Here is a 57671-nt window from a genome sequence, read left to right as displayed (position 1 = left end):
ACTAATTGTGCGCTGTCCGGAGCGAATGCGCGCGCTGTGATTGTCGAGATGCCTGAAGAGGGGTCATACTTTACGGTGACCAGATTCGAATAATATCTAAATAGGTCTTCTCTCGTCTCGCCACGGTAGAGACTTGGGAAGCGCATCAGCGGATCAACTTCCTCTTTTCCGACAATCGAAGTAAAGGCCCCGTCTGCATCCAGTGCATCCAAAGCATTACGCGACTCGAGATAATCGACAGCTGCGTAAGCGTCTCCACCTGTGCTTGCGCTTCCAACGGACAATGCTTGCAACATGTTGCCTAACGGGTTGGTTACTGCCCCTGAACTATCCCTCACGATGAATCTGCCCTCAGCAACGTAGATGTCGGAGGCAATGAAGAAGAAGTATGCCGAAGCCGCAGCTGTCGGAAGAAGGACAAGCAGCGTGAAGAGCAACTTGGCACCCGTGATCCGAGGGCTTTGGGTGCGACCTTCAACCGTTACATCAACGCCGGATCTTCCAGTGCGTACGGCGACAGGTGAGCTCCCATGAAGGGGTAAAGGGGTCTGGATCGTGGGTGCCTTGTGGTGGAGTTCGGTCATTGGGTTCGCTTTTGCTTCTCGTTATCACAACGAAGATCGTCGAGAGGTTGGTCAACGGAGCGTGGAGCATCGACATTGTGCATCAGCATAAGGCCAAAACCTCAGAGCCCAAGTTCGCCATTGCCGTCACGCTTAAGCAGCAACTGATACTCGTCCGGTGTGCCAGAAAACAATACGTCTTCCGCATCGACAAGGTTGTACCGTATCTTTCGACCGTCTGCGATGAGGACATTGTAAAGTGGTGCAACGTAACGCTCGCCACCTTGCAGTTCACGCGGGTCTGCACTTTCAGTTGAAGCATAAGCTTGGAGAAAATCGGACGTTCTACTAAAGTAGTATAGCCCGGTGGAGCAAAGGTTCGAGACGCGCACTTTTTCCGTAACCTGCTTAGCTAAATTCTCGAGAGGGCTGGGATCCACAAAGGACCAATGATTACCCTCACCCTCGAACACCTCAAGATAGCCATCACAATGCCCATCATTTACGAAATCTGGAAGCTTAAAGTCAGGTCTGATTGTGTCGATGTTAAAGATGATGAGGGGGTCGTCTCGTTGTTCCGGAAGCGACCGTGCCCCAATTGCCACTGTTTCAGCTTGTCCACTGGTCGGTGCATCCAAACAGATCAGTTGACAATGTTCCTTAGGTATTCCAAGGCGAAAAACCTGTTCTTCAATAAAGGAGCCGGTTTCGTATATATTTCGATAAACAAAGACAAATGTCTCCGTTATAAAATACTTTTTGAAACCTGCGACGGTATGATGAAACAGGGGACGACCAGCGAGATCGAGCATGTATTTTGGTTGGGTATAGCCAGCCTTCAAGAAACGGCTGCTTAAGCCAGCCATTGGAAAAATAATCACAGCTTGTGTCCTTATTGAGGTGCCGTTGTACCTATAAGCTCGTAGATTTCCCTTTCGCTCAAGGCCACAAACTCACTAGGCCTAATTGCCTTATCGTCGACGTAGAATCCGCTGTGTCCGCACCAGGGTTTCCCAACGAATATTTCGTCATAAGGAATGTCATGTTGTTGCAGCCAGTCGATTATGCCCGGTAACGTGATCGCGTTTATTTCGCCGAGATTGGAACCATATGTTCGCATGTTCCGTGCGGTGTAGATCGAGATTGAAAATCCTTTTTCTCTATATCGCCGTATAGCGTCCACGACATCGGCGCGGGGCTTAAGCTCACTATAAGCGACATCAGGTTCGCTCCGGGTGATGGTATCATCAAGATCGATTACAACTCTTTTCACTAGTTTTTCCTTCAGGCACCAAATTCCGTTGCAGTTCTTTCATAGCCCTAATCGACGGCTAAAGCGGTGACTTGCCTCTTCCACTCCAAGCCATCCAGCGGATGGATCAGCGGAGCGTTGAGATTAAGTTCGCGAAACGCCGGGATGTCAGACAGGATCAATGGAATACCCAGGGCAGCGGCCTCAAGTGCTGGAATGCCAAGCCCTTCGACAAATGAAGGAAACAACAACCCCTTTGATCCTAGCAAGAGCGCAGTCACCTCCATATCTTGTAACCCTGTGTATTCGTGAACAAGGTGCTGAATAGGGCGGCAACGCTCAAGCATGTCTATTATGTTTTCATTCTCCCAGCCCCGCCGACCAATGATTACTAAATGAATGTCCTTTTTCTCTTGGGCCAGCTCCCTCCAAATGTTGAGAAGGAGAAGGTGATTTTTTCTTGGCTCGATAGTGCCTAGCGCCACAAAGTAGGGTCCGGCTGGTCGCGGTACCGATGGTAATGGGGAGCCATTTGACCGAGCCACTACTGCCGGCATTGCGACATGAATTTCACCGATCGATTGGTTTGTATGTTCAAGGTAATCTTGAAGGCAACTTCTTGTATAAAAGGAATTGCACGTAACATCGCATAATGGGCTTAGAATGTTGGCGAGATAAGACAAGAATTGCTTTTGGGTGTGAGGGCGCTGGTATTCTGGATACTGGAGCGGAATAAGGTCATGCAGGTAAAGATGCCTACGCAGTTCCCGTTTTGGGTCGAGCCTTACCCACTGTTTAGCGTGCCGAGGCAGGCCAGAGTGCGAAGCCACCACGTATGTTAGACGCTCTGGTGACACCTTTGGGATCAAGCTTCGTACAGTTCTGTGGGTGCGAGCTGATAGCCAGCTAGGCAGGGTCATTACGGGACTTTTCGAGTCCCCGTACCAGCGATCCTCGATTTGCTCCAGCCACAGACGGCCAGCATGATTGTCAAATACGCGGTAACCGAGCTCGTCGCTATAAATGAAGAAGCAATTCTCTTGCCATCGGCGAACAAGGTCCATTCCTATCGCGAGGTCGATGCGATCAACGCCAGTACCAAAGGAAGCGCTTCGATTCCGGTAGAGACGGGAGATGTCAAAAATGACGAGCTCTGTCTCAATGCGAAGGGGCGGTACGATTAAAGAGTGCAGTGCCTCCTCCATAGAAAACGATAGCTAGCAAATGTCAATTTAAGCTCTGGTGGCTGCACGAAGTTGGTCAGGTTGTCGCGCTAAGTCCGGCCGCCATTCGTCAACAACCCGATAGGCGTTACACAATAGTGCGGTCTGGCGACGAGGGTCATCTGCATGAAGAGGCAGCATAGAGAGGAACAAAGTTGCCATCATCTCATAGATCCCGGGCCCGGTTGGACTATATCCTCCATAGGTCTGAGAAATGAACGCGTCTTGGATGTCTACGACGTCCGGGGAACGGAAGATCTCGAAGTTATATGACTTTTGGACTTGGTCAGACGAGGTAACTTCAAGTTTGAAGCGCCCTCCTATGATGAAATCATACAATCCAATGATGGAATGCGACAACTTCGCGATTTCGTATCTCCGATCTCCGTAGTTTGAAGCCACCCCTGCCAAACTGTAGCCGCGAGGATCGATCACTTTAAGGCGGTGCGCGGAGAAATCGTACATCAAGTTGGACGCGCAGAAGTCTCCATGAACAATGCCAATGTCATCTGCCATCGGCGGTGCGATTCGGCTAAGGAGGATATCCATGAGATCACGGGGCGATCTGTAGGCCGACCCGTTCAACCAGAACTCGCTGTCGATGGGAACTCCGGCTTGATCACAGAATGTCTTCATCCGTTCGAATGTTTTTCGCCTGATCAAGGTGTCGAACAACACGTTGCGATCGATGCCTTCAGCTTCTTTGTCGTCTGAATGCTGAGTAAATCGCGTAAGTAGTCGGTCCGCCGAACTGAAGATGTTCTTCCAGGCAAAGCCACGCAAACGCCCAAATACAAGTATGTGGGCTAATGAAGGAAGGCTGAGATATTCAATGCGGTAACTTGAAGTCTCTTCGGCTTCGACGAGACGCCCCACCGCTGGAGCGTATATTGAAAGATCTGCTGGTAGTGACGCAAACCACGAGCTCTCGCAGCGCATCTTGAACTTGTCCTTGGACCTCTTGACTAGGTACTCCTCCTCGGCCCAAAGTTCGTTGAACTCACGCGCTGCATTCACTTTACGGCGAGAGTCGTAGTAGGATGCGTCAAAGCTGAAATCCATCCAATCTCGAACTTCGACGCACTTCGAGCCATTCTCGTTGATATACGCTGACATAGCGGCCAACCAATCCCATGCGGAGCTTTTGTCGAGAAGCTTAAGAAACAGCTGGACCTGAGAGATCCCAAAAACGCCAACGATAACATGGGAATCAAGGTGAGGGTTCGACGTTCTGGTGATTCGAATACCACCTGCGGGAGTTTGATCCACTACACCCCAGCTATGGAACACTGACGGCGTGCTCACAACGTAAAAATCCTTCAGGTCTGGATCAAAAGCTCGCGTCGGAACGTAGGTGTCGCCATGGACGATTATGAACTCAGCATGTTTCCCAAGGTCAGGAAGATGCTGCAACGCGCTTTTCATCGCGCTGCCGATACCGCGCGCAATCGTGTCATCCGGACTGGTATAGACTATCGTGATCTTCCACTTGTTGATCAGCTGTTGCGTGGCTTCGTCAACTAAGTAGTCCAGGGGCAAGTTCATGAAAATCCGGTCGCAGTGGTGCCGGTAATCTTCTGCAATCACTTCGAAGACGCAGTCGTTCCCGACCGGCAGAAATGCGGGGGGGATTTCACCGAACTCCGTTGAAAGCGAGCTACCCAAGTAAGTTCCGGATGTAATTAGAAGACAACGCATAGCGGTAACGGGCCTTTGAAATTCTAATGGTCATGCTCATAAGCGACAAACGGAAATGATGCCAGCTGTAGATTATGCTTAACCGAACTTATGTATGGTCCCACCCACGCAGCTAACCGTGCGCTTGACGCGTCAAAGTTCACCATTTCTCGATCTGAAACCGATAGACTGGGAAACCTGATCGTGCTGCCGTCTCAGCGCCCGCTTTAAAAGCTCTTCGCGCAATTGCTTTATCGAGGCCGGATCTGGCCTCCGCATCCAGGGACGTCCACCATTGTTCAAATGGGTTCTGCACGCTTATCACCGGCATGTGCTAGCGCTCAAAGCTCGGCCGCCAGCCGCGCGTCATGCCTCGGCTCATCGCCCTTTCCGTCAGGACCAATTGCCGGCGCAGATGCTTGCAGTCATCAAGAAGTGTCTGCACGACGGCCACAGCATCGCCTTCATGGTAGGCCAGCACGTCTTCGAGTTCGTTCCGCGCATCCAGTTTTTCGGTTTCTTTTCCCAGAGCAGACACGACTTCTCCTTGGCGTCAAAGCGCGTTTTCAGCCTGTTGACAACCTGTGGATAGCCGCCTTCATCTCGGCCTGGATGTTCTTAATATGTTCGCCCCATCTGGAGAGTCAATCGGCAAAGAAAAAGGCGCCGCAGCGCCCTTCCTTTGTTGCTCAATAGCGATGATAGCCCGGAGGCGGTTCGTCCCAATACCGAGACGGTGGCGGTCTGTGCCAATGCCCACGTGGTGGACCCCAATCGCGGTCGCGATCACGCCTCCATCTCGGCGGGGGCGGTGGCGGCCGGTTCCTGCGGCACTCTCCCCAGCGGTTAAGGTGCCAGCCGCGGCCACATTCGTAGTCCACTGTGACGACCTTGGTCGTTGGCTTGATCGGGTCGATTGGCATGGCAGGTGCAGCGCCAGCGAATAGGTTGCCTGCGATCAGTGTTGCTGCAACAAGGATGCTTTTCATTCTGGATGTTCATTCTGGATGTTCCTCCTGAAGAACATCCAGAAGCTAGGACCGCTGCAGTGAACAGACAATGAATAGCCCGATGCCGAACCTACAGTTTTTTAAGCTCTCTCTGCTGCAGTGGCAGCATGACAAGCCGCCCCGCAAGTCCTCAAAGCCACTGCTGATCGACGAGAACCTGCCGCTGCAGAGCCGGCGGGTGCAGAAGCGAAATCCGGCGCAGCAATGTAAGGGCTGCTAATTCGTTGGCGAACATTGTCCACCGAGCCTAACTTATAAGTGCGCGCAGCTCTTGCTCGCTGCTAACTCCATTCGCGTAAAGTTCGACGAGCTCAGCCGCGATATGCTCGGTGTCTTGCCCGGTCTTTTTCAGGTCAGGACGATCACTTGCGGGGGCCAGAACACGCTCAAGAAGATCGAGCTCTTCCGGCGTAAGCGGGGGCGAGGAGTAGGTTGCTGCTATCATCAATGCATTTTGGCCTGACCGGGATGAACCGAGCATGAATTGCGGGCAGGGTTACGTCAACCAGTGCCTTTTCCCGCGCAAAGGCGTTTTTCTAAATCGGCAGCTTGGGCGTCAAGTACTTCCCTTTTTCTCTTCACGCCTCCACCTCCTGGGCCGGTAGTTGAGCACGATTGGAAGCTGCGGCCTGGTATGCCGCATGAGGTAAATCCTCCTTGCCAACAGCATTAGCGAGAGACACACTGCAGCGCATTTTGTGGCCGGCTATTTCGGCTATAAAAATCTCATTGATCGGGAAAGGCCGTGCACATAGGACCGAGGACTTTCTCCTTCAGGTGATGAGTTCTGCTTTGATTTCCCGAGCGATTATTGCCCTCTTCTCATGGGCCATATCCTCTTGGCTCCAACCTGCTTGGGTTAACACATCGGAGGCTGGTGCCATTGCCCTAGTTGCTACTTCGACTTGTGCGACAGCAATCATCTTGGGATGTGTGGCGAGCGTTTTGCGAGACGTGGAGCAGAGATACGATGAACTATCTGGGAGTCTTTAACGACGACCACGAAGCCTCGACGTGGCAAAGCATTATGAGCAAGCAAGCGAAATGGACAGTGCTGCAGGTGCATTTGGAGAACCGTACGGTTTTGGAATCCAACTTCGGTCAGATGTCGCCAAGGCCTCGCCATCCCATCATCATGAACGAGGATGGTGTAGGGATGTACGTGACAGGCCGCTATAAGGCTGACGGCGAATTCTCCAATGGGATATCACCGGAAACGAAGAAGACGTAACTTTAACTTATACTCCGCGTGGATCTATAAGGCAGATGGACATCACGTGGCAGATTCCAGATAAAGATATAGAGAAGGCTGTTAACGTTTAGGTGGCTTCGCGCCTGCACCGGATCCTGTTGCAAGAGGCTGCGCTGAACCAGTCTTAGGTCCAACAGCGCTTTGCACTGCAGTTAGTGGTCTACCGCTATTTCCGATGATTTTTTGGCATTAGTGTGCTCCGATGTTATCTTTGGGAGGCTTCGCGGGCGCCCCCGAGCCAGTCGTCACAGATTGGGTAGAAGCGCCTTCGCTGCCATGGCCAGGCCGTATAGCAATTGGGCGGGCGCTATCGCCGATTGGAGCTTTCGCCATCAGTCTCTTCCTTAAAAGAACGTAGATGCTATTCCTAGACCGTCAGGCTGTCCAGCGGCGTACGGAGCAACTCACCCGCTGTTCACCATTTCCTGCATCATTTCACATACGGATCCTCCGGGCTCGGCGGGTGGCCAGCCCACTGATCTCGCCGAGCCTCGCGCCGATCGCCTTCTTGTCCCACTTCCGCGTTCCAGGGACTGTCGCGGACATGTTCGGCCTGTTCGGTGATTGCTATTGGAAGGTGACTATCGGCTTAAGACTTTGAAGCCGCTGCCGCGACGGATCCTGCGGGCGTGGCGGGTTTGCTGTGGGGCGGCTTCGGTTGGCGCCGTCATCTAAGATCAGCCGTAAAAACTCTGACGGATCTGTCCGGCTCATCTTCCCGACATCATACTTCTCTGATGCTTTTGCCTAAATACGTGTCAAACCGTAATCCTGCAGCGCCTCATGTAAGGTCTTCACCAAGACCTTTGTGGCTCCCTCATACGCTTCAAGATTCAGACCGGCCTCAGTTTGGCTGACAGTCCCGTGAAAGAGAGTGGCATCAATGTCTCCGACAGCTATTCTGGCTCAAGGCTACTTCAGGGAAGACGTCGCGAGAGAAAAATAAACTCCGGAGGAAACGTGAATTTAGTTCAGTGGACGGGGATTTGCTCTCACGACCGTCACATAATGCGGAGCGGCCCGGATGGTTCCGTTGGGAGGGAGCAGGGCCTTGGGCGGCGCCTCAAGTGGCTCCCGTTGGCGGCCCGATAGCTTGCTCCAAGGTCATTAACAGCGGCATCGGATAGATTCTCCAATGTCTGTTGCGACTAAAAGCCTCAACGGAGCTGCCCCTTCTTTGTTCTGGACGGCTACGTAGTCCCTTGCGGCCTGCTCAAAACAAAGTAAACCGACTGATGCCAATCTCCCTAGGGAGTGCTCCGCCTCCACGACAGTGCAACCGGCACCATCCGCAAAGTCGGCCAAAGGTATCTCCCCCATCTCAGTTCGATTGTCTGAGATTCCACAATCGAACAAAGCCTTTAGAGTTCTTAAATCGTTTGGCTCAAGCATCGTAAGAATAGCTGTAAGCTGCTTGGTCACCGTGCCCCGGTTTATGGCACCATTGGTGATATAGCGCGCCCAAAGGGCTTCAACCTGCTTTGCCGTGACGTTGCTGAGGCCTATATGGCGGATGAGACCCTTCTGCTGCAATTCAGCCAGCGCCGTCAGTTGCTCTTCCAGCGGACCTTCCGCCGGGCCGTGGACATCATACATCGAGCTCAAGTTGACGACGTCGATGACGTCGAGCCCGAGATTGCGCAGGTTGTCATGGACCGCCGAAGTCAGCTCCGCAGGCGACATGGCCGGCAGCCACTCGCCGTTCGGGCCGCGCTTGGCTGAACCTTCGTGACGATGGTGAGATCACCCGGATAAGGATGCAGCGCTTCGCGGATGATCTGGTTGGTCACATGCGGACCATAGAAATCGCTTGTATCGATATGGCATACCCTCGTCGATCCTCGTGATCGATAGCTAACTCGGCCAGTATGGCCGGGGTGCTCGCTATGTCCAGAGGAAACTTAAAAGCAGCCGCTCGTCTCCAGGCGAGTTTCGAAACCCCGGCCGCCGGGCCACTACCGGCACAACGGCCTTCGAAAGCCGACAACCTGGAAACCACAATGAACAACACCATAGATCTCAACGTTTCGATAATGCTCCCCTGGAGATTTGAAATCGGGCAACGCGTTCAGTTCTTGCCGGGCGATATGCTCGCCACGATACGCTTCCGCTCCCGCACAGCTATCGGCCACGAAACGTATGAGGTGCGGCTCGCAGACGAGAACGCTGAAAGGCCGGTGCGCCATATCCGCGGACAGTATCTGAAAGCAGCATGAAACAACGCACTCATCGAGACCTCAACATCGCCGGCTCTGTCGGCGCTGATGGCTGGACCCTAGTACGAGAGTGCAAACGTTTTGTCGTTGATTTCCGCTTCGGCGAGACCTCCATTCGACAGGTGATGTCTGCGACCGCAAGTGACCGGCGAGCCGGCCGTAACGTTGAGGCGGAGATCCGCAGGGCGCTGCGGGCCGCATAGAATCACAGACACCGGGGAGGGGCCAGCACCACGCGCGAACACACCAGCGCGGCTCCTCCGCATCCGGTTCTCATGTGCCGTGTGCCGTTTGTGTGACTTAAACTGGCGGTATGCGGGGTAAACACCGGTAAAGCTACGTAAGCGTTACCGGCTCCTACAGTGTCTACATTGTTGTTTTGTCGCGTTTAAATGGTGAGAGCGATGGGGCTCGAACCCATGACCTACTGATTAAAAGTCAGTTGCTCTACCAGCTGAGCTACGCTCTCCCGCGGTACGCGAGGCGTCCGGAAAGTGCGCGGAACATAGGCAGGTCGCCCCTGTCGGTCAACCCGCAAAAACAGCAAAATGCCGTGTCCGGGCAGGTTTTCACAGCCTGCGGCGCAGCAACCAAAAAAAGGTGACTGGCAATCAGGCAGGCAGGTCATTAGGTGTAGAAAGCAGGCTAAACAGGCCTGCCATCTGGAGCCGTCTGTGTCGATCGCCGAAATTTCCCTTCTGAGTGCGCTGTTGGCCGGCGCGCTATCCTTCCTTTCGCCATGCGTCCTGCCGCTGGTACCGCCTTATCTTTGCTATATGGCCGGCATTTCGGTGGACCAATTCCGCGGCGGCACTACCGTCTTGGCAGACGCAAGGCCGCGCAGGAGGGTCCTGACCTGTGCGCTCCTCTTCACGCTCGGCTTTGCGACCGTCTTCGTCGCACTCGGCGCGGGAGCCTCGACCATTGGCGTCCTGCTGCGTCAGCATCTCGATCTGCTGTCGAAGATCGGCGGCGTAATCATTATCATCATGGGCCTGAATTTTCTCGGGGTCTTCCGCATCGGCATGCTGGCCCGAGAAGCCCGGTTCCAGGGAGGCGGCAAGCCTGCAAGCCTGTCGGGCGCCTATGTCATGGGCCTTGCCTTCGCCTTTGGCTGGACCCCCTGCATCGGCCCGGTACTCGGCGCTATTCTCGGCGTCGCAGCGTCGCGCGAAACGGTCGGCGAGGGGGCCGCATTGCTTGCCGTCTATTCCCTGGGTCTCGCAGTTCCCTTCTGGATAGCGGCCGGCTTTTCAGGAGCCTTCATGCGCTTCCTTGGGCGATTTCGCCGCCATCTCGGAACGGTGGAAAAACTGCTTGGCGCCTTCCTGATCCTGACGGGCCTCGCCTTCATCTTCGGCTTCGTCAGCGATGCGGCGATCTGGTTCCAGCAGACCTTCCCCATCCTGTCGCAAATCGGCTAACGGAAGTAGGTCCGGTTCAGCGCGGGCGGTAGCGGAGACGGAATGGCAGATATCATCGCTTTGCTGCTGCCCTTTTTCGGGCTGATCCTGGTCGGCTATGTCGCGGCGAGGGTTACCCGGCAGCCCGCCGAAGCGCTTGGCTGGATGAATACATTCATCATCTATGCCGCCCTTCCGGCCCTGTTCTTCAAACTCGTGTCACGAACGCCGGTGGAGCAGTTGACGCGGCTTGACTTCATCCTCGGTGAGATCGGCGCGACCTACATCGTCTTCACGATCCTATTCCTGATCGGCTATTTCATCCGCCGCAATTCCTTTGGAGACTGCACGATCCAGGCTTTTGCCGGATCTTACGGAAATATCGGCTATATGGGGCCAGGGCTTGCATTGCTGGCTTTCGGGGAAGCCGCTGCCGTTCCTGTCGCACTGATCGTGTGTTTCGAAAATGCGGCACATTTCATTGTCACGCCGGCAATGATGGCCATGGCTGGTGGAGACCAGCGGCCCGCCCGAGAGGTGATGGGCGAGATTATCCGCAAGGTGGTGTTTCATCCCTTCATCCTATCGACCGCCCTCGGCTTCTGCGTCGCGGCGATCCAGGTGCAGCCACCGGAGCCAGTGGCACGCCTCGTCGATTATCTCGCACAGGCGGCAGCACCTTGCGCGCTGTTTGCCATGGGCGTCACGCTTGCGATCAGGCCCGTGCGGCGCATCCCCGGCGAGATCGTCTACATCCTATTCTTCAAGCTGATCCTTTTGCCGCTGACCACCTATCTGGTTCTGTCGCTGATCGGCAATTTCGAACCGGTCTGGATCTATTCCGCCGTTCTTCTGTCAGCCCTGCCGACTGCGACCAATGTTTTCGTGATCAGCCAGCAATACGGCGTCTGGCAGGAGAGGGCGTCAGCCAGCATCCTGATCATCACGCTCGCTTCCGTCATCACTCTGCCGGGTGTCCTTTTTGCTATCCATATGGGGCTGCTACCCGCGGATCTCGTTCCGTAGCGATTGCAAGACGGCACGCAGTCCGCGGCCGGGCTCGATGCCTTCGCGCATGATGAGGTTGCGCAGCGGCGGCGCGCTGGTCAGAAGGTGGAGGCCAGCGGCCCTCAGCATCTGGACAGGCAGAAAATCCGACAGAAGCGAGCGGTTCAGAAGATCCACGCCAAAGGTGCGGCTCATCACGTCGGGCCGGCGGCGGCGATTGAAACGATCCCCGAAATCGGCGCGAAGAGGCCGGTCGATGTCGCCGCTCACCAGTTCCCATAGGTCGATGGCGTCGCGCAGCGACAGGTTCAGCCCCTGAGCGCCGATTGGTGGAAAGGCGTGGCCGGCTTCTCCGATCAGAGCAAGCCGGCCGTGGCCGAACCGGTCCGCCATGAGGCTGGAGAGCGGCCAGGTCTGGGACGGAGCCTCGACGGTGATCTTGCCGAGCATGGACTGCATCCGCTTCTCGACACGCAGTGAAAGTTCTTCCAGAGAAAGCGCTGCAAGACGCTGCGCCTCGTCCGGCTTGACGACCCAAACCAGACTGGATCGCTGGCCGGGCAGGGGAACCTGGGTGAACGGGCCCGTCTCGGTGTGGAATTCCGTGGACATATTACCGTGCGGCAAGCTGTGGGCGAAGTTTAGAACAACGGCCGTCTGGGGATAGGACCACCGCCGGACGCCGATACCACCCGCTTCACGAGCCTTGGAATTCCGGCCGTCGGCGCCAATCACCAGATCGACAGTCAGCGTGCTGTTATCGGACAGGCTAAGCAAGGCCCGCTCGGCGGCAAGCTCATAACTCTCCACCCGAAGCTCCCTGCGGACAATATTGGCCTCAGCCGCGACCGCCTCGTTCAGCGTTTCGGCCAAGGCATGATTGGGAATATTGTACCCAAACGCATGAAGACCCAGATCCATCGCCCGGAACTGGGCCGTCGGCGCGCGCAGCAGGCGGTTGGTCGCGTCGATGATCTGCATCACGGACAGAGGTGCCGCATGGGCAGCTATCTTGTCCCAAACACCGAGACGTTCCAGAAAGTGAATGGACTGGTCCATCAGGGCGGTTGTGCGATGATCGCCCTCATCGGAAGCGGGCGCCAGAAGAACGACTTTGCGGCCGGCGCGGGCCAGTGCCAGGGCCGCTACAGAGCCCGCCAGGCCGCCGCCTACCACAGCAATTTCGAAATCCCGCATATCTTTCTCCCGCACGATCGGCCAATGAAGCCTATTTAGAGCCTGCTCCTCGGCATATCCATGGGGCATTGTCACGCATTGCCGATCGTGGTGCTTTTCCTTGACATAAACCGGGCGCATCGGCGCAACTGAGTTGCAAAGCAGGACGATTGGCCGCATATCTCGCACAATTATTGAGAGGCGGGCGACGGGTGATCAGGCGCATATTCAACTATCGGAAGGTTCCCTACGCGGAAATCAGGGCTTTCTCTGTTCACCTTCTGACGGCATCGGGCTCGTTCCTGGCCTTTCTCGGTGTCGTCGCGGCAGCCGAGCACCGCTTTGTCGACATGTTCTGGTGGCTGGGGCTTGCCCTTCTGGTGGACGGCATCGACGGGCCTATTGCTCGCAAGGTGCGGGTCAAGGAAGTCCTGCCGAACTGGTCGGGTGACACGCTCGACAATATCATCGATTACGTCACTTATGTGCTTCTGCCGGCCTTCGCACTCTACCAGAGCGGCATGATCGGCGAACCCTGGTCATTCGTGGCCGCCGGCGCAATCGTCGTGTCCAGTGCGATCTACTATGCCGACATGGGCATGAAGACGGACGAATACTTCTTTTCCGGCTTTCCCGTCGTTTGGAACATGGTGATATTCACCCTCTTCGTGATCGACGCCAGTGCGACAACGGCCCTGGTCATCGTATCCGCCTCGGTTGTGCTGACGTTCCTGCCAATCAATTTTCTGCACCCGGTACGGGTCAAACGGCTGCGCCCCTTCAATCTCGCCATCTGCCTCCTATGGTGCGCGCTTGGCGGCTATTCACTGCTCCTGCATTTCGACACTCCCGCCTGGGTCGTTTACGGTGTCGTCATCAGCGGACTTTATCTTTATTGCATCGGCAGCGTATTGCAGCTTTTGCCGGAGCTTGGAAAATAGAAAATTGGTATGGACCGCTGTTCTTTGCTGTTGTGCAAAGCAACAAAAACGGTATCAATATCAATCGGCTGTCCGGCCAGGGAACGGACTAACTTACAAGCGACCGCATCGTCCAATCAGGCCTCGAAGAAGGTCGGCGCGCGGTTTACGAGGGGGCTTTGTGACATTGTCTGACGCTGCGTTGGCCGTTCCGCTCTTGTCGGTTCGTGGACTGACTAAGCTGTTCGGCAGCTTCGCCGCCTGTCGTGACATCGACCTGGAAATTGCGCCTGGCGAAATCCACGCGCTGCTGGGCGAAAACGGTGCGGGCAAGTCTACTCTCGTCAAGATGCTTTTCGGCGTGCTGCAGCCGAGCGACGGCCAGATCCTGTGGAAGGGATCGCCAGTCAGGATCAATTCGCCTGGAGAGGCCCGTCATCTCGGCATCGGCATGGTCTTCCAGCATTTCTCCTTGTTCGAGGCGCTGACGGTTGCGGAAAACATTGCCCTGTCGCTCGACCCCAAGGTTTCTCTGGCGCGGATCTCGGACGAGGCCGCTTCATTGTCGAAGGCCTATGGCCTGCCGCTCGACCCCAAGGCGCATGTCGCAGACCTGTCCGTCGGTGAACGGCAGCGCATCGAGATTGTCCGGGCCCTGCTGCAGAATCCCAATTTGATCATCCTGGACGAGCCGACCTCGGTGCTGACTCCGCAAGAGGCAGACCGGCTGTTCGAAACGCTGTTGCAGTTGAGGCAGGAAGGCAAATCCGTCCTTTATATCAGCCATCGCCTTGAGGAGGTGCGACGGATCTGCGACCGGGCCACCGTTCTGCGCCATGGCAAGGTGACCGGCACATGCGACCCGCGCCACGAGACGCCGGCGTCGCTCGCCCGGATGATGGTGGGGTCCGACGTGGCACAGGTGCATCGGGACGAAAGGTCGTCGGTCGGTAACCTGGCGCTCGAGGTGAACGACCTTTCGGTTCCCGCTCGGACGCCCTTCGCGGTATCTCTGAAAAACGTGTCGATGCAGGTTCGCGCCGGCGAGATCCTGGCGATCGCCGGGATCGCCGGAAATGGTCAAGGTGAGCTTTTCGATGCTCTTTCTGGCGAATATCCGGTTGCAACCGGGGATGCCATCCTGATCCGCGGCAAGTCGGTCGGGCGGCTGGGCATCAATGACCGACGGCTGCTGGGGGCCGGCTTCGTGCCGGAAGAGCGTCACGGGCATGCGGCAGTTTCGGCCATGCCGCTTTCAGACAATCTCCTGATCGCCCGCAGTCAGTCGGACCGGCGCGCCTTTCTCGGCGGCGGCCCTCTGTCGATCATCCGCCACCGGGCCGTCGGTTCGGCTACGAGGCGTATCTGCGGGGCGATGGATGTCCGCAAGAGCGGCGAAGACCCTTTGGCAGGTTCCTTATCGGGCGGCAATCTGCAGAAATTCATCGTCGGGCGGGAGCTTGACCGCCAGCCTTCCGTGCTGGTGGTCAACCAGCCAACCTGGGGCGTCGATGCGGGCGCAGCAAGCCGCATACGACAGGCGCTCATCGATCTGGCCAAAACCGGTTCGGCCATTGTGGTGATCAGCCAGGACCTGGACGAGATCTTTGAAGTTGCAACGACTATAGCGGTGATATCGGAGGGGCGACTTTCCCAGATGTATTCGGCAGGCGCACTCTCGCTTGAACGCATCGGCCTTCTAATGGGCGGGATCCACGAGAAGAAGTCGATCCCGGAGACGGCGCATGCGCATTGAGCTTGAAAAGCGCGCCGGCCTGTCGCCGATGTTTTCGATCCTGTCGCCGCTTCTGGCCCTGGTGCTCACGCTGATCTTCGGCGCCATCATGTTCTGGCTGATGGGCAAGTCTCCCGTCGGCGCTCTTCATAGCTTCTTTATCGAACCGCTTCTCGACGTGTGGTCGCTGCATGAACTGGCGATTAAGGCCGCGCCATTGATCCTGATCGGTGCGGGGCTCTCGATCTGTTACCGGTCGAACAACTGGAATATCGGTGCCGAAGGGCAGTTCACCATCGGCGCGATTACCGGCTCCATCATTCCCGTAATGTATCCGGACTGGCATTCGCCGCTCATCCTGCCGCTGATGCTGACGTTTGGTCTTTTGGGCGGAGCAGCCTATGCGGCAATCCCGGCACTTCTCAAGACACGCTTCAACACCAATGAAATCCTCACCAGCCTCATGCTGGTCTATATCGCCCAACTTTACCTCGATTGGCTGATGCGCGGGCCTTGGCGCGATCCGCAGGGATATAACTTCCCGCAAACGAAAGCCTTTCAGATCGAGGCAGTCTTGCCGGAACTGCTTGGCTCCGGCCGCGCCCATTGGGGGATCGTCTTTGCCCTGGTCGCGGCGGTCGCTCTTTGGTTCATGATGCGCTTCCTGCTCAAGGGCTTCGAGGTGGCGGTGCTTGGACAGTCCGAGCGGGCGGGGCGCTTTGCAGGCTTTTCAGCCCGGCGCATGGTGTGGTTCTCGATGCTTTTGTCCGGCGGCCTTGCCGGTCTTGCGGGCATTTCAGAAGTGTCCGGCTCGATCGGCCATCTTCAGCCGGCCATCTCCCCAGGCTACGGATTTACCGCCATCATCGTTGCCTTCCTCGGCCGCCTCAATCCGCTCGGCGTCATCGCATCCGGATTTGTTCTGGCGCTCACCTATCTCGGCGGCGAGGCAGCCCAGCTGTCGATCGGCATTTCCGAAAAGATCAGTCGTGTCTTCCAGGGGTTGTTGCTGTTCTTCGTGCTATCCTGCGACACGCTCATTCATTACCGCATTCGGTTGATGCTGTCCGCAGCCGGGACCCGGGAGGCGAAAGGCTGATGTTCGAGGCCATCCTCCTAACGGTTATTACGGCTGCGACCCCGCTTGTTGTCGCAGCCTTGGGCGAACTGGTTACAGAGCGGTCGGGCGTGCTTAACCTCGGCGTCGAGGGCATGATGATCATGGGTGCGGTCTCGGCCTTTGCCGCGGCGCAACTGACCGGCTCTCCTTATATCGGCGTTCTTGCCGGGATTGCCGGCGGGGCTATCTTTTCGCTACTCTTCGCCTTCCTGACGCTGACGCTGGTTGCCAACCAGGTCGCCACCGGCCTGGCGCTCACCATTTTAGGGCTTGGACTTTCGGGCCAACTGGGGGAAGCCTTTGTCGGAAAGCCCGGCATCAAGCTGCAGCCGATCGTCTTTCCGGTCTTGTCGGATATTCCGTTTCTCGGACGGGTGCTGTTCAGCCAGGATCTCATTTTCTACCTGTCGATCGTCCTCGTGATCGGGATCAACTGGTTCCTTTTCAGGAGCAGAACCGGATTGAAAATGCGGGCTATAGGCGACAACCATGCCTCGGCGCATGCGCTCGGCATCAACGTCATCCGCACCCGGTATCTGGCTGTCATGTTCGGCGGCGCCTGTGCCGGCTTGGCCGGAGCTCAGCTTTCGCTTGTTTACACGCCGCAATGGGTTGAGAACATGGCCGCGGGTCGCGGCTGGATCGCTCTTGCTCTGGTGGTGTTTGCGTCCTGGCGGCCGTGGCGGCTTCTGGCGGGCGGCTATCTGTTCGGCGCCGTCACCATCGGCCAGCTACACGCCCAGGCCTTCGGCATCGGAGTGCCGTCTCAGCTTCTTTCCGCACTTCCTTATGCGGCTACTATTGTCGTGCTGGTGATCATCTCGCATAATCGCCGCACGACCCTTATCAATACGCCGGCTTCGCTCGGGAAACCCTTTGTCCCCGACCGGTGACCGCGGTAGAACTGTCTTCAAGCTAGTAGAGGTTAGAAATGAAGAAACTTGTTATCGCTCTCGCCGCTTCGGCCGCCCTGTTGGGCGGGTTTGCAAACGGCGCGCAGGCTCAGGAAAAGAAAAAGGTCTGCTTCATCTATGTCGGCTCCAAGACCGATGGCGGATGGACCCAGGCGCATGACCGCGGCCGCCAGGAGCTGGACAAGGCTCTGGGCGACAAGATCGAAACACCTTTCCTCGAAAGCGTTCCCGAAGGTCCCGATGCAGAGCGCGCCATCGAGCGCATGGCCCGTTCCGGCTGCGCCATGGTTTATACGACCTCGTTCGGTTTCATGGATGCGACTGCCAAGGTTGCTGCCAAGTTTCCCGATGTGAAGTTCGAGCATGCGACCGGCTTCAAGGCTGGCCCGAACCTCGCCACCTACAATTCCCGCTTCTACGAAGGCCGCTACATCCAGGGGCAGATCGCTGCCAAGATGTCGAAGAAGGGCTTGGCAGGCTATATCGCCTCCTTCCCGATCCCTGAAGTCGTGATGGGCATCAACGCCTTCGAACTTGGCGCCAAGTCGGTCAACCCGAACTTCAAGCTGAAGGTCGTATGGGCCAATACCTGGTTCGATCCGGGCAAGGAAGCGGATGCAGCCAAGGCACTGATCGACCAGGGCGTCGATATCCTGACGCAGCACACGGATACGACTGCTCCGATGCAGGTGGCTGCCGAGCGCGGCATCTTCGCCTTCGGCCAGGCCTCCGACATGATCGCCGCTGGTCCGAAGACCCAGCTGACCGCAATCGTCGATACCTGGGGTGCCTATTACATCAAGCGCACAAAAGCGCTGCTGGATGGCAGCTGGAAGTCCGAACAGATCTGGGACGGCCTGAAGGACGGCATCCTCACCATGGCGCCCTATACCAACATGCCGGACGACGTGAAGGCGATGGCGGAAGAAACCGAAGCCAAGATCAAGTCCGGCGAACTGCATCCCTTCACCGGCCCGATCAACAAGCAGGACGGAAGCGCTTGGCTGAAGGCAGGCGAGCGCTCGGACGACGGCACGCTGCTGGGCATGAATTTCTACGTCGAAGGCGTGGACGACAAGCTGCCGAAGTGATGTGCACTTAAGGCTATTGCAACAGTTGAAGAGGGCGCTTTCCGGCGCCCTTTTTGTTTCCGCGCCTTACAAGCCGTTTATCGCGCCTCAAGAAACTTGCTGTTATGAAGCGGCAAGGTCCGAAAAGGAGATTCTCGATGAGCCGTTCCTGCCTAGCCGTCATTCTCGCCGCAGGCGACAGCACCCGCATGAAGTCCTCCATGTCCAAGGTGCTGCATCCGATTGGCGGGCGGCCAATGATTGCCCATGTGATGGCAGCGGTTGCCAAGGCCGGCGTCAGCGACGCGGCTCTGGTCGTTGGACGTGATGCAGAGGCAGTGGCAAAGGCTGGGATGGTGGCGGGCATCGAGCCCAAGACCTTCCTGCAAACAGAGCGGCTCGGCACCGGCCACGCGGTCTTGGCCGCGAAGGAGGCGATCGCCGGCGGCTACGACGATATCCTGATCGGTTATGGTGATGTGCCGTTGATCACGCCGCAGACGTTTTCGGCTGCCCGAGAAAAGCTGGCCGAGGGTGCCGACGTGGTTGTCATCGGCTTCCATACGGACCGGCCGTTCGGCTATGGCCGCCTTCTGGTCGAGGATGGAGAACTGGTGGCCATCCGCGAAGAGAAGGATGCCACGGATGAAGAGCGCAAGGTCACCTGGTGCAATAGTGGCCTGATGGCGGTAGATGGCCGCAAGGCGCTGTCCCTGCTGCAGCAGATAGGCAACAAGAACGTCAAGGGCGAATACTATCTCACCGATCTGGTCGAGATCGCCCGTTCAGGCGGTGGCAAGGTGGTGGCGGTGGATGCGCCAGAGGCGGAACTTGCCGGCTGCAACAATCGCGCCGAGCTTGCGGCTCTCGAACGGGTTTGGCAGGAACGGCGGCGCCATGAGCTGATGGTTTCGGGCGTCAGCATGATCGCGCCGGAAACGGTGTTCCTGTCCTATGACACGGAGATCGGTCAGGATGCGCTGATCGAACCGAATGTCGTTTTTGGTCCTGGCGTCACGGTGGAAGGCGGAGCCGTCATCCACGCCTTCTCGCATATCGAAGGCGCATATGTCAGCGCTGGGGCAACGATTGGCCCATTTGCGCGCCTCAGGCCAGGTGCCGATCTGGCGGCCGGATCAAAGGTCGGCAATTTTTGCGAGGTGAAAAATGCCAAGGTCGGCGAAGGCGCCAAGGTCAACCACCTGACTTATATCGGCGATGCCTCCGTCGGCGCCCATTCAAACATTGGCGCCGGAACAATTACCTGCAATTACGACGGGGTAAACAAGCATGTGACGGAGATCGGCTCCAACGCCTTCATTGGCTCCAACTCTTCTCTGGTGGCGCCGGTATCGATCGGCGACGGCGCCTATATTGCGTCCGGAAGCGTCATTACCGAAAATGTCCCTCCCGAGGCATTGGCATTCGGACGAGCCCGTCAGGAAGTAAAGCCTGAACGGGCCAAGGTTATCCGCGAAAGAGCGCTGGCCCTGAAGGCCGCCAAGAAGGCACAGAAGTAGCGCAAACCTTAAGATTTCAACATTACGGTCAGACATTCAAAGTGACCGGTCGTGCAATTGCGCAAGGCAGCCGATCGGGTAGGAATTCGCGCGGGTTAGTGACACGGAGAGGCATAATGTGCGGGATTGTCGGGATCGTCGGAAAGCAGCCGGTGGCGGGACGCCTTGTCGATGCGCTGCGGCGGCTCGAATATCGCGGCTATGATTCCGCTGGTGTCGCCACCATTCATGAAGGCCGCATGGACCGGCGCCGTGCCGAAGGCAAGCTGTTCAATCTCGAGAAGAAACTGGACGCTGAACCGCTGCCCGGCAATGTAGGGATCGCGCACACCCGCTGGGCGACCCATGGCATTCCCAACGAAGCCAATGCTCATCCCCATTTCGTCGACGGCGTTGCCGTCGTCCATAACGGCATTATCGAGAATTTTTCCGAGCTGAAGGACGAGCTGCAACGGGAAGGCGCAGAGTTCCAGAGCCAGACCGATACGGAAGTGGTTGCACATCTTCTGGCCCAGTACACCCGACAGGGACTGGACCACCGGGCGGCCATGCTCGCCATGCTCAACCGGATCTCGGGCGCCTATGCGCTGGTTGTTATGTTCGAGGACGAGCCTGGCACCATGCTTGCGGCTCGCTCCGGACCACCTCTCGCCATCGGCCATGGGCGCGGGGAAATGTTTTTAGGGTCGGACGCCATAGCGCTGTCGCCATTCACCAACGAGATCACCTATTTGGTTGATGGCGACTGCGCCATCCTCACCCATGATGCAGCCGAGATCATCGATTTCGACGGAAAGCCGGTCAAGCGCCGGAGCCAGATTTCCCAGGCCGCCGCCTTCATGGTGGACAAGGGCAACCACCGTCATTTCATGGAAAAGGAGATCTACGAGCAGCCGGAAATCATCTCGCACGCGCTCAGCCATTACATCGATTTCGCCGCTCACACGGTGAAGGCCAACGATACGGCGATCGACTTCGCCAAACTTTCTGGCCTGGCAATCTCCGCTTGTGGCACGGCCTATCTGTCCGGTCTCGTCGGCAAATACTGGTTCGAACGATATGCACGTCTTCCGGTCGAGATCGATGTCGCCTCCGAATTTCGCTACCGGGAACTGCCGCTCTCGCCGAGCCAGGCGGCGTTGTTCATTTCCCAGTCCGGAGAAACGGCCGATACGCTGGCATCGCTCCGTTACTGTAAGGACAATGGGCTGAAGATCGGCGCTGTCGTCAACGTCAGCGAGTCAACGATCGCCCGCGAATCGGATGCCATCTTCCCGATCCTCGCCGGCCCGGAAATCGGCGTGGCGTCCACCAAAGCCTTCACCTGCCAGCTCGCCGTTCTGGCGGCGCTGGCGATCGGCGCCGGCCGTGCCCGCGGTACGCTGATGGCTGACGATGAAAAGGCGATGGTCAAGCATCTGGCGGAAATGCCGCGCATCATGAGCCGGGTCCTGAACGAGGTGCAGCCGCAGATTGAGGCGCTTTCCCGGGAACTGTCTCGCTTCAAGGATGTGCTTTATCTCGGCCGCGGCACCAGCTACCCCTTGGCTCTCGAAGGCGCACTGAAGCTCAAGGAAATCTCCTATATCCACGCCGAAGGTTACGCTGCCGGCGAACTGAAGCACGGGCCGATTGCCCTCATCGACGAGAACATGCCGGTCATCGTCATCGCCCCGCATGACCGTTTCTTCGAAAAGACCGTGTCCAACATGCAGGAAGTGGCAGCGCGCGGCGGCAGGATCATTTTCATCACCGATGAGAAGGGGGCTGCGGCCTCGAAGCTTCCAACCATGGCCACCATCGCGCTGCCGAATGTGGACGAAATCATTGCTCCGATGATCTTTTCGCTGCCCATCCAGCTGCTCGCCTACCATACGGCCGTCTTCATGGGGACCGACGTCGACCAGCCGCGCAACCTGGCGAAATCCGTCACGGTGGAATGATCACGGGAGGCTTTCCCTTGCATCGCAACATTGCATCCTGCATTGTCTCGATAAGGTAGCTGCGGCAATGCAGTGGCAGCGCAGGGAAGTCCGATGAACGATAGTCCAGAGCGGATATCACTGGCCGGTCGCCTGCGGAACAACTTCCTTACCGGGCTGATCATCTGCGCCCCCTTGGCGATCACCATCTGGCTGACCTTCACCTTTATCGACTGGGCCGACAGCTGGGTCACGCCCTACATTCCGCAGCGCTATGACCCGCAATATTATTTCAACATCACCATACCGGGTACCGGCCTGCTGATCGCCATGGTGTGCATCACCATTATCGGTTTTCTTGGCAAGAACCTGATCGGCCGCACGATCGTCAGCTTCGGCGAATCTATTCTGCAGCGCATGCCGCTGATCCGCACCATATACAGGAGCGTCAAGCAGATCCTGGAGACGGTACTCAAGGAGCAGTCCACCTCGTTCAAGAAGTGCGGGCTGATCGAGTTTCCGAGCCCCGGCATGTGGGCGCTGGTCTTTATTTCCGGCGATGCACAGGGCGAAATCGCCGCTAAGCTCAATGCCGAAGGCGAGGAAATGGTGGCGGTCTTCATGCCGCCGACGCCCGTGCCGACGGCAGGCTTCCTGATGTTTGTACCGAAAAGCAAGATTATCGTGCTCGACATGACGCCTGAGGAGGGCGCCAAGCTGCTGATATCGGGCGGTTTGATTGCGCCGGAATACACCTCAAAAACAATGACGACGCCGGTGCTCGTGCCGCCCCTGGGGCAGGTCAGCGAATAGATCTCAGCCTGCCCTCAAGAACCGGATCGCCTCGTCCCGCCGGTGCAGGTAAAGCAGAACACGCATGTTCTGTCCGCGTTCGCTGGTCAGTTCCGGATCGCGCTCCAGCAGATAGCCCGCATCTTTACGGGCGATCTCCAGGAGATCCGCATGTGCTTCCAGGCTAGCGATGCGAAAACCGGGCGTACCGGACTGGCGCGTGCCCAGCACTTCACCTTCTCCGCGCAGCTTCAGATCTTCTTCAGCGATCAAGAATCCGTCTTCACTGTCACGCAGGACGGAAAGCCTTGTCCGGCCAGTTTCGCTCAGCGGTCCCTTGTAGAGAAGAATACAGGTTGAAGCTTCCTCCCCACGCCCAACCCGGCCGCGGAGCTGGTGAAGTTGCGCGAGCCCGAAGCGCTCGGCATGTTCGATCACCATGATCGTCGCATCCGGCACGTCGACGCCCACCTCGACTACGGTGGTTGCGACGAGCAGCCTGATCTCGCCCGTCTTGAAGGCAGCCATGACCGCATCTTTTTCCGGCCCGCTCATCCGCCCGTGGACGAGCCCGACATTGGCGCTCCCAAGTTCCTTGGCCAGCACCGCATGCCGCTCCTCTGCCGACATCAAGTCGGAAACATCGGATTCCTCGACCAGCGGGCAGATCCAGTATGCCTTCTTGCCTTCGGCCAAGGCGCCGCGAAGCCGCGAGACGATGTCGCCGATGCGCTCGGTCGGGATTGTTACCGTCTGAATAGGTTTTCGCCCGGCCGGCTTTTCCGTCAGCTTGGAAACGTCCATATCGCCAAAGGCGGCCAGCACCAGCGTTCGGGGAATGGGCGTCGCCGTCATGACCAGCATATGCGGCGATACGCCCTTGGCGGTGAGGCGCAGCCGCTGATGCACGCCGAAGCGATGTTGCTCGTCTACCACTGCCAGCAGCAGTTTGTGGTAGCTGATGGAATCCTGGAAAAGTGCGTGCGTGCCGATGATAATCTGCGCTTCGCCGGAGGCGACGCGCTCGATAATCTGCTCTCGTTCGCGACCCTTCGTGCGGCCTGTCAGCACTTCGACCGATATGCCGGCCGCGCCGCCAAGCTTGGAGATCGTCGTAAAATGCTGGCGGGCCAGGATTTCGGTCGGCGCCATCAGGACTGCCTGGCCACCGGCCTCGACCGCTGCCGCCATGGCAAGCAGCGCGACCAATGTCTTGCCCGCACCGACATCACCTTGCAAAAGGCGCAGCATCCGGTCTTCGCCGGCCATGTCTTTGAGGATGTCGCCGACGGCGGCGGTTTGGCTGGACGTCGGCGAAAATGGAAGGGCGGCGACAATCGCCTTCGCCAGATTTCCTTCCACATGGATGGGCGTGCCGGCCACTTTCCGGACGCGCTGGCGGACCAGCGCCAGGGACACCTGTCCTGCCAGGAACTCGTCATAGGCGAGCCGCCGACGTGGCGGCGATTGCGGATCCATATCCGTCTCGTCACGCGGATCATGAAGTTTTCGGAAGGCGTCCGTAACGGAAGGGAAGCCCTGACGTAAGGTGAGGGCGGCATCCGCCCATTCCGCCAATTGCGGGAGACGGGCAACAGCACCCTCCACCGCCTTGCGCAGCACCTTCGGCGCGAGCCCTGCCGTCAGCGGGTAGACCGGCTCCACCAGCGGCAGTGCTTCCGCCTCGGACGATTTGACGATGAAATCCGGATGAACCATGGAGGGCCGGCCATTGAACCAGTCCACCTTGCCACTCACCATCACCTTCTCGTCGATCGGCAGCAGCTTTTCCAGCCAGTTCGCCTTGGCACGGAAAAACGTCAGCGCCAGTTCGCCCGTCTCGTCATGCAGAAAGATGCGGTAGGGCATGTTGGACTTGCCGGGCGGTGGCGGTTGGTGCCGGTCGACGCGACCCTCGATCGTGACGATGGCGCCCTGCGGTGCAAGCGCGATCCCTGGGCGGTTGCGCCTGTCGATCAGCGATGACGGAGCGTGAAGCAGGACGTCGACGATGCGGCAGTCTTCTGCGTCCTCGCGGCCGGTGACACGCGCAATCAGCTCCGCCAGCTTTGGTCCCACTCCAGAAAGTGAGGCGACGGGCGAAAACAATGGATCGAGAATGGCGGGACGCATGGCCGGCAAAATGCGCTGGATTTTGACCATTTGGCAAGGTGACGAAGGCGGAATTCCGTCCTATATGAACGCCAAACAAGGACCACCGACATGACAGGACTATCGCGTACCAGCGCGGATCTCGACCCCCGCCGCCGGCGCATCCTTTATCGCTGCTGGCATCGCGGCATCCGCGAGATGGACCTGGTTTTCGGCAGCTTTGCCGAAGCGGAGATTGCCGGTCTGTCGGATGTGGAACTGGACGAATTCGAAGCGATCATGGCGGAAGAGGATCACGATCTGCACGCCTGGATCACCGGCGCACAGGTCCTGCCCGAGGAAAGGGACACGCCGCTTTTTGCACGGGTTGCCGCCTATAAACCGGACTTCGATCCGGTCACCAAGGCCTCCTTGGAAGCGAGGCTCGGAAAACCACAATGATTTCTGGGCTTAACGCAAAACGAATTGCCGAGGCCGACCGTCCGTTGACGCTCGGCAACGTGCCGCCGGGTATGGAACCTCTGATTCTTGCCGAACTCGCACGGGCTGGCCAGTCGGTTGCTTTCGTCATGTCGGACGGGCAGCGCATGGCGGATCTCGAGCAGATGCTGTCATTCGTGGCACCGGATATCCCGGTGATGACGCTCCCCGCCTGGGACTGTCTGCCGTATGACCGCGTTTCACCCAGTGCGGATGTTTCCGCGCGGAGACTGTCGGCGCTTTCGGGGCTCATATCGCATGCCCGAAAACCGCATGCGGCCATCGTGCTTGTGACCGTCAATGCAATGCTGCAGAAGATCGCACCGGCGCAGATCATTGAGAGCCTGGCGTTCTCCGCCAAACCCGGCAGCCAGATCCGTATGGACGATATCGCCGCCCGCCTTGAGCGGAACGGCTTTGACCGTGTCTCTACCGTACGCGAAGTGGGCGAGTTTGCGGTTCGCGGCGGCATTTTGGACGTTTTTGTGCCGGGAACCGAGGAGCCGGTCCGGCTGGACTTCTTCGGTGATACGCTGGAAACGATCCGCTCCTTTGATCCGGCCAGCCAGCGGACAACAGGGCAGGCGCGGTCGCTCGATCTTAACCCGATGAGCGAAGTGACGCTGACGCCCGATACGATCAGCCGGTTCCGCAAGAATTATCTCTCGATGTTCGGTGCCGCAACGCGCGACGATGCGCTCTATCAGGCGGTATCCGAAGGCCGGCGCTATGCCGGCATGGAACATTGGCTGCCACTCTTCTACGATGGGCTGGAGACTGCCTTCGACTATCTGAAGGGGTTTCGGATCGTCACCGACCATACGGCCCGCGAGGCTGCTAATGAGCGCTCCAAGCTCGTCCTCGATTACTACGAGGCGCGGCGCGATAGCGGAACGCAGGGTAAGGGTGCTGCGGCTCAGTCGGCACCCTACAAGCCGATCTCGCCCGGGCAGCTTTACCTGGACAGCAAGGCTTTTGCGGCGGCGCTTGACGATTCGAACGCCTTGCGGCTGACGCCCTTCAACGAAATGGAAGCCGAAGGTCGCCATATGGTGACACTGGACGCTCATGCCGGACCGCGCTGGGCAAAATCCCAGACAGAAGACCGTTCCGGCAATCGCGACGAAGCCGAAAGAACCAACATCTTCGACCTCGTGGTCAAGCACATTGCCGACAAGCGGGCGGAAGGTTTCAAGGTTCTGGTTACCGGCTGGTCCGCTGGCTCGCTCGACCGCCTTCTCCAAGTCCTGGACGAGCATGGCCTGAAGCGCATCAAGCCGATCGATCGGCTCGCCGATCTCGACAAGCTGGAAAAAGGTGAGGCTGCCTCGGCAGTGCTCAGCCTCGAAGGGGGCTTCGAAACGGGTAATGTCGCCGTTATCGGCGAGCAGGATATCCTAGGTGATCGCATGGTCCGGCGCGGCAAGCGCCGCAAGCGAGGCGCCGATTTCCTGACCGAGGTTGCGGGGCTGGACGAGGGCTCGCTCGTGGTCCACGCCGAACACGGCATCGGGCGTTTCGTCGGCCTTGTGACGATCGAGGCGGCGGGCGCGCCGCGTGCTTGTCTTGAACTGCATTACGCCGATCAGGCAAAGCTCTTCCTGCCCGTCGAGAACATTGATCTTCTGTCGCGCTACGGGTCGGATGCGGCAGAAGCACAGCTCGATAGGCTCGGCGGCGGGGCCTGGCAGGCCCGCAAGGCCAAGTTGAAGAAGCGGCTGCTGGACATGGCGGGCGACCTGATCCGGATCGCGGCGACCCGCATGGTCCGTCGCGCACCGGTTCTGACCACGCCGGAAGGTCTTTACGACGAGTTCGCCGCTCGCTTTCCCTATGACGAAACCGACGATCAGGCCAATGCCATCGAAGCCGTCCGTGACGATCTCGGCGCCGGTCGGCCGATGGACCGGCTGGTCTGCGGCGACGTTGGCTTCGGCAAGACCGAGGTGGCGCTGCGGGCCGCTTTCTTCGCGGCCATGAACGGTGCCCAGGTGGCGGTGGTTGTGCCGACGACACTGCTTGCCCGCCAGCATTTCAAGACCTTCCGCGAGCGCTTCCGTGGACTGCCGATCAAGGTGGCGCAGGCTTCCCGCCTGGTGCCGGCAAAGGAACTCGCGCAGACCAAGAAGGAGCTCGCCGAAGGCAAGATCGATATCGTCGTCGGCACCCATGCTCTTCTGGGAAACGGCATCCAACTCGCCAATCTGGGTCTCCTGATCATCGACGAGGAGCAGCATTTCGGTGTCAAGCACAAGGAGAAGCTGAAAGAGCTGAAAAGCGACGTGCACGTCCTGACACTGTCGGCAACGCCGATCCCGCGCACGCTGCAGCTCGCGATGACCGGCGTGCGGGAGCTGTCGCTGATCGCCACGCCCCCGGTCGACCGCATGGCGGTCCGGACCTTCATCTCGCCCTTTGATGCCCTGGTGATCCGCGAGACTCTGATGCGCGAACACTATCGCGGCGGCCAGAGCTTCTATGTTTGCCCCCGCCTTGCAGACCTCGGTGAAATTCAGGCCTTCCTGCAATCGGATGTCCCCGAACTCAAGGTCGCGGTTGCCCACGGGCAGATGGCCGCCGGCGAACTCGAGGACATCATGAACGCCTTTTACGACGGCAAATACGACGTGCTGCTTTCGACGACGATCGTGGAATCCGGCTTGGACGTTCCGACGGCCAATACGCTGATCGTCCACCGGGCGGACATGTTCGGATTGGCGCAGCTCTACCAGCTTCGTGGCCGCGTCGGTCGGTCGAAGATGCGCGCTTTTGCTTTGTTCACACTGCCGGTCAACAAGCCGCTGACGACGACGGCAGAGCGGCGCCTGAAAGTGCTGCAATCGCTCGACACGCTCGGCGCTGGCTTCCAGCTTGCGAGCCACGATCTCGATATCCGCGGCGCCGGCAATCTACTTGGCGAAGAACAGTCGGGTCATATCAAGGAGGTCGGTTTCGAGCTTTACCAGCAGATGCTGGAGGAGGCGGTTGCCGAGGTGAAGGGTGACGACGAGATCACTGATACCGGTTGGTCGCCGCAGATCTCGGTTGGCATAACGGTGATGATCCCGGAAACCTATGTGCCTGACCTACATCTGCGCATGGGTCTTTACCGCCGCCTGGGTGAAGTTACCGAGCTTTCGGAAATCGACGGATTCGGTGCGGAAATGGTCGACCGGTTCGGGCCGATGCCGGTGGAAGTCCAGAACCTGCTCAAGGTCGTCTACATCAAATCGCTTTGTCGCAAGGCGAATGTCGAGAAGGTCGATGCCGGTCCGAAGGGGATCGTCATTTCCTTCCGCGACAAGCAGTTCCCCAATCCGGCAAATCTGGTCGGCTACATCGCCAAACAGGGCACGATGGCGAAGATCCGGCCGGACCACAGCGTCTTCCTCACCCGCGATCTGCCGTCACCGGAAAAGCGGCTGTCCGCTGCAGCGCAGGTGATGACGCAGTTCGCGGAGCTTGCAAAGACTTGAGCGGGCGGGCGCCTCTCGTTGAAGCGCCCGATCCCTCTTGCCCCCTTCTGGCGCTACTTAGTGTTCGGAATTTCTTCCGGGGCGATGACGGCGGCCGCCTGCGCATCGCTGCCGAGTGCCGGAGGCAAGGGCGTACCACGCGCCCGTTCACGCGCGAGCGTCAGCAGGCCTGAGCCAACGATGAGCAGGATGCCGATCACCATTGGCAGGTCTACCGTGTCGCCGAAGACGAGGTAGCCGAACAGCACCGCCCAGAGCATCTGGCTGTACTGGGTCGGCCCGATGAGGGTGGCGGGCGCGTAATTAGCGGCGTACATGACCAGGATGGCTGCAAAGGCGGCAAGCAGCCCATAGCCGGCGAGATAGGCCCATTGCAGGCTCGTGGGCATCTGGAAGCCGGGAATAGCGAGAGCACCGCAGACGATCAGCGTGCCGAGGACGCCCGCGCCGTAAAGCGAGATATTCTTTTCGCGGCGCCCCATGGCACGCAAGACGACGATCGAGATGGCGCCGCTCAAGCCACCGAACACGGCGCCGAGATGGCCGATCGACAATTCGCGGAAGCCAGGCCGGAGCACCACCATGACCCCGACGAAGCCGATCAGCACGGCCGCCCAACGCTTCACGCCGACCTTCTCCTTCAGGAAGAAGACGGACATGATGGTGACAAAGGACGGAAGCAGGAAAATCAGCGCAAACGCTTCAGCCATGGACAGGTGCGTGAAGGCGGTGACGCTGCCAATCGTGCCTCCGGCTTGCGCCACGAAGCGCAGGAGCCAAAGCGGCCTGTTTGTGGTCTTGATGATATCGGTCCAGCGGTCGCCGGATTTCATGATGAAGGGGAGGCCGACGAGGCAGAAGACAGCGCCGAGGAAGGATGACTGATAAGGGCTCAGATGGCCGTCGATCATCTTGACGCTGGCGTCGCTCCAAGCGTAGGCCGCGAAGGCTACAAAGGCGAGGAGGACACCCTTGAGGGTCTGGTCTTTTTGCACTGGACGGCTTCCGGGTCTGTTTAGTTCATCGCCTTGCGGGCTTCTGCCTTCAGCGCTGCAATATCACGCAGAGCGCCGATCAGGACATCCGGCGTCTGGGCGCCGCTGATCGCGTATTGGCCATCGATGATCATGAACGGCACGCCCGTCACGCCCATGGTCCGTGCCGCATCAATCTCCGAGCGCACCGTATCCTTGTCCGCATCGCCCTTCAGCAGGTTCTCGATCAACTTGCGGTCAAGGCCAGCTTGTTCGGCAATGTCCAGGAGAACCCCATGATCACCGATATTGCGGCCCTCTTCAAAATTCGCCTTGAAGAGGGCATTGGCGACGCGATCCTGAATGTTGCGGTTCTCCATCATCGCCCAATGAAGAAGGCGATGAGCGTCGAGCGTATTGGGACCGATCTTGATAGCCTCGAAGTTGTAGTTGATGCCGACTTCCTTGCCGAGAGCCGTCAGGGTTTCGTGTGCCCGCTCCACCGCATCCTTGCCTCCGAGCTTGCTGATCAGATCATTCTGATGATCGACGCCTTCCGGCGGATGGTCCGGATTGAGCTGGTAAGGTCGCCAATTGACATCGACGCCAACCTCATCCTGCACTTCGGCAATGGCGAGCTCCAGTCGGGCCTTGCCCAGGTAGCACCAGGGGCAGACGATATCCGACACGACGTCGACAGTTACACGCTCCATGGCAGCGTCCTTTCTTTCTATCGAGGCGATGGCGCCTTTACTGCGCCCTCTTATCCCACCAAGTGTTGAGCTGGTAGCCGTAAAGCGGCAGAGCTTTCGGATAGTCGATATGTTTATGGCGTGCCACCCATTGATCGGCCACGTGATAGAGCGGCACCAGATAATGCCCGGCGATCAGCATGCGGTCATAGGCGCGAACCGCCGCTTCGAAATCCTCCTTGCTGCGCGCTTTCAGCATCGTTTCCAGCAGCCTGTCCAGGTCCGGGTCGGCCACCCCGGCAAAGTTGAAGCTGCCTTGCCGGTTGCGAGAAGCGGATCCCCAGCGCCCCACTTGCTCGATCCCCGGCGAAAGCGAGGAGGGGTAGGATTTGACGATCATGTCATAGTCAAAGTTGCCAGACCTCGCCTGATACTGCGAATCGTCAACGGTGCGGATTGCCATTTCCACGCCGATCATCCTCAGAGTCCGCTGATAGGCGATGGCGAGCTTCTCCTGGTCCTGGGTTTGCGTCATCACCTCAAAAGCGAGCTGGCGACCCGATGGATCCGACATCCGGCCGCTCTTGATCGTGTAGCCGCCCAGCTTCAAAAGCTCGACAGCTTGGCGCAGGACCTTGCGGTCGGCGCCCGATCCGTCTGTTCGAGGCAAGCGGTAGCTTCCGTCGAGGATGGCCGGCGCAATACGGCTTTTTATACCATCGAGGAGAGCCAGTTCCTGGGTGTCTGCACGTGTTCCAAGCGAGGTAAGGGGCGATTCCTGCCAGAAGCTTTCGGTGCGGGTATAGGCGTTCTGGAAAAGGTTTTTATTGGCCCACTCGAAATCAAAGGCCAGTGAGAGGCCGGCGCGAACGTTGACATCGGCAAAGACCGGTCGCCGCGTATTGAAGACGAAACCCAGCATGCCAGTGGGAAGCTGCGGCTTGAACGTCTCCTTGATGACTTCGCCGCTGCGGACAGCCGGAAAATCGTAAGCACGCGCCCAGTGGGTCGGGCTCCCTTCGGGATAGATGTCGATGGCGCCCTTCTTGAAGGCTTCAAACAGCGTGTTCTCCTGCAAGAAGTATTCGACGGAGATCTGATCGTAATTGTCGAAACCGATCTTGGCGGGGAGGTCCCTGGCCCAATAATCCGGATTGCGCTTGTAGACGATACGTTCGCCGGGCGAGAGGGAACTGACCAGATAGGGGCCCGAGCCGACCGGCAGCTTCAGCGTCGACTGATCGAAAGTCGCGGCGTCGATGGCGTGCTTGGGTAGAATAGGGGTCGAGGCGGCGATGATCAGCGGAAACTCGCGGTCAGTCTTCTCCTTGAAGGTGAAGCGGATGCTGCGCTCGCCGACGATCTCCATCTTTTCGACGCCATCTAGCCGCGTGGAAAAAGGTATGCGACCCTTGTCCCGCAAAACTTCAAAGGAGAATTTGACATCCTCCGGCGTCACAGGCTGTCCGTCGGACCACTTCGCCTTTGGGTTCAGGTTGAACTGCAGGAAGCTGCGTTGGTCATCCCATTCGACGCTCTCCGCCAGAAGTCCGTAGAGCGTGAACGGCTCGTCGGCGGATCGCACCATCAAGGTCTCATAGACAAGATTGCCGAAGATGTTGTCCCAAATTCCGCGCGCTGTGGTGCGGATGCTCTTCAGGTTGAACGGGTTGAGGCTGTCGAAGGTCCCGACGACCCCGTAGTTGATTCGGCCCCCTTTTTTGACGTTCGGGTTTACATAGGGAAGGTAGGGGTAATCTGCAGGCAGGGCAGGAGACCCGTGCATGGCGATCCCATGAAGAGGTTCGGCCATGACCGGAGCGGCGGACAGAAAAACAGTCATGAAAAGAAAAAGATGCCGCATCGAGCCATCCTGATAAGTGCCGCTGATTCGGGCAAAATAGCGCATGCGCCCGGTGCCACCAACCGCGTCCAACCTCGAAGATTGACCATGCTTGTTAAGCTATCGTCAAAAATTGCGAAAGAAAGGCTGGATATCGCAAGAGCCGCGATGTAACAGAATGGCCCAAGGGCGGGTCATTCAATTGCCTCATTTGAACGACAGGTGACAGGCAGTAGGACGCCCGCGGGATTAACGGCATCTGGCCGCGCCCAACGGATTTCAGGAGACGGATTTCGTTATGAAGCTTAAGGCAACCAATGTTCTGCGGACGGCTATGTCTGCTTTGGCCCTCTCAATGGCTGCAAGCGCGCTGCCGGCTGTAGCCCTGGCACAGAATGCTGCCGCCCCTGCAGCTGGCGCGGCTCCTGGCGCTCCTCCGCTCGGCTGGTTCAAGACTTGCACCAAGCAGGACGACAGCGATCTTTGCGTCGTTCAGAACGTTATCCTGGCTCAGAACGGCCAGCTGATCACCGCGATCGGCCTCATCACCGTGGAAGGCAAGGTCAACCGCAAGATCCTCCAGGTTTCCGTGCCGACCGCACGTCTGGTGCCTCCGGGCGTCGTGATGCAGATCGATGGCGGCAAGGGCCAGAAGCTCGATTACGCCGTCTGCCTGCCGGACAAGTGCACGGCAGAAGTGCCGTTGACCGATGCCATGATCGCCAGCCTCAAGAAGGGCACGGATGTGGTCTTCACCTCGATCAACTTCCGTCGCGCCCCGAACCCGATCAAGGTTTCCCTAGGCGGCTTCACGGGCGCCTTCGATGGTCCGGCCATCTCGCAGTCACAGCTTGCCGAAAGCCAGCGCAGCCTGGAAGAGGGAATGCAGAAGAAGGCTGAAGAAGCTCGCAAGAAGCTCGAAGAAGCCCAGAACGCGGCCAAGCAGGGGCAGTAACTTCCCCTTAGCTGCTAGAAGCTCTTCAATCATCAAATAAAAGCGCTGGCCCTTGAGCCGGCGCTTTTATTTATGAACGAATGCTTTCGTCTCAATGGGCGAGGATAACCTTCGGCTTGAGCCGGCCGCTCGGACCGCAATCGAAGATCTGGTAGACCTGAGGATTACGGAGCGGCTGCTCGCTTCCATCATGTTCCAGGTTCTGCTCGGAGACATAGGCGACGTATTCGGTATCGTCGTTCTCGGCGAGCAGATGATAAAAGGGTTGGTCCTTGCTGGGCCGGATTTCAGAAGGAATGGCATTCCACCATTCCTCGCTGTTTGAGAATTCCGGATCCACATCGAAAACCACGCCGCGAAAGGGAAATACCTTGTGGCGGACCACTTCTCCGATGGTAAATTTGGCGTTGCGCTGTTTCATGGTGCGATATCCTTTCGCATCCTATGTGGGAATAAAAGCCTCGGTCATCAAGGGACTAATGCGGACCGCACGTGAACGTTCCAGCGTATCAGGATCTCTGCGGTCTGCGGGATCCGACTGTCGCAAGAAGCACGCCGCCAACAACCAGCATGATGCCAAGCCCGTGATAGCTTTCGAAGCTCTCACCAAGAAACACAACGGCCATGAGAATGGAAATCGGCGGCATCAGATAAAGAGTCGTGCCCGCCGTCGCCGGACCAAAAACCTGGACTGCATGCTGAAAGCAGAAGAATGCGGCAAGCGATGCGAAAAGGATGATGCCGGCGATCTTCGACCAGGCGGAAATCGTGTGCGGCAGCAGGCCTCCGTGGAAAAGCTCCCACAAGGCGGGCGGAGCGAGAAGAAGCGAACCGGAGAAGGCGATCAGCCCGAAAAGCGATAGCGGCCGGATGGACCGCGCAGCCGGACGCCGCAAGAGCACGGAATAAATGGCAAAGGCTATTGCCGCGACCAGGATGCCGAGATCGCCGAGGTTGAAATCCATGTGGGCCAAGGCAGAAAAATCGCCGCGCAGCACGATGGCGGCAACGCCGGCAAAGGCGACAGCCATGCCGGCGATTTCCCGATAACCGATCGCACGCCCGGTAAACAGCCATTCCAGCAGGATGATGAACAGCGAGGACGTGCTGTAGATCAGCGTCGCATTGGAAGCCGTCGTCAGCGTCAGTGCCCAATACACGAAACCGCCGCATATGCCGATGCTCAGGAAGCCAAGCCACAGCCAGAGCCATGTATGCTTGGACACGAAGAGCCTAGCCGCATCCCGATCCCTGTAAAGGATCGGCAGCATGATCAACGTCGAGCCGGCCCACCGGATAAAGGCGGTGATGAACGGGCCGATTTCGCCGATGACGCCGCGCCCGAATATCAGGTTGCTCGAGAAAAAGACCGGAACGAGGGCGAAGACGAGCCAATCGACTGGACGCGGCGGGCGATCGCGCTTTGGAGGCATGACGATGTTTCCGGCTGATGGCGGCATGACCCGCGGGAATGAAAAACGGCGGGCCCGAGGAGCCCGCCGGAAGTTATTGCAACTGACGGCGATCAGGCCGAATAATACATGTCGAATTCGACCGGATGCGGGGTCATTTCGAAACGCATGACTTCCGCCATTTTCAGCTCGATATAGGCATCGATCTGGTCATCATCGAAGACCCCGCCTGCGGTCAGGAACCTGCGGTCCTTGTCGAGGCTGTCGAGCGCTTCGCGCAGCGAACCGCAGACCGTCGGGATCTTCTTCAATTCTTTCGGCGGCAGGTCGTAGAGATCCTTGTCCATGGCCTTGCCGGGATGGATCTTGTTCTTGATGCCGTCGAGACCGGCCATCAGCATGGCCGCAAATCCGAGATACGAGTTCTGGGCCGGATCCGGGAACCGGACCTCGACGCGCTTGGCCTTCGGATTGGAGCCGAAGGGAATACGGCAGGAGGCCGAACGGTTGCGCGCCGAGTAAGCCAGGAGCACCGGTGCCTCATAGCCCGGGACCAGACGCTTGTAGGAGTTCGTTGTCGGGTTGGTGAAGGCATTGATCGCCTTGGCGTGTTTGATAATGCCGCCGATATAAAACAGGCAGCTTTCTGACAGACCGGCATATTCGTCGCCTGCAAAGGTCGGCTTGCCGTCCTTCCAGATCGACTGATGCACGTGCATGCCCGAACCATTGTCGCCGAAGATAGGCTTCGGCATGAAAGTTGCCGTCTTGCCATAGGCGTTGGCGACCTGATGCACGACATATTTGTAGATCTGCATCTTGTCGGCATTGCGCACCAGCGTGTCGAACTTGACGCCAAGTTCGTGCTGGGCAGCGGCCACTTCATGGTGGTGCTTTTCGACGACAACACCCATTTCGGCGAGCACGGTCAGCATTTCGGAGCGCATGTCCTGCAGGCTGTCGACCGGAGGGACGGGGAAATAGCCGCCCTTGACGCGGGGGCGGTGGCCGAGATTGCCGGTCTCGTAATCCGTGTCGTCATTGGACGGCAGTTCCGACGAGTCGAGCTTGAAGCCTGTATTGTACGGATCGGCCTTGTATTTCACGTCGTCGAAAACAAAGAATTCCGGTTCAGGGCCAACAAAAATCGTGTCGCCGATACCGGAAGCCTTGAGATAGGCCTCCGCCTTCTTGGCCGTGCCACGCGGGTCGCGGTTATAGGCCTCGCCGGAGACGGGGTCCAGGATGTCGCAGATGATCACCATGGTCGACTGCGCGAAAAACGGGTCCATGTGGACGGTGGCGACGTCGGGCATGAGAACCATGTCGGACTCGTTGATGGCTTTCCAGCCGCCAATGGAAGAGCCGTCGAACATGACGCCGTCGGCGAACATGTCCTCGTCTACCGACGCGATATCCATGGTCACGTGCTGCAGCTTGCCGCGCGGGTCTGTAAAGCGAAGGTCAACGAACTTGACGTCGTTTTCCTTGATCTGTTTCATAATTTCGCTGGCGCTCGTCATTTTGACCTTTCCTCGAATGTAAGATGACGATGAACCCTGGCGGTGAGCCTAGGGTAATCAGATAGCGTCTATCCCCGTCTCTCCCGTACGGATGCGGATGACTTCCTCCACATTGGACACGAATATCTTGCCGTCTCCGATCCGTCCAGTCTGCGCCGCATTGCGGATGGCCTCGATGACCGCTTCCGCATTTTCGTCTGCAAGCACCACTTCCACCTTCACCTTAGGCAGAAAATCCACCACGTATTCTGCGCCCCGGTAGAGTTCCGTATGTCCCTTCTGGCGGCCGAAACCCTTGGCTTCCGTGACAGTGATACCTTGCAGGCCGACCTCCTGAAGGGCTTCCTTCACCTCGTCCAGCTTGAAAGGCTTGATGATCGCTTCGATCTTTTTCATGAGAAACCAACTCTCCGCTTCTCCCCAATTGCAGGCATGTGCCCGCTCGGCGGTGCCGATGCAGGTATCGTGCCAAACTCCTGGAACAGTTTCAAAAGGATAATGCTTCTTCTCACCGAAACTTTCAGAAATCGAAGCATCTGCGCAAAAAGTGACGGCAAGTCTCCTATTTTTTGTGCTGCTGGGTGTGTACGGCTCCGGCTTTCGTCCCGCGAGCCTCAACTGCGTGAAACGGATGCCCCAGATGAAGCGGACACAAAGTAGGCAAATGCGTAATTTGTCACCATCATTGCCGATCCAGATGGACTTGTTTTCCATCGCGGTTTCGCTTCAATGATCGGCATGAAGTCTCACCTGAAACATATGCTTCTTACGCCCTCCGAGATGGCCAAGGCCGACGCCGCGACAGTTGATTCGGGTATTGCTCTGGCCGATCTGGTAGAAAGGGCAGGGCAGGCCGTTGCCGCCTCCGCCTTGCGGCACTTCCCTCAGGCTTTGCGCTACGTTGTGCTTTGCGGCCCAGGCAATAATGGAAAGGACGGCTATGTTGCCGCGCGTGCACTGGCACAGGCGGGCGCCTCGGTCGCTGTCTATGAAATGAACGAAGGGCAGATAGGCAAAGATCTACTGCGGGCGGAGGAAGACGCGATCTCCCGGGCGCCGCTTGCGGGCTACCAGCCCCGGCAAGGAGACGTGGTCATAGACGCGCTGTTCGGCGCCGGATTGACTCGGGACGTGCCTGACCTCGTGGCGGAGTTGGTGAACAAGATAGGCGAGGCTGCTCTGCCGCTTCTTGCGGTCGATCTCCCGTCCGGGCTCTGCGGACGGCGTGGCGTCCCGCTCGGGGCGGCGTTCAAAGCCACCCGCACGGTCACGTTCATGAACCGCAAGCCGGGCCATCTGCTCCTCCCGGGCAGATCCCTATGCGGTGACATTGAAATCGTCGACATCGGCATACCGGCGAGGATCATCCGTTCTATAACCGAAGGTTGGGCGGAAAATCATCCGGACCTTTGGGGCCATCTTCTGCCGGTACCGGATGAAAACGGACATAAGTATAGGCGTGGCCACCTGGCCGTCTTTTCCGGACCGGCGGGCCGTACGGGCGCTGCGCGTCTTTCGGCTCTTGCAGGGCTGAAGCGCGGCGCCGGTCTCGTAACGGTCGCATCGCCCGCCGATGCCATGTCAGTCAACGCGGCGTCGCTGACCGCCATCATGCTACACCAGATCGATACTGCGCAGGTTCTGCAAAGCTGGCTGGACAGTGCCAAGCTTGCAGCTTTCGTTCTTGGACCAGGTTTCGGCATCGGCGAGAAAGCCCGGCAGTTCAGTCTTCTGCTCAAGGTTCGGCCGCTGGTGCTCGATGCCGACGGGATCACCTCTTTTCGGGAAAACCCGAGCGAGCTATTCAGTGCCTTTTCCGGTGGCGATCCGCATCTGGTGCTGACCCCGCATGAAGGAGAGTTTTCGCGGCTCTTCCCTGATCTTGCAGGCAATACAGAGCTTAGCAAACTGGAAAAGGCGGTGCGGGCTGCAGAAAGGGCGCATGCAGCCATCGTCTACAAAGGCGCCGACACGGTCATCGCTGCCCCGGATGGGCGAGCCTATATCAACACCAATGCGCCGCCCTGGCTGGCGACGGCCGGCTCCGGCGATGTTCTGGCTGGAATGATCGGTGCGCTGCTTGCACAAGGCGTGCCGGCCTTCGAAGCCGCCGCCGCGTCCGTCTATCTGCATGGCGAGGCCGCCAAAGCCGCAGGCAGGGGAATGACGGCCGAAGACCTTGCAGCCCATGCCGGCGTCGAGCTCGACGGTTAAGCAGAAGCTTCCAGCAGTTCCTGCATCGCGATGGCGCCTTGGGGCGCATTGACCTTGCCCTCGTGGATGAAGAAGGCAAATACGTCGCGCGGCTGCTTCTTCGGCTTGTGCGAAGGGTCGACAAGCGGCAAGTCATCCGGCACGCCGCCTTCCGACCATGTCTCCAGCCGCCTGGCCCACGCTTTCATGTCGTCATCCGCATAACAGGTCTTGATGTCGTCGGAGCCCTTCTGCAGCCGGGCATAGACGAATCCTGCTGTCACGTCGGCGATCAGCGGATAATCGAAATGATCGGCGCAGACCGGCGCGATATTATATTTCGACAGCAGCGCGATGAATTCCGGAACCTTGAAGCTGTCATGGCGAACCTCCACCACATGATCGAGATTCAGCCCCTCGATCTTGCTCGGCAGCAGCTTGAGGAAGGCTTCGAAATCGTCAGGCTCGAACTTCTTTGTGGGCGCGAATTGCCAGAGGATCGGGCCGAGATGATCGCCGAGCTCGGTCAAGCCTTGGCTGAAGAACCTTTCGATCGATTCTCCGGCTTCCGCCAAAACTTTTCGGTTGGTCGTATAGCGGCTCGCCTTCAACGAAAAAACAAAATCGTCCGGCACTTCGGAGGCCCACTTGGCGAATGTCTCGGGCTTCTGAGACCCGTAATAGGTGCCATTGACCTCGATCACCGCCAGCCGGCTCGCCGCATATTCCAGCTGCTTCTTCTTGGTGAGCTTGTCCGGATAGAACGTGCCTTCCCACGGCTCGAAGGTCCACCCTCCGATGCCGGTACGGATCGTGCCAGCCTTGGTCATCGTTTCCCTCCTAAGCCAGCCTATTCGGCTGCCTGCACCTTCTTGATCGGCCGGCGGTTGAGCAGATCCTTCAGGAACTGACCGGTATAGGATCGCTTCTCCTTGACGATTTGCTCAGGCGTGCCTTGCGCGACGACCTCACCGCCGCCGGTACCGCCTTCGGGGCCGATATCGATGATCCAGTCCGCCGTCTTGATGACTTCCAGATTGTGCTCGATGACCACGACGGAATTGCCCTGATTGACCAGCTCATGCAGCATTTCCAGAAGTTTGGCGACGTCGTGGAAATGCAGGCCGGTTGTCGGCTCGTCGAGGATGTAGAGCGTGCGGCCGGTCGAACGCTTCGACAATTCCTTGGCAAGCTTGACGCGCTGCGCTTCGCCGCCCGAAAGCGTATTGGCCTGCTGACCCACCTTGATGTAGCCGAGGCCCACGTCGAAGAGGGACTGCAGCTTGTCGCGCACGGCGGGCACGGCGGAAAAGAATTCGACGCCTTCCTCGACCGTCATGTCCAGCACATCGGCAATCGACTTGCCCTTGAAATGCACGTCCAGCGTCTCTCGGTTATAGCGCTTGCCGTGGCAGACGTCGCAGGTGACATAGACGTCCGGCAGGAAGTGCATCTCGATCTTGATGACCCCGTCGCCCTGGCAGGCTTCGCAGCGGCCGCCCTTGACATTGAACGAAAAGCGGCCGGGCGCGTAACCACGTGCCTTGGCTTCCGGCAGACCGGAAAACCAGTCGCGGATCGGCGTAAACGCGCCGGTATAGGTGGCCGGGTTGGAACGCGGCGTACGCCCGATCGGCGACTGGTCGATGTCGATGACCTTGTCGATGTGTTCGAAACCGTCGATGCGGTCATGTTCGGCCGGAATTTCGCGCGCACCCATCACGCGTCGGGCTGCCGATTTGTAAAGCGTTTCGATCAGGAAGGTAGATTTTCCTCCGCCCGATACGCCGGTCACAGCCGTGAAGACGCCAAGCGGAATGGCCGCGGTAACATTCTTGAGATTGTTGCCTCGGGCGCCAAAAACCTTCAGCTCCTTGCCCTTCTTGGGCTTGCGGCGCTCCTCCGGCACGGCAACGCCGAGTTCGCCCGACAGGTATTTGCCGGTCATCGACTTGGGATTGGCCATGACCTGTTGCGGCGTGCCCTCCGCGACCACGGTGCCGCCATGAATGCCGGCGGCCGGGCCGATATCGACGACATAGTCAGCCGTCAGAATGGCATCTTCGTCATGTTCGACGACGATCACCGTATTGCCGATGTCGCGCAGGTGCTTCAACGTGTCGAGCAGACGAGCATTATCCCGCTGGTGAAGACCGATCGACGGCTCATCGAGCACGTAGAGGACGCCCGTCAAGCCCGAGCCGATCTGCGATGCAAGCCGGATGCGCTGGCTTTCACCGCCGGAAAGCGTGCCGGAATTGCGCGACAGGCTGAGATAGTCCAGCCCGACATCGTTCAGGAATCGCAGGCGCTCGCGGATCTCCTTGAGGATGCGCACGGCAATCTCGTTTTGCTTCGTATTCAACTGCGCCGGCAAGGCCTCGAACCAGTCGCGCGCCACGCGAATGGACATTTCAGTGACTTGGCCGATCTGCAGCTTGTTGATCTTGACCGCCAGCGCCTCGGGCTTCAGGCGATAGCCCTTGCAAGCCGGGCAGGGGGCCGCAGACATGTAACGCTCGATCTCTTCTCGCGCCCAAGCGGAATCGGTTTCCTTCCAGCGGCGCTCGAGATTCGGCACGATGCCTTCAAAGTTCTTGACCGTCTTGTAGGAGCGGGCGCCGTCGGCATAGTGGAATTCCACCTTTTCTTCGGTGCCGCGCAGGATGGCGTTCTGCGCCTCTTCCGAAAGCTCGTTCCAGCGGCTGGAAAGCTTGAAGCCAAAGACCTTGCCTAATCCCTCAAGCGTCTGGTTGTAATAGGGGGATGTGGATTTCGCCCAAGGCGAAATGGCGCCGTCGCGCAGCGTGCGTGCGGGCTCCGGAACGATCAGGTTCTCATCGACCTTCTGCTGCGAACCTAGACCATCGCAGGTGGGGCAGGCGCCGAAGGGGTTGTTGAATGAGAACAGCCGCGGCTCGATCTCCGGAATGGTGAAACCGGACACAGGGCAGGCGAATTTTTCCGAAAACAGCACACGTTCATGCGTTTCGTTCAGCGATTTATTGGCGGAGCCGCCGGCCGCCGTATCTTCCGCGCGCAAAGGCTTGTCGGCGAATTCCGCAACAGCCAGCCCATCGGCCAGCTTCAGCGAAGTCTCCAAGCTGTCGGCTAAGCGAGCGCCGATGTCAGAGCGCACCACGAGCCGGTCGACAACCACATCGATGTCGTGCTTGTATTTCTTGTCGAGCGCCGGCACCTCGGCGATCTCATAGAACTGACCGTCGACCTTGACGCGCTGAAAGCCCTTCTTCATCAGCTCGGCGAGCTCTTTTTTGTACTCGCCCTTGCGTCCACGGATCATCGGCGCCAAGATGTAGAGGCGCGTGCCTTCCTCGAAAGCGAGCACGCGATCAACCATTTGACTAACCGTCTGGCTCTCGATCGGAAGGCCGGTCGCTGGAGAGTAAGGCACGCCGACGCGGGCAAAAAGCAGGCGCATATAGTCGTAGATTTCGGTGACCGTGCCGACTGTGGAGCGTGGATTGCGAGAGGTCGTCTTTTGCTCGATCGAGATTGCCGGAGAAAGCCCTTCGATCTGATCGACGTCGGGCTTTTGCATCATTTCAAGGAACTGCCGTGCATAAGCCGAAAGGCTTTCCACATATCGGCGCTGCCCTTCGGCATAGATTGTATCGAAGGCGAGGGACGACTTGCCGGAACCGGACAAGCCGGTCATGACGATCAGCGAATTGCGCGGCAGATCGAGATCTATGCCCTTCAAATTGTGCTCGCGCGCACCACGTATCGAAATGGTCTTCAGTTCGCTCATCGTTATGCTCTTCGGGAGAATTGAAGGCCCTTATGTAGTGACTGATCCGCGCCTGTCGAGGTGAAAGTAGCCCAATCCCGAATGGCCGGCGACTCGGTTGACAGTAGTATAGAAAGAAAATAGAACAAATAAAGAACGAATTTGGCTGTGGATTAACGGCTGCTGAAGCCCAACGAAGCGAGGCAATGGGCTATTAATGTGGAAATGGTTTTAATGCTGCCAGGCAGGCGGCAGAGAAGGTGACGGACATGGCTGGTAGTGTGAACAAGGTAATCCTGATCGGGAATGTGGGCGCGGATCCGGAAATTCGCCGCACGCAGGATGGTCGCCCGATCGCCAACCTGCGTATCGCGACGTCCGAAACCTGGCGCGACCGCAACAGCGGCGAGCGCAAGGAAAAAACGGAATGGCACAGCGTCGTGGTGTTTAACGAAGGCCTGACCAAAGTCGTCGAACAATATGTCAAGAAGGGTGCCAAGCTCTATATCGAGGGACAGCTTCAGACCCGCAAATGGCAGGACCAGACGGGCAATGACCGCTACTCTACGGAAATCGTGCTTCAAGGCTTTAACTCGACCTTGACTATGCTGGATGGTCGCGGTGAGGGCGGTGGCGAGCGAGGCAGCTATGGCGGCGGTAGCGGTCGCGGCGGCAATAGTGATTTTGGCGGTGGCGATTTCGGCGGTGACGATCTCGACCGTCGTCCGTCGGGCGGTTCCAGCCGCGGCGGCTCGCAGCCGGCCGGCAATTTTTCACGTGATCTGGACGACGACATCCCGTTTTGATCGTGATCGGCGGGAGCTCGGAAGCTGAACGCTGATGATGCATCTGCCGAACGCCGGTAGGCGCAGGCCTGAGCAGCCCATGCAAAACCGGGCATGCGCAAATGCTCGGTCGGGCCTTCCGGAGAGACCTATTCCTCGAGCCGGCTTGCAGGATCCCGGTCGCGACTGTATCGCCTGGTAACAGGAAACGGTGGCAGCCACGCTTCCCGGCGTACAGTCCAGAGCTCATAAGTAGGGATCATCTGGTCAGGCGCATCAAGAACGCCTAGATTGACCTCGATCTCGTCGGCGCTGCGTGCAAACACGGGCGAGCCGCATCGGGGACAGAAGAAGTGCCCGGCATAGTCCCTTGTCTCGCCGGAGATCGTTACGGCTTTCTCCGGGAAAATGGCCGACGCATGGAAAAGAGCTCCATGGTGCTTGCGGCAGTCAAGGCAGTGACAAATGCCGACCCGATAGGGGCGTCCTCTTGCCGTGATCCTGACATCGCCGCATAGACATCCGCCTTTGAACGTGTCCATGTTCCGCCTCCTCCGGCTGCCGAATTTGCTTTCCGTCATATCATTGGGCGGTTACCACGTCACGGCCTGGTGACAGACATGGCGGCCGGTCCACGATGGCGGAACTTGCGGGTCCTTGTTCAAGACATCCCGAAAGGAACCTGCGCGGCTTCCTGAGCGGTGGCTCGGTCGGCCAGCATGGCAGCGAGGACATCCGACTGCGATAAGATGCCGGCAAGCTTGTTGTTGCTGCGCGTCACGGGCAGGTAGTGGAGGCCCTGTTCGGCGAACATGATGATGGCATCGGCCAGCGGCGCATCCGGCGTCACCGTCTTGACCGGCGTCGTCATGATGTCCTTTACCGTATCATTGGGAGCCGTCGCACCAGACAGGACGAGCCTCAGGCGCTGTGCGAAGCCGATTACCGGTCGGCCGGTCGTCCAGGCAGCCTTGTCGAGAAAATCGGTCTGGGTGACAATGCCGACCACTTCTGCCTGGTCATTGGTTACCGGCAATGCCTTGATGTGGTGGATGCGCATCTGCTTATGCGCTTCCTTTAGGGAAGTGTCCGGGGCGACGGCCACGACATCACGCGACATGACGGCGCCGCAGTCGAGGTGCCCGGCACGGCGCCGATAGGAGCGCAGCTCCGTGCGGCGGAGGATCTCCTCAAGATCGTCACGTTCGATATCGAAGACCTGGTCATAGTCTTTCAAAACTTCGTCGAGATCGCGACTGGTGAAGCCCAGCCGCTGTGCCGGCGGTGGATCGGACGTTCCGTGACTGGCGGAGGAGGGCAAGATGGACCGCGGATAAGGGCGGCCGGTCATATTGTTGAAGACCAGCGCCACCAGCAGGATTGCAAGCGAATTGCCAGCCACCGGCCAAAGGACGAAACTGTATCCTAGGTCATGAATGACCGGACCTCCCAGAACCGCAGTCAGCGCAATGGCTCCGCTCGGCGGATGAAGGCAACGCAGTGTCATCATGGCCAGTATGGCGAACCCGATCGCCAGCGCAGAGGCTAAGAAGAGGTTTTGAACCAGAAGCGCGACAGTCACGCCAACCAGAGCCGATATCGTATTGCCGCACAGGATGGACCAGGGTTGCGCGAGCGGGCTGGAAGGCACGGCGAAGAGCAGGACCGCGGATGCCCCCATGGGGGCGATCAAAGCCGGGGCGACAGTTGCGCTGCCCATGGCCAGAGCTCCGATAAATCCGGTTGCCAAGACACCCAGCAGTGCGCCGATTGCGGAACGCAACCGTTCATGGGAGCTGACGGGGCTGGCTTCCGGCAGCAGCCGGCGCAACATGAGACGCATGACGACCCTCCGATCTTCATTCCGGCCGCCTTTTAGCAGAAATTCCCGCAAAGCAACCCCTTCGGGCGCTAGATGCTGAAGGCGGCTCTGATCCCATCCACCACGAACTGAACGGACAGGGCGGCGAGGATAACGCCGAGCAGGCGCGTCAGGATCGCCCTGCCGGTTACCCCCAGGAACCGGTCCAGGCGCTCGGCGATCAGAAGCACTGCATAGAGCCCCAATAGAATGAGCGCGATGACCGCAATCAGCAGAGCACGATCCCATGCGGAGGTGAACGTGCCAGCGAGCAGGACGGTGGCGGAAATGGCGCCCGGTCCGGCGATCAGCGGCAGCGCCAGCGGGAAGACCGCGATGTCGTGGATCTGGTCGATGGTGATGGCTGCCTGCGAGGTCTTTTCCTTGCGCTCCTGGCGCTTTTCAAAGACCATTTCGAAGGAGATCCAGAAGAGCAGCAGGCCGCCTGCAATCCGGAAGGCGCCGATCGAGATGCCGAGCAGGCCGAGCACGCTGGAGCCGAACAAGGCGAAGACGGCGAGAATGCCGAAAGCGATTAGCGAACCGCGCAGCGCGACCTGTCGGCGCTGGACAGTGGTCATGCCGACGGTCAAGCCCAGGAAGACCGGCGCAAGACCCGGCGGGTCAAGCGTCACCAGCATTGTTGTTAGTGCGTTGACCAACATATCCGGGCTTGCCATGTGCTCTCCCTATCCTGCTGCAATCCTTGCAGTCTCACGGGAAGATTGTTAGGACAGGCTGTCCAGGAATGAAAGCCTGCTCCTTGCATGTGGTCCGAGCGCCTGTTCGGCCGCAGCGACTGGAAGCGGTTGCGAAAACTGTTCAAAACCACGGCGGAAATTGGCGCTCGGGACCGCTTTCCGTTATAAAAACCAAACTGATTCCGAACAAAGATCGTGATCCGATTTGACTGAGCAAAGCACACCCGGCGGCGGAAAGCTGCCTCCAGGCATCGAACCCATTTCCATCATGGAGGAGATGCAGCGGTCCTATCTCGATTACGCCATGAGCGTCATCGTCAGCCGCGCGCTTCCTGACGTCCGTGACGGATTGAAGCCGGTGCATCGCCGCATCCTTTTCTCCATGAGCGAGATGGGGATCGACTGGAACAAGAAATATGTGAAGTCCGCCCGCGTGACCGGTGACGTGATGGGTAAATACCACCCGCACGGCGACTCGGCCATCTACGACGCGCTGGCACGCATGGCGCAGGATTGGTCGCTGCGCCTGCCGTTGATCGACGGCCAGGGCAATTTCGGCTCGATCGACGGCGATCCTCCGGCAGCCCAGCGTTATACGGAATGCCGGCTCCAGAAGGCCGCCCATTCGCTGCTCGACGATCTCGACAAAGAGACTGTCAACTTCCGCGACAACTACGACGGTACCATGTCGGAGCCGGTCGTGATGCCGGCGCGGTTTCCGAACCTGCTCGTCAACGGGGCAGGCGGCATCGCGGTCGGCATGGCGACAAATATCCCGCCACACAATCTGACCGAGGTGATCAACGGCTGTATCGCGCTGATCGAAAACCCGGAGATCGAACTTCCGGAACTTATCCAGATCATTCCAGGCCCTGACTTTCCGACCGGCGCTCTGATCCTTGGCCGTGCGGGCATCAAGCAGGCCTATGAGACAGGCCGCGGTTCGGTGATGATGCGCGGGCGCGCTCGGATCGAGCCAATGCGCGGCGATCGCGAGCAGATCATCATCACAGAAGTTCCGTTCCAGGTGAACAAGGCTTCAATGGTCGAGAAGATCGGCGAACTTGTTCGGGAAAAGCGAATTGAAGGCATTTCCGACCTGCGCGACGAGTCGGACCGCCAGGGTTACCGCGTTGTCGTCGAGCTGAAGCGCGACGCCAATGCCGATGTCATCCTCAACCAGCTTTATCGGTATACCCCGCTGCAGACCTCGTTCGGCTGCAATATGGTGGCGCTGAACGGCGGCAAGCCGGAACAGCTGACGCTTCTCGACATGCTGAGGGCATTCGTCTCCTTCCGTGAAGAAGTGGTCAGCCGGCGTACTAAATATCTGCTCCGCAAGGCCCGCGAACGCGCCCATGTCCTGGTCGGTCTGGCGATCGCCGTCGCGAATATCGACGAGATCATCCTTCTGATCCGTCGCGCTCCAGATCCCCAAACTGCCCGCGAACAATTGATGACGCGCCGCTGGCCGGCTGCCGACGTGGAATCGCTGATCCGCCTGATCGACGACCCGCGCCACAAGATCAACGAGGATGGCACCTACAATCTCTCGGAAGAGCAGGCACGGGCGATCCTGGAACTGCGGCTTGCCCGCCTGACGGCGCTTGGCCGCGATGAAATCGGCGACGAGCTGAACAAGATCGGCGCCGAAATCAGCGACTATCTCGATATCCTTTCATCGCGCATCCGTATCCAGCAGATCGTCAAAGACGAGCTTGCCGCCGTGCGCGACGAATTCGGCACACCGCGCCGGACGGAAATTCTCGAAGGCGGCCTCGAAATGGACGATGAGGATCTCATCGCCCGCGAAGACATGGTCGTGACCGTCTCGCATCTCGGCTATATCAAGCGCGTGCCGCTTGTGACCTATCGGGCGCAGCGCCGGGGCGGCAAGGGCCGGTCTGGCATGGCGACCCGCGACGCCGACTTCGTCACTCGGCTGTTTGTCGCCAACACCCATACGCCGGTGCTGTTCTTCTCTTCGCGTGGCATTGTCTATAAGGAAAAGGTCTGGCGCCTCCCGATCGGCACGCCGCAATCGCGGGGCAAGGCGCTGATCAACATGCTTCCGCTGGAAGCCGGCGAACGCATCACCACCATCATGCCGCTGCCCGAGGACGAGGCGACCTGGGAAAACCTCGACGTCATGTTTTCGACGACACGAGGCACCGTCCGCCGCAACAAGCTTTCCGATTTCATCCAGGTGAACCGGAACGGCAAGATCGCCATGAAGCTCGAGGAAGAGGGTGACGAAATCCTTTCGGTCGAGACCTGTACCGAACGGGACGACGTTCTTCTGACGACGGCTCTCGGGCAGTGCATTCGCTTCCCCGTGGAGGACGTTCGCGTCTTTGCCGGACGCAACTCTATCGGCGTGCGCGGCATCTCGCTCGGTGGCTCCGACCGTATCATCTCGATGACGATTGTCGGCCATGTGGACGCAGAGCCGTGGGAGCGTGCCGCCTATCTCAAGCGCTCGGCCCTAGAGCGGCGGGCTGCAGGCATAGACGAGGACGATATTGCGCTGGTTGGCGAGGAAGTCACCGAAGAGGGACAGCTTTCCGACGAACGTTATGAAGAGCTGAAGGCTCGCGAGCAATTCGTGCTGACGGTTTCGGAAAAAGGCTTCGGCAAGCGTTCCTCTTCCTACGACTTCCGTACATCGGGTCGAGGCGGTAAGGGTATCCGCGCCACCGACACGTCGAAGACTGCGGAAATCGGTGAGCTGGTTGCAGCCTTCCCGATCGAGGAAAAGGACCAGATCATGCTGGTTTCGGATGGCGGCGTCCTGATCCGCGTGCCGGTCGGCGGTATTCGCATCGCCAGCCGTGCGACTAAGGGCGTAACGATCTTCTCCACTGCCAAGGACGAAAAAGTTGTTTCGGTCGAGCGTATCAGCGAACCGGAAGGCGACGACGAGAACGGCGCTGACCTGCCGGAAGAAATCACGGCAGTGACCGGAGATCTTGGCGCTCCAGCACCGGATTCCGACAGTGCTGACGACGGTGCCACCGAATAGCGGCATCTTGTTGCTATTCAGACGCAAAAAAGCCGGAGGATAAACCCTCCGGCTTTTTTATTGGAAACTGTGAAAGCTGCGGAACTAGCGGCGGGTGCCGAGATCAGAACGCGCTGTGGCGGCGGGCAAAGTCTTCCATCTCGTCACGCTCACGACGAAGAGCGGAGATAGTTGAGGCTACGGATGCCACGAACATTGCACTGATCAGGCCTGCAAGCACAGTCAACGTTACGAACATGGTCATCCCTTTGCGCCATGTACCCGCCTCAGTAGTAAGAAATGTCGCTGTAGCGACCGGTCACCTGCGGGTACTTCAATTCTGTCAGGCCGGATTTGTCATGATAAAGAGTAAAGGTTGCTGTGAGCATCACAGCGATCATGGCCGTCCATACCAAGTTGATCATGGTAATCTTGTCGGGCCTGACTGTCTTTCTTCTCGCGATCATCTCCGCTGTCCTTCTTGTTTGCCTGAACGCCCATTTGAAGCGCAGGTTCCACCGTATTTGAGAGAAACTTAACCTAGACGCTCTGAAGCATGCTTGAATGGCTTGTTCATCTGGCGTTCAGAATCGGAGGCCGCTACGCTTCTTCGGGATCAACGAGGAAGAGCAACGCATCCAGAGCAAGTGCCATCAAAACAGCGATAATCACCAGAAGCGCCAGCATGTCCCAAGTTGCTCCATTAAGGATGCGGGGTCGCATCCCGCCAATGTCCGCATTCAACCACAAGCCTTCTGAAACGGCGTTGAACGGGTCATTCATATTTCGTTCAGAAGGGTGAAGCCTTGCGGCAGGCAGCAGTCCATGACAAAAGGCCGGGAAATCTTTCCTCGTTTCCTCTTCTGGCGCCGGCATGACGACAGCTTTATATCCCGGTTCTTTCGACCCAATGACCCGGGGTCACCTCGACGTGCTGGTTCAGGCTTTAAATGTCGCGTCAAAAATCGTGGTGGCGATCGGCATACACCCCGGCAAAGCTCCGATGTTCACCTTCGACGAGCGCGCCGAGATGATCACGGCATCACTGCACGAAGTGCTGCCGGAAAGCTCCGGCGCCGTATCGGTCGTCGCATTCGACAAGCTGGTGGTAGACGCGGCACGGGATAATGACGCCAGCATCTTGATCAGGGGGCTTCGCGACGGAACCGATCTCGATTATGAAATGCAGATGTCGGGCATGAACAGGCAGATGGCGCCGGACATTCAGACGGTATTTCTGCCTGCCGGAACCGCGTCTCGGCCCATTACGGCCACATTGGTCCGGCAGATCGCCGCCATGGGTGGGGATGTCAGTGCATTCGTTCCCGCCGCCGTCCTCAAGGCCCTCAACGACAGGCTGAAACGCTGAGTCAATCTGCTGGAAAACGGAGTTCCCAATGAAACTGCTTGGTCTTGCCTTTGCCGGCATTGTTGCGATTGCTGCTCTTGCCACGCCGGCCGCTGCGGCTAGCGACGACTATCTAACTATTCAGCTGAAGGATGGTCCGGTGGTTGTCGAACTGATGCCGCAGGCAGCGCCCAAGCATGTGGCGCAGGTCAAGGCGCTGGCTGCCAAGGGAGCCTATGACAACGTCGTGTTCCACCGCGTCATTGACGGCTTCATGGCACAGACTGGCGACGTGAAGTTCGGCAAGCAGGGCAGCCCGAGCTTCAACGCGTCCCGGGCCGGGACTGGCGGCTCAGATCTGCCCGACCTTCCAGCCGAATTTTCCAAGACGCCATTTGAACGCGGCACGGTTGGCATGGCCCGCTCGCAGAGCCCCAACTCCGCCAATTCGCAGTTTTTCATCATGTTCGACGATGGCCCGTTCCTCAACGGCCAGTATACCGTTATCGGCAAGGTCGTGTCGGGCATGGACGCGGTCGACAAGATCAAGCGTGGCGATGGTAGCAATGGCGAAGTGACCAATCCCGACAAGATGATCAAGGTCGCCGTCGGCAAGAAGTAGCAGACTTGCGCACGTAGCAAGTCAGCGCCTACAGATAAAACCAAGGAGAAAGACATGGCCGAGATCAAGGATCCGGAAAACACCCTCATCATGGAAACCACCAAGGGCCAGATCGTGATCTCGCTCATGCCGGACGTGGCGCCGGGCCATGTGGCACGTATCAAGGAACTGGCTCGCGAGAACGCCTATGACGGCGTGGTTTTCCACCGCGTCATCTCCGGTTTCATGGCGCAGACCGGCGACGTGAAGTTCGGCAAGCAGGGCGGTAGCCTGGATCGTGCCGGCATGGGCGGGTCCGAGAAGCCGAACCTGAAGGCGGAATTCTCCGCCGTCAAACACCTGCGCGGCGTCTGCTCCATGGCGCGTTCCAGCGATCCAAACTCCGCCAACTCGCAGTTCTTCATATGCTTCGACGATGCGACCTTCCTGGACAAGCAGTATACCGTCTGGGGTCAGGTCATCGAAGGCATGGAAAATGTCGACAAAATCAACAAGGGCGAGCCGCCTAAGGATCCTGACGCGATTGTGTCGATTCGCGTCGCCGCCGATGTTTAATCCTATTTTAAATCGGAAAACCCGCTCCAACCTACGCTGGAGCGGGTTTCGCTTATCTGGACATCTGCAATGCGTGTCGATCTGTTTGATTTCGATCTGCCGGAAGAAAACATTGCGCTGAGGCCGGCAAGCCCGCGCGAAACTGCGCGGCTGCTTGTTATCAAGCCCGATGAAGAACCGGCTCTCGCCGATCATCATGTTTTCGATCTACCGACGTTCCTGAAGCCGGGTGACGCGCTGGTCTTCAACGACACCAAGGTCATTCCGGCCCAGCTCGAGGGCACGCGCTTGCGCGAGGGGGCAGGGACACAGCCGGTCTCGGCGACCTTGCACATGCGCACCGCTCCGGATCGATGGAAGGCCTTCGCCAAGCCCGGCAAGCGCATCAAGCCCGGCGACCGCATTGAGTTCGGCCATGACGGCAATGCCTGCCTGCTGGGCGCGCTCGCGGCCACGGTCGAAGACAAGGGCGAGGGTGGCGAAGTCACGCTGCGCTTCGATCTGGCAGGACCTGCCCTGGACGAGGCGATCATGGAGGTCGGACACATACCGCTGCCACCCTATATCGCCGCCAAGCGGCCCGAGGATGCGCAGGACCAACAAGACTACCAGACCATCTATGCCCGCGAAGAAGGCGCAGTCGCCGCGCCGACGGCTGGGTTGCATTTCACGCCAGCGCTTTTCGAGGCTCTCGATGCGGCTGGCATAGAGCGCCATTTCGTGACCTTGCATGTAGGGGCAGGGACATTTCTGCCGGTCAAGGCGGACGACACGAGCGATCACCGGATGCACCAGGAGATCGGCTATGTCAGCCCGGAGATCGCGGCGCGGCTGAATGCCGTGAAAGCGCGAGGTGGGCGCATCGTCTGCGTCGGCACGACATCCCTGCGGCTGATCGAAAGTGCGGCCGGCGACGACGGCACGATCCAAGCCTGGAGCGGCGCCACCGGCATCTTCATCACGCCCGGTTACCGCTTCAAGGCAGTCGACGTGCTGATGACCAATTTCCACCTGCCACGATCAACCCTTTTCATGCTGGTTTCGGCATTTTCGGGCTTGGAGATCATGCGCTCCGCTTATGACCACGCCATATCCAAGGGCTACCGCTTCTACTCCTATGGAGACGCGAGCCTGCTTTTCCGGAAAGACTGAAACACGATGACCGAGAATTTCCAGTTCACCCTCAAAGCCACGGATGCAGGCGCACGTCTTGGCGAAATCTCCATGCCGCGCGGCACGATCCGCACGCCTGCCTTCATGCCCGTCGGAACAGTCGGGACCGTCAAGGCAATGTATCTCGACCAGGTGCGCGATACCGGGGCGGACATCATCCTCGGCAATACCTATCATCTGATGCTTCGCCCCGGCGCTGAGCGCGTGGCACGGCTAGGCGGGCTTCACAAGCTGATCCGCTGGGAGCATCCGATTCTGACCGACAGCGGTGGCTTTCAGGTTATGTCGCTGTCGGGGCTGCGCAAGCTCGACGAAAAGGGCGTCACCTTCAAGAGCCATGTGGACGGCAGCCTTCACCATATGTCGCCAGAACGCTCTATCGAGATCCAGGGCCTGCTCGGCTCCGACATCCAGATGCAGCTCGACGAATGCGTCGCTCTTCCGGCGGAGCCAAAAGAGATCGAGCGGGCGATGGAACTGTCATTGCGCTGGGCTGAACGCTGCCGCGTGGCTTTCGGCGAGCAGCCTGGCAAGGCCATGTTCGGCATCGTGCAAGGCGGTGACCAGCCGGACCTGCGCGTCCGCTCGGCTCAAGGCCTGACGCAGCTGGATCTGAAGGGCTATGCCGTCGGCGGGCTTGCGGTGGGCGAGCCGCAGGACGTGATGCTGAAAATGCTGGAAACGACGCTTCCAGTGCTTCCGGCAGAAAAGCCGCGTTACCTGATGGGGGTCGGCACGCCGGACGATATCCTGAAATCCGTTGCGCGTGGCATAGACATGTTCGACTGCGTCATGCCGACCCGGTCCGGCCGCCATGGGCTGGCCTTCACGCGCCGCGGCAAGGTCAATATCCGCAATGCCCGGCATGCCGAAGACACGCGGCCGCTGGATGAAGAATCCAGCTGTCCGGCAGCCCGGGATTACTCGCGTGCCTATCTGCATCACCTGGTGCGGTCAGACGAGGCTCTTGGCGGGATGCTCCTGTCCTGGAACAATCTCCATTATTATCAGGACCTGATGAAGGGTATCCGCCAGGCGATTGCCGAAGGTCGTTTCGCCGACTTCTATGCCGAAACACAGCAGGCCTGGGCTGAGGGCGATATTGCGCCGCTGTGACAGGCCATGGCGTGTGTCGCCCGCGTCATATACCCTGGCTGGCGGTGTTGCGGATCATCCTGACACCATTGACCTTATAGGAACCGTCATCCATGAGCCTCATCTCGTAGATGGCGGTCCAGTCCTTGCCCTCCTTGGCGCTGATCATCACCTCCTGCAGCACGACTTCGCCACCGCCGATCAGCTTGGAGCGGCCGAAGGCGTAGGTTCCGGCGTTGGAAACGGCGTCGTATTGCTTTCGAACCATCGAAAGAAACGCATTCTTGTCGGGGTAGAGGCTTCGGATGCCGGGAGACGCAAAAGAATAAGCTGTTTCGGCGTCTTCGTGCATCAGCGCGGCGATCTGGCTCGCAATGACTGATTGGGCTTGAACCACCGGGTCTTCTGCGCGGGCTCCCGCGGCGCAGATGAGAGCAGAAACCAAAAGCACCGCAATCCTTCGGACCATGATCGAGTTTTCCTTCTGACACAGCAGGGATGCTAGCGCCTTTGCGTCGAAGGAAAAGATGCACAGACTAATTTATTCCCGAAAGCCTGTTTTACCTCTGCCGGCACGAGCGACAGGCGGCTTGCGGCGGGCGGGGGAGGCTGGCACGAATGGGCACGGAGCCTCGATTCGCGGATTACCTTTCCATGAAAATCCTTTTGCCACCGGCGCTGCTTTATTTCAGCAATGCGATCCTTTTCATTTCTCTTTTCACGCGCCTGCCCGCCATCCAACTGTCCCTGGGCGTCGACAAAGCGGTGCTGGGCTTAGCGCTCCTGAGCGCTCCGGTCGGGACCTTCCTCGCCTTGCCGATTGCCGGCCGCATCACAGACAGGCTGACCCCAAGGCTGACGGCTGTCCTGACATTGCCGGTCTGTGCCTTGCTCAGCCCTTTGCTGACGATCGCACCACTCTGGGGCTTCCTGATCTGCTTTTTCCTGTTCGGCTTTTTCAGGACGATATTCGACGTCGCCGCCAACATGATCTCGACAGGCATCGAACAGCGAACGGGCAAGAAGGTGCTTTCCCGAAGTCACGGTTTCTGGTCCGTCGGCCTGTTGGCGGGATCCGTTTGTTCCGGCTTCCTCGCGGAAAAAGCGGTCACCCCGTTCCTGCAACAGATCATGGCAGCGGCCTTTACCCTACTGGCTTGTCTTCTGGTGTGGGTCGTCACGCCCAAGGATGCCGCGCCGGCCAGTCCCGCAGCGGGGAAGCGCTCTGCTTATGTCATTCCCGATCGGACCATCCTGCTGATCTGCCTCATGGTCTTCGGCCTCTGCATCGTCGAGGGCGCCGTTTATGACTGGGGCATATTCTTCCTGCGCGAGCAGCTTCGTGCCGATCCGGCCATTGCCGGCATTCTCTATGCTGCTTTCACCATAGGTATGGGGTTGACCCGGCTTGCGGGGGACAAGTTGCGGGACGGGTTCGGGGCGACCGTGCTTGTGCGTGGATCGGCCATATCGGTTGCCGCGGGCATCATGCTGCTGGTGGGAAGTTCGAGCTTCTTCATGGCGGGTTCAGCCTTGTTCCTGATCGGCTGCGGTGTGGCTCTGGCTTTTCCGCTGGCTGTTTCGACGACAATCGCGCTCGGCAAGGGACGACCGTCCGAAAATCTGGCGGCACTTTCCTTGACCCTCATGCTATCAACCATCGGGGTGCCGCCGCTGCTCGGCTTGATTGCCGAACATGTCAGCTTGATCGGCACTTTTGTGGTCCTCTTGCCGTGTGTCCTCTTGAGCTTTCTCATGGCACCGGTCGCGGATGGCCGGCGCACGATGATGCCCTTTCTCAGGCACTAGCTGTGGAAAATGGGGCAGGGACGGGGACTGCCCCTAATTGGCCATATGAATGGATAATGGCTTGAGGCCACGGAGTTTAGCCGTTACCAGATTGAAACCGACTTGCCGAAAACAGGTGACGCTGTGATCGACCCTTACGAGATTCTTGGCGTTGCCCGCGAAGCGGACGGCGCCGCCATAAAGACCGCCTATCGCAAGCGCGCGAAGTCGGCTCACCCGGACACGGGCGGCGATGTCGAGCTCTTCAGCCGGCTGACGACGTCCTATGAGCTGCTGAACGACCCGTTGCGGCGTAAGGTCTATGACGACACGGGATACGATGCGGAACTTGCCGACAGCAAGGATCTCCACGGCCTGGTTATTCTCGAAACGCTGGTCAACGAGATGATCCTTGACGAGCGGGATCCGGGTTCCTTCGATCCGGTTGCCGCCATGCGGCGTAAGCTGACCGACAAGGTCGTCAACGCCCGCTTCCACATTCTCGAAATGGAGCGCCACCGGGCTCGCATCCGCAATCATCTGGACCGCATGGGCCGCAAGCCGGGCAATGACGTTCTCGGACGGATGCTGCGGGCGCGCTGCGGAACGATATCGGACGCAATCACCAAGGCCGAAACCGAAATCGCCAACATAGAACAGGCCTATGGAATGCTGGACGGCTATACCTACGAAATCGAAGCGGTTGCCGAGATCAAGGATGCGGCGGAGTGAAGCCTCGGCTTTGCTTGTTGGTTTCCGCAAACCGGCCTAACGGCGGACCAAACTAAGAGAGTTATCCCCACATGCCGCTCCATATCCGCGAAGCTGTTCGCGAAGATGCGCCGACGCTTCTGCGGTTTATCCGTGAGCTGGCAATCTATGAAAAGGCAGAGAACGAAGTTCTGGCGACTGTCGAGACTATCGAAGAGACGATTTTTGGGGCAGGGGCGGTAACCCGTGCCCTGATCTGCCAGATGGATGGCGAACCGATCGGCATGGCAGTCTGGTTCTTCAACTATTCCACCTGGCAGGGCAGGAACGGGCTCTATCTTGAGGACTTGTATGTAACACCCGACGCTCGCGGGATGGGTGCCGGCAAGGCAATGCTGCGGCGCCTGGCGGCCATTGCTGTCGAGAATAACTGCGGGCGTTTCGAGTGGAGCGTCCTGGACTGGAATACGCCCGCCATTCGCGTTTACGGTGCAATCGGCGCGGAGCCGCTTAACGAGTGGATCCGCTATCGCTTATCGGGCGAAAAACTTGTGGCCTTCGCAAGCGGTTCTTGAACCAGCGTTGCAGCGGCTGGTCCATGTGGACCGTAACATACCAGGATACCGCGGTGATAGCCGCCATCAGAACCAGACCGGCATAGGGTATGGCACGGCTGTCGGTTATATGGGGCAGCAGATGTTCCGTCCAAGCCAAGAGCGGCACATGCAGCACGTAAACGGCGTAGGATGCGGTGCCGAGAAAAGCTGAGATCTTTCCAGTCACCGGATCGGGAACGCAACGGCTGGCAACCAACAGCAGGCCGGGCCAGCAGAAAACGACGACGAACAGGTCGAAATAGGCCTTCAGAGGCTTGGGCGTCGGAAATGCCAGGATCAGGATGACGAAGGCCAGGCACCCGATGGCGACCAGCGGCTGCACCTTCGGTAAGCGTGAACGCAGCCGGTAGATCAAAACACCGACGAAGAAGGAGAAGAAGACACGCGCCATTCCGGCATGCATCTCGCTCCAGCGGAAGCCGGCATGCAGTCGGCCGAATTCGGCAGCGGCAAACACGAGGACCACCGCGCTCACCGCAACCACGATCAGAAGGTGCTTGGTACGGGCGCGGGCACCCCAAAGGCCGTAGACGATGTTGGCGACCAGCTCATTGAACAACGACCAGGCGGGATGCACGAGGAAAAGCGCGCCGTTGAGCGTCAGGCTGAAGGGCGCAGGAATGAAGAGCAAGCCGGTGACGAGAGCGATGGCGAGCTCCTGCAGGTCAATGGGTCGATGCAGGTCATCGAGCGGCGTGGGAACGTTAGAAAGCCAAAGCGTGATGAAAAAGGTCGTCATTAGGAACAGCGCCAGCCCGTAAAGCGGATAAAGGCGGAAGAGCCGCATCTTCATGAAAGCCAACGCCGAGATCCATTGATCCGCAATCGCTGCGCCATAGGCATGTGCCAGCACAAAGCCGCTCAGCGCGAAGAACAGGTCGACGCCGAGATAACTGGATGGCAGCTCGTCGCCGAGCAGACTTGGGGCATGGCGCTGGATAATGAAAAGCGCAGCAATGCCGCGTAGGCCATCGAGCAGAACGAAGCGCGGGTGCTGGGAATTGTTTGACGGCATGGGCTCGGGAAACTGAGATGAAGGAACCAGAAGAGGTGCACTCTAAGATACCGGGCGTGTCAGCACCAGCCCACCTAACGCCAGACTATGTGGCTGCAAGGTTGAATTGTCCGCCGTGGTGCAAAGTAGAAATGTCACTTTCAGCGCTCTACGGCTCGAGGATCAGCCCCGATCTGAGCGGCTGATCCCGGTTGCAAGATCAGATCGGGGCGGGT

The 57671-nt window shown here is 58.7% G+C and carries 52 protein-coding genes, 1 tRNA gene and 1 pseudogene (1 of these 54 running past the window's edge); 26 read left to right on the top strand and 28 right to left on the bottom strand.

Features of this window, described 5'->3' with window-relative positions; all coding sequences use genetic code 11:
• From E2F50_RS06645 to E2F50_RS23365, 7 genes are all read right to left on the bottom strand, one after another.
• Positions 1-584 carry the 5' portion of a KpsE/RkpR family capsule polysaccharide export protein gene (locus E2F50_RS06645; protein WP_133315313.1) on the bottom strand. It extends 640 nt beyond the left edge of the window, so 584 of the gene's 1224 nt are visible here — the first part of the coding sequence; it begins with the start codon at positions 582-584; the stop codon falls past the left edge of the window.
• 101 nt (positions 585-685) lie between these two features.
• Positions 686-1444 (bottom strand): glycosyltransferase family 2 protein, encoded by a 759-nt coding sequence (locus tag E2F50_RS06640; protein WP_133315312.1) that lies wholly within the window; start codon positions 1442-1444, stop codon positions 686-688.
• 11 nt (positions 1445-1455) lie between these two features.
• A complete protein-coding gene (locus E2F50_RS06635; RefSeq protein ID WP_133315311.1) occupies positions 1456-1836 on the bottom strand; it encodes an HAD family hydrolase in 381 nt (126 codons plus the stop codon).
• Positions 1837-1883: 47 nt separating this feature from the next.
• Positions 1884-2372: a glycosyltransferase gene (locus E2F50_RS22910; protein ID WP_342635723.1), complete on the bottom strand. Its 489-nt coding sequence runs from the start codon at positions 2370-2372 to the stop codon at positions 1884-1886.
• A 675-nt stretch (positions 2373-3047) separates the two neighbouring features.
• A complete protein-coding gene (locus tag E2F50_RS06625; RefSeq protein WP_133315309.1) occupies positions 3048-4703 on the bottom strand; it encodes a protein kinase family protein in 1656 nt (551 codons plus the stop codon).
• A gap of 346 nt (positions 4704-5049) precedes the next feature.
• Positions 5050-5253, bottom strand: coding sequence for a hypothetical protein (locus E2F50_RS06620; protein ID WP_202615426.1), 204 nt, complete (start codon positions 5251-5253; stop codon positions 5050-5052).
• A 151-nt stretch (positions 5254-5404) separates the two neighbouring features.
• Positions 5405-5704 (bottom strand): GCG_CRPN prefix-to-repeats domain-containing protein, encoded by a 300-nt coding sequence (locus tag E2F50_RS23365; protein WP_245515328.1) that lies wholly within the window; start codon positions 5702-5704, stop codon positions 5405-5407.
• A 991-nt stretch (positions 5705-6695) separates the two neighbouring features.
• Here E2F50_RS23365 and E2F50_RS06610 point away from each other — a divergent pair.
• Positions 6696-6956, top strand: coding sequence for a hypothetical protein (locus E2F50_RS06610; RefSeq protein ID WP_133315308.1), 261 nt, complete (start codon positions 6696-6698; stop codon positions 6954-6956).
• 1494 nt (positions 6957-8450) lie between these two features.
• Here the strand turns inward: E2F50_RS06610 and E2F50_RS23360 are convergent.
• Positions 8451-8806 (bottom strand): annotated as a pseudogene (locus tag E2F50_RS23360) (aldo/keto reductase); the annotation flags it as partial.
• A gap of 171 nt (positions 8807-8977) precedes the next feature.
• Here E2F50_RS23360 and E2F50_RS06600 point away from each other — a divergent pair.
• Positions 8978-9193: a hypothetical protein gene (locus E2F50_RS06600; protein ID WP_133315307.1), complete on the top strand. Its 216-nt coding sequence runs from the start codon at positions 8978-8980 to the stop codon at positions 9191-9193.
• Between the two features lie 393 nt (positions 9194-9586).
• Here the strand turns inward: E2F50_RS06600 and E2F50_RS06595 are convergent.
• Positions 9587-9662, bottom strand: a tRNA-Lys gene (locus E2F50_RS06595).
• Positions 9663-9867: 205 nt separating this feature from the next.
• Between E2F50_RS06595 and E2F50_RS06590 the strand changes: the two genes are divergently transcribed.
• Positions 9868-10617, top strand: coding sequence for a cytochrome c biogenesis CcdA family protein (locus tag E2F50_RS06590; protein WP_133315306.1), 750 nt, complete (start codon positions 9868-9870; stop codon positions 10615-10617).
• 42 nt (positions 10618-10659) lie between these two features.
• Positions 10660-11622, top strand: coding sequence for an AEC family transporter (locus tag E2F50_RS06585; protein ID WP_133315305.1), 963 nt, complete (start codon positions 10660-10662; stop codon positions 11620-11622).
• Here E2F50_RS06585 and E2F50_RS06580 read toward each other — a convergent pair.
• Positions 11599-12801 (bottom strand): UbiH/UbiF family hydroxylase, encoded by a 1203-nt coding sequence (locus tag E2F50_RS06580; protein WP_133315304.1) that lies wholly within the window; start codon positions 12799-12801, stop codon positions 11599-11601. The genes E2F50_RS06585 and E2F50_RS06580 overlap by 24 nt on opposite strands.
• Positions 12802-12992: 191 nt before the next feature.
• On the opposite strand from E2F50_RS06580, the gene pcsA reads away from it, so the two are divergent.
• The 8 genes from pcsA (at position 12993) to E2F50_RS06540 (ending at position 22794) form a co-directional block, all read left to right on the top strand.
• Complete coding sequence (gene pcsA / locus E2F50_RS06575; protein WP_161974046.1) at positions 12993-13721, top strand: phosphatidylcholine synthase; 729 nt, start codon at positions 12993-12995, stop codon at positions 13719-13721.
• 160 nt (positions 13722-13881) lie between these two features.
• Entirely contained in the window at positions 13882-15456 is a 1575-nt protein-coding gene (locus E2F50_RS06570) for an ABC transporter ATP-binding protein (protein WP_133315303.1), read from the top strand.
• Positions 15446-16534, top strand: coding sequence for an ABC transporter permease (locus tag E2F50_RS06565; protein ID WP_133315302.1), 1089 nt, complete (start codon positions 15446-15448; stop codon positions 16532-16534). The genes E2F50_RS06570 and E2F50_RS06565 overlap by 11 nt, the downstream gene beginning before the upstream one ends.
• On the top strand, positions 16534-17448 hold the full coding sequence (locus tag E2F50_RS06560) for an ABC transporter permease (protein WP_133315301.1): 915 nt from the start codon (positions 16534-16536) through the stop codon (positions 17446-17448). The genes E2F50_RS06565 and E2F50_RS06560 overlap by 1 nt, the downstream gene beginning before the upstream one ends.
• A 38-nt stretch (positions 17449-17486) precedes the next feature.
• Positions 17487-18560 (top strand): BMP family ABC transporter substrate-binding protein, encoded by a 1074-nt coding sequence (locus E2F50_RS06555; protein WP_133315300.1) that lies wholly within the window; start codon positions 17487-17489, stop codon positions 18558-18560.
• Positions 18561-18697: 137 nt separating this feature from the next.
• Positions 18698-20059 (top strand): bifunctional UDP-N-acetylglucosamine diphosphorylase/glucosamine-1-phosphate N-acetyltransferase GlmU, encoded by a 1362-nt coding sequence (glmU, locus tag E2F50_RS06550; protein WP_133315299.1) that lies wholly within the window; start codon positions 18698-18700, stop codon positions 20057-20059.
• A 116-nt stretch (positions 20060-20175) separates the two neighbouring features.
• Positions 20176-22002: a glutamine--fructose-6-phosphate transaminase (isomerizing) gene (glmS, locus tag E2F50_RS06545; RefSeq protein WP_133315298.1), complete on the top strand. Its 1827-nt coding sequence runs from the start codon at positions 20176-20178 to the stop codon at positions 22000-22002.
• Positions 22003-22095: 93 nt separating this feature from the next.
• Positions 22096-22794, top strand: coding sequence for a DUF502 domain-containing protein (locus E2F50_RS06540; protein ID WP_133315297.1), 699 nt, complete (start codon positions 22096-22098; stop codon positions 22792-22794).
• 3 nt (positions 22795-22797) lie between these two features.
• On the opposite strand, the gene recG is transcribed toward E2F50_RS06540, so the two are convergent.
• Positions 22798-24906: an ATP-dependent DNA helicase RecG gene (gene recG / locus E2F50_RS06535; protein WP_133316354.1), complete on the bottom strand. Its 2109-nt coding sequence runs from the start codon at positions 24904-24906 to the stop codon at positions 22798-22800.
• A 90-nt stretch (positions 24907-24996) separates the two neighbouring features.
• Between recG and E2F50_RS06530 the strand changes: the two genes are divergently transcribed.
• A complete protein-coding gene (locus E2F50_RS06530) occupies positions 24997-25326 on the top strand; it encodes an FAD assembly factor SdhE (RefSeq protein WP_133315296.1) in 330 nt (109 codons plus the stop codon).
• Positions 25323-28841, top strand: a complete 3519-nt coding sequence (gene mfd / locus E2F50_RS06525) for a transcription-repair coupling factor (protein WP_133315295.1) — start codon at positions 25323-25325, stop codon at positions 28839-28841. Before E2F50_RS06530 ends, mfd begins: the two co-directional genes overlap by 4 nt.
• Positions 28842-28894: 53 nt before the next feature.
• Here mfd and E2F50_RS06520 read toward each other — a convergent pair whose 3' ends face one another.
• Genes E2F50_RS06520 through E2F50_RS06510 form a run of 3 tightly spaced genes read right to left on the bottom strand, consistent with a single transcriptional unit; the run spans position 28895 to position 32371 of the window.
• Positions 28895-29836, bottom strand: coding sequence for a DMT family transporter (locus E2F50_RS06520; RefSeq protein WP_133315294.1), 942 nt, complete (start codon positions 29834-29836; stop codon positions 28895-28897).
• A gap of 20 nt (positions 29837-29856) precedes the next feature.
• On the bottom strand, positions 29857-30528 hold the full coding sequence (locus tag E2F50_RS06515; protein ID WP_133315293.1) for a DsbA family oxidoreductase: 672 nt from the start codon (positions 30526-30528) through the stop codon (positions 29857-29859).
• Between the two features lie 37 nt (positions 30529-30565).
• Entirely contained in the window at positions 30566-32371 is a 1806-nt protein-coding gene (locus tag E2F50_RS06510; protein WP_133315292.1) for an extracellular solute-binding protein, read from the bottom strand.
• A gap of 277 nt (positions 32372-32648) precedes the next feature.
• On the opposite strand from E2F50_RS06510, the gene E2F50_RS06505 reads away from it, so the two are divergent.
• Entirely contained in the window at positions 32649-33305 is a 657-nt protein-coding gene (locus E2F50_RS06505) for an invasion associated locus B family protein (protein WP_133315291.1), read from the top strand.
• A gap of 91 nt (positions 33306-33396) precedes the next feature.
• Here E2F50_RS06505 and hspQ read toward each other — a convergent pair whose 3' ends face one another.
• From hspQ to E2F50_RS06485, 4 genes are all read right to left on the bottom strand, one after another.
• Positions 33397-33726: a heat shock protein HspQ gene (hspQ, locus tag E2F50_RS06500; RefSeq protein WP_133315290.1), complete on the bottom strand. Its 330-nt coding sequence runs from the start codon at positions 33724-33726 to the stop codon at positions 33397-33399.
• 88 nt (positions 33727-33814) lie between these two features.
• Entirely contained in the window at positions 33815-34738 is a 924-nt protein-coding gene (locus E2F50_RS06495) for a DMT family transporter (protein ID WP_133315289.1), read from the bottom strand.
• Between the two features lie 92 nt (positions 34739-34830).
• Entirely contained in the window at positions 34831-36240 is a 1410-nt protein-coding gene (gene glnA / locus E2F50_RS06490; protein ID WP_133315288.1) for a type I glutamate--ammonia ligase, read from the bottom strand.
• A gap of 57 nt (positions 36241-36297) precedes the next feature.
• Entirely contained in the window at positions 36298-36636 is a 339-nt protein-coding gene (locus tag E2F50_RS06485; RefSeq protein ID WP_011975544.1) for a P-II family nitrogen regulator, read from the bottom strand.
• Between the two features lie 342 nt (positions 36637-36978).
• Here E2F50_RS06485 and E2F50_RS06480 point away from each other — a divergent pair, with 342 nt between their 5' ends.
• Positions 36979-38454 (top strand): NAD(P)H-hydrate dehydratase, encoded by a 1476-nt coding sequence (locus E2F50_RS06480; RefSeq protein ID WP_133316353.1) that lies wholly within the window; start codon positions 36979-36981, stop codon positions 38452-38454.
• On the opposite strand, the gene E2F50_RS06475 is transcribed toward E2F50_RS06480, so the two are convergent.
• Positions 38451-39263 carry a DUF72 domain-containing protein gene (locus tag E2F50_RS06475; protein ID WP_133315287.1) on the bottom strand — a complete coding sequence of 271 codons (813 nt, stop codon included), beginning with the start codon at positions 39261-39263 and terminating at the stop codon, positions 38451-38453. The two genes, E2F50_RS06480 and E2F50_RS06475, sit on opposite strands and share 4 nt — an antisense overlap.
• Before the next feature lie 20 nt (positions 39264-39283).
• Entirely contained in the window at positions 39284-42205 is a 2922-nt protein-coding gene (gene uvrA / locus E2F50_RS06470) for an excinuclease ABC subunit UvrA (RefSeq protein WP_133315286.1), read from the bottom strand.
• A 248-nt stretch (positions 42206-42453) separates the two neighbouring features.
• Between uvrA and E2F50_RS06465 the strand changes: the two genes are divergently transcribed.
• Positions 42454-42990: a single-stranded DNA-binding protein gene (locus E2F50_RS06465; protein WP_133315285.1), complete on the top strand. Its 537-nt coding sequence runs from the start codon at positions 42454-42456 to the stop codon at positions 42988-42990.
• Positions 42991-43118: 128 nt separating this feature from the next.
• Here the strand turns inward: E2F50_RS06465 and E2F50_RS06460 are convergent, their stop codons facing one another.
• The 3 genes from E2F50_RS06460 to E2F50_RS06450 all read right to left on the bottom strand — a co-directional run bounded on the left by E2F50_RS06460 (position 43119) and on the right by E2F50_RS06450 (position 45510).
• Positions 43119-43511, bottom strand: coding sequence for a GFA family protein (locus tag E2F50_RS06460; protein WP_133315284.1), 393 nt, complete (start codon positions 43509-43511; stop codon positions 43119-43121).
• 119 nt (positions 43512-43630) lie between these two features.
• Positions 43631-44812: an HPP family protein gene (locus E2F50_RS06455; RefSeq protein WP_133315283.1), complete on the bottom strand. Its 1182-nt coding sequence runs from the start codon at positions 44810-44812 to the stop codon at positions 43631-43633.
• Positions 44813-44880: 68 nt separating this feature from the next.
• Entirely contained in the window at positions 44881-45510 is a 630-nt protein-coding gene (locus tag E2F50_RS06450) for a MarC family protein (protein WP_133315282.1), read from the bottom strand.
• A gap of 226 nt (positions 45511-45736) precedes the next feature.
• Here E2F50_RS06450 and gyrA point away from each other — a divergent pair, with 226 nt between their 5' ends.
• Positions 45737-48553 carry a DNA gyrase subunit A gene (gene gyrA, locus E2F50_RS06445; RefSeq protein WP_133315281.1) on the top strand — a complete coding sequence of 939 codons (2817 nt, stop codon included), beginning with the start codon at positions 45737-45739 and terminating at the stop codon, positions 48551-48553.
• 103 nt (positions 48554-48656) lie between these two features.
• On the opposite strand, the gene E2F50_RS23170 is transcribed toward gyrA, so the two are convergent.
• The 3 genes from E2F50_RS23170 to E2F50_RS06440 all read right to left on the bottom strand — a co-directional run bounded on the left by E2F50_RS23170 (position 48657) and on the right by E2F50_RS06440 (position 49408).
• Positions 48657-48797, bottom strand: a complete 141-nt coding sequence (locus E2F50_RS23170; protein WP_202615425.1) for a hypothetical protein — start codon at positions 48795-48797, stop codon at positions 48657-48659.
• Positions 48798-48819: 22 nt separating this feature from the next.
• Entirely contained in the window at positions 48820-48957 is a 138-nt protein-coding gene (locus E2F50_RS22905) for a hypothetical protein (RefSeq protein WP_161974044.1), read from the bottom strand.
• 175 nt (positions 48958-49132) lie between these two features.
• Positions 49133-49408 carry a hypothetical protein gene (locus E2F50_RS06440; protein ID WP_133315280.1) on the bottom strand — a complete coding sequence of 92 codons (276 nt, stop codon included), beginning with the start codon at positions 49406-49408 and terminating at the stop codon, positions 49133-49135.
• Between E2F50_RS06440 and coaD the strand changes: the two genes are divergently transcribed.
• From coaD to tgt, 5 genes are all read left to right on the top strand, one after another.
• The gene (gene coaD / locus E2F50_RS06435; RefSeq protein ID WP_133315279.1) at positions 49407-49901 is read left to right on the top strand and encodes a pantetheine-phosphate adenylyltransferase; all 495 of its coding nucleotides are present in this window, start codon (positions 49407-49409) and stop codon (positions 49899-49901) included. The two genes, E2F50_RS06440 and coaD, sit on opposite strands and share 2 nt — an antisense overlap.
• A 28-nt stretch (positions 49902-49929) precedes the next feature.
• The gene (locus E2F50_RS06430; RefSeq protein WP_133315278.1) at positions 49930-50502 is read left to right on the top strand and encodes a peptidylprolyl isomerase; all 573 of its coding nucleotides are present in this window, start codon (positions 49930-49932) and stop codon (positions 50500-50502) included.
• A gap of 54 nt (positions 50503-50556) precedes the next feature.
• The gene (locus tag E2F50_RS06425) at positions 50557-51057 is read left to right on the top strand and encodes a peptidylprolyl isomerase (protein WP_133315277.1); all 501 of its coding nucleotides are present in this window, start codon (positions 50557-50559) and stop codon (positions 51055-51057) included.
• A 69-nt stretch (positions 51058-51126) separates the two neighbouring features.
• Positions 51127-52209 carry a tRNA preQ1(34) S-adenosylmethionine ribosyltransferase-isomerase QueA gene (queA, locus tag E2F50_RS06420; RefSeq protein ID WP_133315276.1) on the top strand — a complete coding sequence of 361 codons (1083 nt, stop codon included), beginning with the start codon at positions 51127-51129 and terminating at the stop codon, positions 52207-52209.
• Positions 52210-52215: 6 nt separating this feature from the next.
• Positions 52216-53346, top strand: coding sequence for a tRNA guanosine(34) transglycosylase Tgt (tgt, locus tag E2F50_RS06415; protein ID WP_133315275.1), 1131 nt, complete (start codon positions 52216-52218; stop codon positions 53344-53346).
• 25 nt (positions 53347-53371) lie between these two features.
• Here tgt and E2F50_RS06410 read toward each other — a convergent pair whose 3' ends face one another.
• The gene (locus tag E2F50_RS06410; RefSeq protein WP_133315274.1) at positions 53372-53794 is read right to left on the bottom strand and encodes a DUF4864 domain-containing protein; all 423 of its coding nucleotides are present in this window, start codon (positions 53792-53794) and stop codon (positions 53372-53374) included.
• A 185-nt stretch (positions 53795-53979) separates the two neighbouring features.
• Here E2F50_RS06410 and E2F50_RS06405 point away from each other — a divergent pair, with 185 nt between their 5' ends.
• The 3 genes from E2F50_RS06405 to E2F50_RS06395 all read left to right on the top strand — a co-directional run bounded on the left by E2F50_RS06405 (position 53980) and on the right by E2F50_RS06395 (position 56399).
• Entirely contained in the window at positions 53980-55134 is a 1155-nt protein-coding gene (locus E2F50_RS06405; RefSeq protein WP_161974042.1) for an MFS transporter, read from the top strand.
• 123 nt (positions 55135-55257) lie between these two features.
• The gene (locus E2F50_RS06400) at positions 55258-55845 is read left to right on the top strand and encodes a J domain-containing protein (protein ID WP_133316352.1); all 588 of its coding nucleotides are present in this window, start codon (positions 55258-55260) and stop codon (positions 55843-55845) included.
• A 71-nt stretch (positions 55846-55916) separates the two neighbouring features.
• On the top strand, positions 55917-56399 hold the full coding sequence (locus E2F50_RS06395) for a GNAT family N-acetyltransferase (protein ID WP_133315272.1): 483 nt from the start codon (positions 55917-55919) through the stop codon (positions 56397-56399).
• Here E2F50_RS06395 and E2F50_RS06390 read toward each other — a convergent pair.
• The gene (locus E2F50_RS06390) at positions 56335-57456 is read right to left on the bottom strand and encodes an acyltransferase family protein (RefSeq protein WP_133315271.1); all 1122 of its coding nucleotides are present in this window, start codon (positions 57454-57456) and stop codon (positions 56335-56337) included. The genes E2F50_RS06395 and E2F50_RS06390 overlap by 65 nt on opposite strands.
• Positions 57457-57671 lie beyond the last annotated feature (215 nt).

This window comes from Rhizobium deserti (assembly GCF_004358025.1).
GTDB lineage: Bacteria > Pseudomonadota > Alphaproteobacteria > Rhizobiales > Rhizobiaceae > Neorhizobium > Neorhizobium deserti.
The sequence above is the reverse complement of the archived record's forward strand: the minus strand, read 5'-3'. Positions and strand labels throughout refer to the sequence as shown.

Excerpts from the sequence above, each read along its gene's own strand:
- E2F50_RS22910 (WP_342635723.1), bottom strand. The coding sequence starts at position 2,372 with ATGCCGGCAGTAGTGGCTCGGTCAAATGGCTCCCCATTACCATCGGTA.
- E2F50_RS23365 (WP_245515328.1), bottom strand. The coding sequence starts at position 5,704 with ATGAAAAGCATCCTTGTTGCAGCAACACTGATCGCAGGCAACCTATTC.
- E2F50_RS06610 (WP_133315308.1), top strand. The coding sequence starts at position 6,696 with ATGAACTATCTGGGAGTCTTTAACGACGACCACGAAGCCTCGACGTGG.
- E2F50_RS06600 (WP_133315307.1), top strand. The coding sequence starts at position 8,978 with ATGAACAACACCATAGATCTCAACGTTTCGATAATGCTCCCCTGGAGA.
- E2F50_RS06585 (WP_133315305.1), top strand. The coding sequence starts at position 10,660 with ATGGCAGATATCATCGCTTTGCTGCTGCCCTTTTTCGGGCTGATCCTG.
- E2F50_RS06580 (WP_133315304.1), bottom strand. The coding sequence starts at position 12,801 with ATGCGGGATTTCGAAATTGCTGTGGTAGGCGGCGGCCTGGCGGGCTCT.
- E2F50_RS06565 (WP_133315302.1), top strand. The coding sequence starts at position 15,446 with ATGCGCATTGAGCTTGAAAAGCGCGCCGGCCTGTCGCCGATGTTTTCG.
- E2F50_RS06560 (WP_133315301.1), top strand. The coding sequence starts at position 16,534 with ATGTTCGAGGCCATCCTCCTAACGGTTATTACGGCTGCGACCCCGCTT.
- E2F50_RS06555 (WP_133315300.1), top strand. The coding sequence starts at position 17,487 with ATGAAGAAACTTGTTATCGCTCTCGCCGCTTCGGCCGCCCTGTTGGGC.
- glmU (WP_133315299.1), top strand. The coding sequence starts at position 18,698 with ATGAGCCGTTCCTGCCTAGCCGTCATTCTCGCCGCAGGCGACAGCACC.
- glmS (WP_133315298.1), top strand. The coding sequence starts at position 20,176 with ATGTGCGGGATTGTCGGGATCGTCGGAAAGCAGCCGGTGGCGGGACGC.
- E2F50_RS06540 (WP_133315297.1), top strand. The coding sequence starts at position 22,096 with ATGAACGATAGTCCAGAGCGGATATCACTGGCCGGTCGCCTGCGGAAC.
- recG (WP_133316354.1), bottom strand. The coding sequence starts at position 24,906 with ATGCGTCCCGCCATTCTCGATCCATTGTTTTCGCCCGTCGCCTCACTT.
- E2F50_RS06530 (WP_133315296.1), top strand. The coding sequence starts at position 24,997 with ATGACAGGACTATCGCGTACCAGCGCGGATCTCGACCCCCGCCGCCGG.
- mfd (WP_133315295.1), top strand. The coding sequence starts at position 25,323 with ATGATTTCTGGGCTTAACGCAAAACGAATTGCCGAGGCCGACCGTCCG.
- E2F50_RS06515 (WP_133315293.1), bottom strand. The coding sequence starts at position 30,528 with ATGGAGCGTGTAACTGTCGACGTCGTGTCGGATATCGTCTGCCCCTGG.
- E2F50_RS06510 (WP_133315292.1), bottom strand. The coding sequence starts at position 32,371 with ATGCGGCATCTTTTTCTTTTCATGACTGTTTTTCTGTCCGCCGCTCCG.
- E2F50_RS06505 (WP_133315291.1), top strand. The coding sequence starts at position 32,649 with ATGAAGCTTAAGGCAACCAATGTTCTGCGGACGGCTATGTCTGCTTTG.
- hspQ (WP_133315290.1), bottom strand. The coding sequence starts at position 33,726 with ATGAAACAGCGCAACGCCAAATTTACCATCGGAGAAGTGGTCCGCCAC.
- E2F50_RS06495 (WP_133315289.1), bottom strand. The coding sequence starts at position 34,738 with ATGCCTCCAAAGCGCGATCGCCCGCCGCGTCCAGTCGATTGGCTCGTC.
- glnA (WP_133315288.1), bottom strand. The coding sequence starts at position 36,240 with ATGACGAGCGCCAGCGAAATTATGAAACAGATCAAGGAAAACGACGTC.
- E2F50_RS06485 (WP_011975544.1), bottom strand. The coding sequence starts at position 36,636 with ATGAAAAAGATCGAAGCGATCATCAAGCCTTTCAAGCTGGACGAGGTG.
- E2F50_RS06480 (WP_133316353.1), top strand. The coding sequence starts at position 36,979 with ATGAAGTCTCACCTGAAACATATGCTTCTTACGCCCTCCGAGATGGCC.
- E2F50_RS06475 (WP_133315287.1), bottom strand. The coding sequence starts at position 39,263 with ATGACCAAGGCTGGCACGATCCGTACCGGCATCGGAGGGTGGACCTTC.
- uvrA (WP_133315286.1), bottom strand. The coding sequence starts at position 42,205 with ATGAGCGAACTGAAGACCATTTCGATACGTGGTGCGCGCGAGCACAAT.
- E2F50_RS06465 (WP_133315285.1), top strand. The coding sequence starts at position 42,454 with ATGGCTGGTAGTGTGAACAAGGTAATCCTGATCGGGAATGTGGGCGCG.
- E2F50_RS06460 (WP_133315284.1), bottom strand. The coding sequence starts at position 43,511 with ATGGACACGTTCAAAGGCGGATGTCTATGCGGCGATGTCAGGATCACG.
- E2F50_RS06455 (WP_133315283.1), bottom strand. The coding sequence starts at position 44,812 with ATGCGTCTCATGTTGCGCCGGCTGCTGCCGGAAGCCAGCCCCGTCAGC.
- E2F50_RS06450 (WP_133315282.1), bottom strand. The coding sequence starts at position 45,510 with ATGGCAAGCCCGGATATGTTGGTCAACGCACTAACAACAATGCTGGTG.
- E2F50_RS23170 (WP_202615425.1), bottom strand. The coding sequence starts at position 48,797 with ATGACCATGTTCGTAACGTTGACTGTGCTTGCAGGCCTGATCAGTGCA.
- E2F50_RS22905 (WP_161974044.1), bottom strand. The coding sequence starts at position 48,957 with ATGATCAACTTGGTATGGACGGCCATGATCGCTGTGATGCTCACAGCA.
- coaD (WP_133315279.1), top strand. The coding sequence starts at position 49,407 with ATGACGACAGCTTTATATCCCGGTTCTTTCGACCCAATGACCCGGGGT.
- E2F50_RS06440 (WP_133315280.1), bottom strand. The coding sequence starts at position 49,408 with ATGCCGGCGCCAGAAGAGGAAACGAGGAAAGATTTCCCGGCCTTTTGT.
- E2F50_RS06430 (WP_133315278.1), top strand. The coding sequence starts at position 49,930 with ATGAAACTGCTTGGTCTTGCCTTTGCCGGCATTGTTGCGATTGCTGCT.
- E2F50_RS06425 (WP_133315277.1), top strand. The coding sequence starts at position 50,557 with ATGGCCGAGATCAAGGATCCGGAAAACACCCTCATCATGGAAACCACC.
- queA (WP_133315276.1), top strand. The coding sequence starts at position 51,127 with ATGCGTGTCGATCTGTTTGATTTCGATCTGCCGGAAGAAAACATTGCG.
- tgt (WP_133315275.1), top strand. The coding sequence starts at position 52,216 with ATGACCGAGAATTTCCAGTTCACCCTCAAAGCCACGGATGCAGGCGCA.
- E2F50_RS06410 (WP_133315274.1), bottom strand. The coding sequence starts at position 53,794 with ATGGTCCGAAGGATTGCGGTGCTTTTGGTTTCTGCTCTCATCTGCGCC.
- E2F50_RS06405 (WP_161974042.1), top strand. The coding sequence starts at position 53,980 with ATGAAAATCCTTTTGCCACCGGCGCTGCTTTATTTCAGCAATGCGATC.
- E2F50_RS06395 (WP_133315272.1), top strand. The coding sequence starts at position 55,917 with ATGCCGCTCCATATCCGCGAAGCTGTTCGCGAAGATGCGCCGACGCTT.
- E2F50_RS06390 (WP_133315271.1), bottom strand. The coding sequence starts at position 57,456 with ATGCCGTCAAACAATTCCCAGCACCCGCGCTTCGTTCTGCTCGATGGC.